At 70.0% G+C, this 54,576-nt stretch carries 27 protein-coding genes and 3 pseudogenes; 21 read left to right on the forward strand and 9 right to left on the reverse strand.

Going from position 1 to position 54,576, the window contains the following annotated elements; genetic code table 11:
- Positions 1–120 precede the first annotated feature (120 nt).
- A pseudogene (locus ABZ656_RS22350) lies at positions 121–324 on the reverse strand (MbtH family protein); the annotation flags it as partial.
- A 387-nt stretch (positions 325–711) separates the two neighbouring features.
- Here ABZ656_RS22350 and ABZ656_RS22355 point away from each other — a divergent pair.
- The 12 genes and pseudogenes from ABZ656_RS22355 to ABZ656_RS22410 form a co-directional block, all read left to right on the forward strand.
- Entirely contained in the window at positions 712–1,662 is a 951-nt protein-coding gene (locus ABZ656_RS22355; RefSeq protein ID WP_101407780.1) for a chlorinating enzyme, read from the forward strand.
- A gap of 14 nt (positions 1,663–1,676) precedes the next feature.
- The gene (locus ABZ656_RS22360; protein WP_218978417.1) at positions 1,677–3,290 is read left to right on the forward strand and encodes an amino acid adenylation domain-containing protein; all 1,614 of its coding nucleotides are present in this window, start codon (positions 1,677–1,679) and stop codon (positions 3,288–3,290) included.
- Entirely contained in the window at positions 3,287–3,559 is a 273-nt protein-coding gene (locus tag ABZ656_RS22365) for a phosphopantetheine-binding protein (protein ID WP_101407778.1), read from the forward strand. Before ABZ656_RS22360 ends, ABZ656_RS22365 begins: the two co-directional genes overlap by 4 nt.
- Position 3,560: 1 nt before the next feature.
- Entirely contained in the window at positions 3,561–4,325 is a 765-nt protein-coding gene (locus ABZ656_RS22370) for an alpha/beta fold hydrolase (protein WP_180362720.1), read from the forward strand.
- Positions 4,326–4,753: 428 nt separating this feature from the next.
- Positions 4,754–5,566: a hypothetical protein gene (locus tag ABZ656_RS22375; protein ID WP_360270020.1), complete on the forward strand. Its 813-nt coding sequence runs from the start codon at positions 4,754–4,756 to the stop codon at positions 5,564–5,566.
- 90 nt (positions 5,567–5,656) lie between these two features.
- The gene (locus ABZ656_RS22380) at positions 5,657–7,474 is read left to right on the forward strand and encodes an FAD-binding protein (protein WP_360270049.1); all 1,818 of its coding nucleotides are present in this window, start codon (positions 5,657–5,659) and stop codon (positions 7,472–7,474) included.
- Entirely contained in the window at positions 7,471–7,746 is a 276-nt protein-coding gene (locus ABZ656_RS22385; RefSeq protein ID WP_360270022.1) for a hypothetical protein, read from the forward strand. Before ABZ656_RS22380 ends, ABZ656_RS22385 begins: the two co-directional genes overlap by 4 nt.
- 36 nt (positions 7,747–7,782) lie before the next feature.
- Positions 7,783–8,292, forward strand: a complete 510-nt coding sequence (locus tag ABZ656_RS22390) for a YbaK/EbsC family protein (protein ID WP_360270024.1) — start codon at positions 7,783–7,785, stop codon at positions 8,290–8,292.
- Between the two features lie 147 nt (positions 8,293–8,439).
- Positions 8,440–27,129, forward strand: coding sequence for an amino acid adenylation domain-containing protein (locus ABZ656_RS22395; protein ID WP_360270026.1), 18,690 nt, complete (start codon positions 8,440–8,442; stop codon positions 27,127–27,129).
- A gap of 3 nt (positions 27,130–27,132) precedes the next feature.
- Entirely contained in the window at positions 27,133–35,256 is an 8,124-nt protein-coding gene (locus tag ABZ656_RS22400) for an amino acid adenylation domain-containing protein (protein WP_360270028.1), read from the forward strand.
- A gap of 53 nt (positions 35,257–35,309) precedes the next feature.
- Positions 35,310–35,534: a ferredoxin gene (locus ABZ656_RS22405; protein WP_101408472.1), complete on the forward strand. Its 225-nt coding sequence runs from the start codon at positions 35,310–35,312 to the stop codon at positions 35,532–35,534.
- Between the two features lie 34 nt (positions 35,535–35,568).
- A pseudogene (locus ABZ656_RS22410) lies at positions 35,569–35,961 on the forward strand (TetR/AcrR family transcriptional regulator); the annotation flags it as partial.
- A 192-nt stretch (positions 35,962–36,153) separates the two neighbouring features.
- On the opposite strand, the gene ABZ656_RS22415 reads toward ABZ656_RS22410, so the two are convergent.
- The 7 genes from ABZ656_RS22415 to ABZ656_RS22445 form a co-directional block, all read right to left on the reverse strand.
- Positions 36,154–37,479: a DoxX family protein gene (locus tag ABZ656_RS22415; RefSeq protein ID WP_360270030.1), complete on the reverse strand. Its 1,326-nt coding sequence runs from the start codon at positions 37,477–37,479 to the stop codon at positions 36,154–36,156.
- Positions 37,480–37,901: 422 nt separating this feature from the next.
- The gene (locus tag ABZ656_RS22420) at positions 37,902–38,750 is read right to left on the reverse strand and encodes a DUF4097 family beta strand repeat-containing protein (RefSeq protein WP_101407769.1); all 849 of its coding nucleotides are present in this window, start codon (positions 38,748–38,750) and stop codon (positions 37,902–37,904) included.
- Between the two features lie 37 nt (positions 38,751–38,787).
- Complete coding sequence (locus ABZ656_RS22425) at positions 38,788–40,044, reverse strand: cytochrome P450 (RefSeq protein WP_218978415.1); 1,257 nt, start codon at positions 40,042–40,044, stop codon at positions 38,788–38,790.
- Positions 40,045–40,082: 38 nt separating this feature from the next.
- On the reverse strand, positions 40,083–40,874 hold the full coding sequence (locus ABZ656_RS22430; RefSeq protein WP_101407768.1) for an ABC transporter permease: 792 nt from the start codon (positions 40,872–40,874) through the stop codon (positions 40,083–40,085).
- Positions 40,871–41,839: an ATP-binding cassette domain-containing protein gene (locus ABZ656_RS22435; RefSeq protein ID WP_218978413.1), complete on the reverse strand. Its 969-nt coding sequence runs from the start codon at positions 41,837–41,839 to the stop codon at positions 40,871–40,873. Before ABZ656_RS22435 ends, ABZ656_RS22430 begins: the two co-directional genes overlap by 4 nt.
- 456 nt (positions 41,840–42,295) lie before the next feature.
- Positions 42,296–43,171 carry a DUF4097 family beta strand repeat-containing protein gene (locus tag ABZ656_RS22440; RefSeq protein ID WP_360270033.1) on the reverse strand — a complete coding sequence of 292 codons (876 nt, stop codon included), beginning with the start codon at positions 43,169–43,171 and terminating at the stop codon, positions 42,296–42,298.
- A 31-nt stretch (positions 43,172–43,202) separates the two neighbouring features.
- Positions 43,203–43,745: a toxin-antitoxin system HicB family antitoxin gene (locus ABZ656_RS22445; protein WP_101407765.1), complete on the reverse strand. Its 543-nt coding sequence runs from the start codon at positions 43,743–43,745 to the stop codon at positions 43,203–43,205.
- A gap of 178 nt (positions 43,746–43,923) precedes the next feature.
- Here ABZ656_RS22445 and ABZ656_RS22450 point away from each other — a divergent pair, with 178 nt between their 5' ends.
- The 9 genes from ABZ656_RS22450 (at position 43,924) to ABZ656_RS22490 (ending at position 54,102) form a co-directional block, all read left to right on the forward strand.
- Positions 43,924–45,306, forward strand: coding sequence for a cytochrome P450 (locus tag ABZ656_RS22450; RefSeq protein ID WP_360270036.1), 1,383 nt, complete (start codon positions 43,924–43,926; stop codon positions 45,304–45,306).
- Positions 45,307–45,330: 24 nt separating this feature from the next.
- Positions 45,331–47,622 (forward strand): DPP IV N-terminal domain-containing protein, encoded by a 2,292-nt coding sequence (locus tag ABZ656_RS22455; RefSeq protein WP_360270038.1) that lies wholly within the window; start codon positions 45,331–45,333, stop codon positions 47,620–47,622.
- A gap of 11 nt (positions 47,623–47,633) precedes the next feature.
- Positions 47,634–48,395: an alpha/beta fold hydrolase gene (locus ABZ656_RS22460; protein WP_360270040.1), complete on the forward strand. Its 762-nt coding sequence runs from the start codon at positions 47,634–47,636 to the stop codon at positions 48,393–48,395.
- A 23-nt stretch (positions 48,396–48,418) separates the two neighbouring features.
- Positions 48,419–49,363 carry a ParB N-terminal domain-containing protein gene (locus tag ABZ656_RS22465; protein WP_360270042.1) on the forward strand — a complete coding sequence of 315 codons (945 nt, stop codon included), beginning with the start codon at positions 48,419–48,421 and terminating at the stop codon, positions 49,361–49,363.
- A gap of 158 nt (positions 49,364–49,521) precedes the next feature.
- Positions 49,522–51,090 carry an amino acid adenylation domain-containing protein gene (locus ABZ656_RS22470; RefSeq protein ID WP_360270044.1) on the forward strand — a complete coding sequence of 523 codons (1,569 nt, stop codon included), beginning with the start codon at positions 49,522–49,524 and terminating at the stop codon, positions 51,088–51,090.
- A 27-nt stretch (positions 51,091–51,117) separates the two neighbouring features.
- Complete coding sequence (locus ABZ656_RS22475; RefSeq protein ID WP_218978411.1) at positions 51,118–51,378, forward strand: phosphopantetheine-binding protein; 261 nt, start codon at positions 51,118–51,120, stop codon at positions 51,376–51,378.
- Positions 51,379–51,395: 17 nt separating this feature from the next.
- Positions 51,396–52,343 (forward strand): chlorinating enzyme, encoded by a 948-nt coding sequence (locus tag ABZ656_RS22480; RefSeq protein ID WP_101407760.1) that lies wholly within the window; start codon positions 51,396–51,398, stop codon positions 52,341–52,343.
- 27 nt (positions 52,344–52,370) lie between these two features.
- The gene (locus ABZ656_RS22485; protein WP_360270047.1) at positions 52,371–53,582 is read left to right on the forward strand and encodes an alpha/beta hydrolase; all 1,212 of its coding nucleotides are present in this window, start codon (positions 52,371–52,373) and stop codon (positions 53,580–53,582) included.
- A gap of 361 nt (positions 53,583–53,943) precedes the next feature.
- Positions 53,944–54,102 carry a hypothetical protein gene (locus ABZ656_RS22490; protein ID WP_180362719.1) on the forward strand — a complete coding sequence of 53 codons (159 nt, stop codon included), beginning with the start codon at positions 53,944–53,946 and terminating at the stop codon, positions 54,100–54,102.
- 85 nt (positions 54,103–54,187) lie between these two features.
- Here ABZ656_RS22490 and merB read toward each other — a convergent pair.
- Positions 54,188–54,576 (reverse strand): annotated as a pseudogene (gene merB, locus ABZ656_RS22495) (organomercurial lyase); the annotation flags it as partial.

Here is a 54,576-nt window from a genome sequence, read left to right on the forward strand (position 1 = left end):
ATGTATCCGCCACCGAGCTGCTCCGCCTTCCACGGGCGCAGTGGCTCCAGGCTGTGGGCGGTGACCACGTGCGGTGTGCCGTGGTAGAGCTTGGCTGCCGGTGGCGACCGGGGCGGCGGCCATGGCCTCTTGAAGGCTCTTCGGCCGCAGGTCGGTCCAGTTCTCCTCGATGTAGTGCAGGCACTCCTGGCGGTCGGCTTCACCGAAGACGATCCGCCAGCCGGAAGGGACTTCGGCGAACGTCGGCCACAGCGAGTGCTGTTCCTCTTCATTCACCAGGACGAAGAAACGTCCGTCGTCATCGTCGAAGGGGTTGCCACTCATGATCAACTCCAATTCTCGCCGGAGAATTCAGGTATCCGCGCGGCGGGGCGGGCCGGAGTGCGGCGAGCGCAGGTCGCAGCTCGTCGTACCAGACGCAATTTTGGCACGGAGTTCGCGACCGCTGTAAAGGATCCCCGGGAAATCCCTGGCCGTGCCGCCCGATGCGGCATCGTCGCATAAGCGGGGATGTCCTGTGGACCGGACAGGTCGTACGCGAGTGTCGTGCCCAACGTTCGGCATTCTCAAGGCTCTTCCCATTGCGGCAGTCCTCTGCTTAAGGTCGGAACTCGCGGCGTGAACTGCGGGAAACCCTGCGCTTTCCGGGGGCCGGTATCCGCCTCGGAAGAAACGCTCGCACTGTGAATGGTCTTGAAAGGGTGATGTGACATGGCGAATGCCGTCGGCGCGGCCGTCAACTATGCACTGAGCACGCAAGAATTAGAGCAATTCCAGCGCGACGGTTTCATCGGTCCATTCGACGTGTACGAACCCGCCGAGATGGAGCAAGCGTTGCAGGCCATGCGGCCCAAGCTCATCGACAGCAGGCAGGGTGTCTACCACCAGGGGGACGCACTGTCCGGGACGACCAACCTGGCCAGCTATGACCGGCACTTGGATGTCGACTTTCTGGCCAGGCACGTCAGCCGGCCGGAGATCGTCGACCGCGTCACGAGTGCCCTCGGCCCGGACGCGCTGTGCTGGCGCACGGAGTTCTTCCCGAAGTACCCCGGCGACGAGGGCACGGACTGGCACCAGGCGGACAACTTCGCCAACGTGGGCAAGCACCCGCAGATCGTCTGGCCCGAGGACGCGGGCTTCGGCGGCGCCCTCACCGTGTGGACAGCCTTCACCGACTCCGTGATCGAGAACGGCTGTCTGCAGTTCATCCCCGGTTCGCACAAGACGATGAACTACGACGAGAACAAGGTCATCGAGTACGACGCTGACAGGATCAACCAGAGCGTCAAGAACGGCGTCCGACGCGGCTTTTACGGCTACGACTACCGGCAGCTGCAGAAGGATCCGAACTGGAGCCCTGACGAGTCCAAGGCCAAGTCGATGGTCATGCGCCAGGGCCAGGCCATCATGTTCTGGTCCACGCTCATGCACGCCTCGCACCCACACAGCGGCGTGACCGACAAGATGCGCCTCGGCTTCACCGCGCGCTACGTGCCCACTGCGGTGCAGGTGTACCCGCATCAGGACACCCTCGCCGAGTACGGAGTGGAGGTCAGCCTGGAGAAGTGGGGCTGCGTGCTCGTCTCCGGCAAGGACGATTACGGCCACAACCGGTTCGTCGATCGTACGATCAACGGCACGCCCTTCGAGCTGCGATGAGGACCGGAAAGTCCGTGGGCGTCACCGCGGAGGCGGTGACCTGCTCGGCCGCGGCTTTGGCCGTGCACCGGGAGATCAACAGGACCGCGACTCCCTATCCGCGGGACAGCAACGTGGTGGAGCGTTTCGAGTTCTGGGCGCAGCGCCGCCCGGACGCCACCGCCGCCGTGCAGGGGGAGCGTGCGCTCAGCTATCGAGAGCTCAACCGGTTCGCCAACGGGCTGGCGCGCGAGCTGCACGATGACGGCGTCGGCGCGGGCACGCCCGTCGCGGTGTGCGTGGCCCGGTCGCCCGAGATGCTCGTCGCCTTGCTGGGCGTCCTCAAATGCGGCGGGACCTACGTACCGGTGGACCCCCAGTGGCCCGACGAGCGCCTGCGGGCCGTCCTCGTGGACTCCGACTGCGCCCGGGTGCTCAGCGACCGGCCGGGCGCGCTGGCGGAGCGGCTCAAGGGGGGCGCGTGCCGCGTGCTGGAGATCACTGAACGGACCCTTGTCCCGGTCAACGCCAACCCCACTTGCCCGGTCGGCCCCGAGAGCATCGCCTGCATCAACTTCACATCGGGGTCGACAGGCCGGGCGAAGGGCGTACCGATCCTGCACCGGGGCATCGTCCGGCTGGTGCACGGCGCCAGTTACGGGCCGCTGGACGAGAACAGCCGTGTCCTGCAGGTGACTCCGGTGACCTTCGACATCGCCACCTGGGAGATTTGGGCCGCGCTCCTCAACGGCGGGACGTCCGTGATGTACCCCGCGGAATTCGTCCAGCTCTCCCACCTTGACCGTGTCATCAAGGCCGGGGGCGTCAACATCCTCCTGCTCACCACGGCCCTGTTCAACTCGGTGGTGGACGAGGCCCCCGAGGCACTGGAGACCGTGGCGACCATCACCAGCGGCGGCGAGGCGCACTCGCACCGGCACATGACCAAGGCCGTGCAGACCTACGGGCCCGGGCGGGTGGTCAACCTGTACGGGCCCACCGAGTGCACCTGCATCGCCACACACTTCCCCGTTGACGAGCCACCACGCCCGGACATGCCATTGCCGATCGGCCGACCGATCCAGAACACCCGGCTCTACGTGCTGGCCGACGACGCCCGCAGGCTTTGCGGGCCGGGAGAGACCGGGGAGATCTGTCTGGCGGGCGACGGCCTCGCGGTCGGATACCTCGGGCGGCCCGATCTTACCGAGGCGGCGTTCGTGCACCGTCGCATCGACGGCGAGCGCGAGCGTCTGTACCGGACGGGCGACCTGGGTCGTCTCCTGCCCGGTGGGGACGTTGTGTTCGAGGGCCGACGGGACGACCAGGTCAAGATCAATAGCTTCCGCATTGAACTCGGTGAGATCACCCACCATTTGAACAGCCACCCGTTGGTGAAGCAGAGTTGCGTGGCCGTGCGGGACAATCAGGGCGACAAGTCCCTGGTGGCTTTCGTGGTGCCGACCGGGCCCGACGCCTCGCCGGCCCGTTTCCGCGAGCATCTGACGACCAAGCTGCCCCGCTACATGGTTCCGGCCCAGATCCACCTCTGCGACCGCTTTCCGCTGACGCCCAACGGAAAGATCGACCACCGCGCCCTGCTCACCGCACACGTATCGCCAGCGACGTCAGGAGAGTGCATCCGATGAGCGAAGCAACGCACCAGACCACCACGGAGGCGATGTCCCCCACCGAGTCGGCGCTCGTGGAGATGTGGCGCGATCTGCTCGCGCGCACGGACATCCACCGTGGGGACAGCTTCTTCGAGTCGGGGGGCACCTCGCTCACCGCGATCAAGCTGCTCCAGCGCGTGGAGAAGAAGTTCGGCCCCGATGTCCTGTCACCGGACACGCTCTACGAGGACGCCAGGCTCGGCAGCCTGGCCAAGGCCATCGACGAGGCCACCAGGCGCGGCTGAGGTGCCGTCGCCCTGGTACTCCGTCTACGTCCCCCGGCCTGCCGCCTCGGTGTGTCTGTACTGCCTGCCGTGTGCCGGCGGGGACGCGACGATGTTCCGGGCGTGGGCGGAGCGCCTGCCGCCCAGCATCGAGCTGCGGGCGATCCGCTTGCCGGGCCGGCACGCGTGGCACCCTGAGCCGGTGTTCACCGACTGCGGTGCGGCGGCGGACAGGTTGGCTTTGGGACTTGGCCCCGAACTGCGGCCGCCGTACGTGCTGTTCGGGCACAGCATGGGCGCGCTGCTCGCGCACCAGCTGGTCCGGGCCGTCGAGCGCCGCGGGCTTGCCCCGCCCGCCCTCTTCGTCTCGGCCGCCTGGCTGGTGGAGGGCATCCCGCTCGAGCGGCTGCCGGACCCGGCCGCGCCCGACGACCGGTTCGTCGACCGGCTCCGGCGGCTCGGCGGGGTGCCGCCCGAGGTTCTCGCGGACCCGGAGGTGCTGGCCTTCACACTGCCGGTGCTGAGGGCCGACTACCGGCTCTGCCGGACGTATGCGTACCGGCCCGGCCAACCGCAGCTGGGAGTGCCGGTGCGAGCCATGGGAGGGGTTGTGGACTCTGTGACACCGGTCGGGGAGATGGAGAGCTGGCGCCACCACACGAGCAGGTTTCTGGGCGTGAGTCGGTTCCAGGGGGACCACTTCTTCATCCGTGAGCATGCGGACGGGGTCGTCGACGCTCTGGCCGAGGACGTCGCCGCGGTGACGGCCGACGGGTGTGTGCCGTAACGACCGCTCCCAGGGATGGGGACGGGCGGCGGCAGTCAGGGCGCTCCCGGGTGCAGAATCGAGAGATCCTGATTGATCGCCAGAAATATGCGCCGGATGCTCAGTTCAGCCAATTGCATTTCCCTGTCCTGTTGACCGGACGGCTGATCCAGGTTTCACATTGCGCTATGGAGGGCTGCCTGGCTGTTTCGCCGGGAGCGTGAGACGGCCCCATCGGCCGGTGGGGAATCGGTCCGCAGCTTGCTGATTGAGTATCGGCCGGAGCCCATGGCGCGGTAAATCCGCTAGGCTCGTCGAGACAACTCATTTCGTGACGGCGAGGACCACTCGCCGATTTCACCGGGCGAGCCGTTTCGTGCCCTTTGTTGATTTCCCGCGCGGCGCCGACCAGGAATCCGATCACCTTTCGCCAAGAGGAGTGCTACGTCATGCCCGTCACGATCGACGACCTCGTTGCCCGCATCTGCGGCCACCGCTGCTACAGCCACCCGATCTTCGAGCACTGGGCCGAGGTCCGGCCGGAGAGCACCGTGGTGGGTGCACTCTTCCACCAGATCCGCAACTTCTGCGATGCCACCCGTCCCGGCGGCAAGTTCCCGGAGGCGCTGGCGGAACACAAGCTCTCCAAGGAGAGCGCCCTGCTTCAGGAGATCATCGAGAGCGAGGAGAACCACGCCCCCGAACTCGCCACGATGGCCGGATACATCGTTAACCGGGCCGCGGGCCACACGGTCTTCAGCGACCTCTACGATCAGGAGCTGGTCGAGCAGGGGCTCAAGGAGTTCTCCGACAAGCTCCTGGAGAACCTGCCCGGATACGACCCGAAGACCGGGCTGCTCGCCCAGACTCGGCGTGCCCGAGCCGTCTTCGACGGCCGTCAGCAGGTCGATCGGGAGTCCACGCTGCGCAACCTCGGCACGGCGCTGGCCCTGGAAATGATCTCCAACCGGCATCTGATTCCCGGCGAGAAGGCCGCGCTTGTGGATGCGGGGCACTACGACGCCGCGCTGGAGGACGCGGAGATGCACTACCTGCTGGAGCACTGGGGCGAGATAGGCGCCGAGCAGCAGCACGAAAAGAACGCGGTGGCCGCAGTCGACTCCGTGCTGACCGCGCAGAACGAGGCCCTGGTACTTGAAGGTGTCGATCTGTTCCTCGACTCGCTGGTGGACCTGTGGGATGTCCTCGACGCCGCGCTGCTGGCTTCCGGTCGGCCGGGAGCCGAACTCATCTCCGCCTGACCGGAACCGGGGTCCGCCGCTCACGAGGCGGCGGACTCCCGGACTTCCCGCAGCTGAGGCGTTCCCGCGGAAGAGGAATGGGGGGTGACGATGGCACGTCCGTTGAAGATCGCGGTTCTCGTCAAGCAGGTGCCGAAGTTCGAGTCCCTGCGGCTGGGCGGTGACCGCAGGCTGCGGCGGGGCGGGCAGCAGTTGGAGATGAACCCCTACTGTCGGCGCGCCGTGGCCCAAGGGGTGGAACTCGCCCGGGAGTCGGGGGGCGAGTGCGTGGTGCTCACCATGGGGCTACCGGCGGCCGAGGACTGCCTGCGCGAGGCCGTCGCCTGCGGCGCCACCCGTGGCGTTCTCGTCAGCGACCGCGTACTGGCCGGCAGCGACACCCTGGCCACCGCCCGCGCACTCGCGGCCGCGCTGAGCCGCCTGGGTCAGTTCGACCTTGTGCTGTGCGGCCGTAACTCGGTCGACGGCGAGACGGGCCAGATACCCGCGCAACTCGCCGAGCTGCTCGACCTGCCCCTGGCGGCCGGGGTCCGCGAGTTGGCCCTCAAGGACACCACGCTCGTGGTGCGGTGCGAACACGACGACGGAGGGCTGCGCGCCGAACTGTCCCTGCCCGCACTGCTCAGCTGCGCGGAACGGCTGATCCATCCGGCCAAGGCCGGCCCCGCCGAGCGCGCCGCGGTGCCCGCGCACCTCCTCAGCCGCCTGGACGCGACGCAGTTAGGTCCGGGCCCCTGGGGCGACGCGGCGAGCATGACGGAGGTGGGCGTCAGCCGACGGCTCGACAGCAACCGGCTGCGCCTTCGCCACGACGGTGACGTCGCCGCTCAGGCGCGGAGTGTGGTGGCCGAGCTGGCCGAACGCGGTGCCTTCGACATCGACCCCGAGCCGCTCCCACCGCCGGTGCCTGGGCCGTGCCCCGGCGCGGGCACCGGTGACGTGGTGGTGCTGGCCGAACCGGGCCGCGACCGGCTCACCCAGGAGTTGCTGGGCCGCGCGGCCGAACTGGCCGTGCCCACCGGCAGGCGCGTCACGCTCCTCGGCCCGGCTCCGCCGAACCTGGCAGTGGCGGGATCGTGGGGCGCCGATGTGGTCGGCACCCTCACGGGCTCGAACGCCGAGCGGGACCTCGCCGACGGTGTCGCCGCCTGGTGCCGCGCCCGTACGCCCTGGGCAGTCCTGGCGCCGTCGACCATGTGGGGGCGCGAGATCGCCGGGCGGGTGGCTGCCCGGCTCGGCGTCGGCCTGGCGGGGGATGCCATTGACGTCGTACTGGACGCGCAGGGTGAACTGGTGTGCTGGAAAGCGGCGTTCAGCGGAGGCCTCGTCGCAGCCGTCACGTGCCGTTCGGCCATCCGGTTCGCGACGGTTCGCGGCGGCTCCCTGGGGCTGCTCGCGCCGCGCGCCGCGGTCGCCGTGCGGGGACCGGACCTGGCCGTGGACCCGCGCCCGGGCGTGCGGGCCGCCGTGCGCGAGTTCGACGGCCGGCTCGAAGCCCTCGCGGTGGCCCGGGCCATCGTCTGCGTGGGTGTGGCCGTACCGCCTGCGGACTACCCCGTCCTGAATCCCCTGCTGCACGCCCTCGGCGCCGAACTCGCCGCCACGCGCAAGGTCGCCGACATGGGGTGGCAGCCCCGCGCTCGCCAGATCGGTGTGACCGGACGCAGCGTGGCGCCGCGGCTCTACGTCGCGATCGGCACCAGCGGCAAGCTCACCAACATGGCCGGCGCGCGCGGAGCCGGTCTGGTCCTCGGAATCAACAGCGATCCCCGGGCTCCGCTGTTCGATGCCGTCGACGTCGGGATGGTCGCGGACTGGCGGGACGCCGTCCCGCAGCTCGTGACCGCACTGAAACAGCGCGGACTCCAGCACGGCACCCCCCTGCTCGCGAGAGGAAGCACCCGATGAAGCACTGCGACACCCGCCCCACGGCGGTCCCCGGCATCGTCGACGGTTCGCTGACGATTTCTCTGGGAACCGACCACGAGGTCTCGTTCCACGTCGCGCTCGGCTCCGATGGAGACCCGACCGGGCAGGGCGCACAGTTCGAATTCATCCTCATGCCGGAGGGCGCGGAAGTCGTCCGCGCCGCGCTGGCGGCCAGCTCCGGCCGGACAGCCCCGTTCGGGACCTGGCCCTCGTCGGTCCCTTGCCAGATCGGGATTCACGTCAGCCGTTGAACCGGGCCACAGGCCCGGGCACCAGGAAGGATCGGAATGAGCGAGGTCTACCACCTGCTGATCGACCACCTCACGAAGCACGGAGTGGGGTTCGAGGAGATCGAGCACCCGCCGGCTGCCTCGGCCGAGGAGTACAGCCGCGTGGTCGGCTCGGCCCTGCACGAACAGGCGAAGGCGCTTCTGCTGCGGCGCCACCGGCGGGGAGGAAAGGACTTCCTCATTCACTCGCTGCCCGGCGATCAGCGGGCGGACCTTCACGCACTGGCCGGGCCCCTGGAGGCCAAGCGGCTGCGGATGGCCGATGCCGACGAGCTCGAGGAGGCCACCGGCTGCGGATTCGGCGAACTGCCGTCCGTCGGGTCCGTCTTCGGCCTCCGGCTGAGCATGGACGCCCGCCTCCTGACGCAGAAGAGGATCTTCTTCAACGCGGGAGTGCTCCATCGCTCCGTGGTCCTGGATCCGAACGCCCTGAAGAACCTTGAGTCGCCGATCGTGGTGGCCGCGCAAAGAACAGTCGATGCGGAAAACACAGCCCTTTCTTCCTGACGGCCGGACACGACCTTTGGGCGGAGCCGCAGTCCGCTGATCCGGTAGGGGCCGCACGAAGGTGTGCGGATGCGCGCGGAAATGCACACGTGCGCGTCGATCCGGGAATGGAACTAAACGAGGGGTGGAGCTTTGCGTTCGTTTGGCGTGTCGTCGGCTCAGCAAGGACTGTGGGTTGCCCAGAAAATGGCGCCCGAGTTTTCCAACAACGCGTCGATGCTTTGGGACATCTCCGGTGACGTGGACCTGGGTTCCCTGGAAGCCGCGATCCGACGGGTCTTCCAAGAAGCCGACGCCACCCTCGTGAACTTCGTGGAGCAGGCGGACGGACTCCGGCAGGTGATCGGCGCGCCCGACCGGCTGAGTCCCTTCACGCTCGACGTCAGCGCCCGACCAGACCCAGAGGCCGCCGCCTACGACCTGCTCACCGAACTCATCGGCCGCCCCTTCGACCTGGCGCGCGACCTCTTGTTCCGGGTTGGCGTCATCCGACTCGCCCCTGCCCGGCACTTCCTGGTCCAGGTGTTCCACCACGCGGTCGCGGACGGCTTCGGCGTGATGTCCCTACTGTCCGGACGGACGGCGGAGATCTACACCGCGCTGGTGAGCGGACACCCCGTGCCCGAGGCACAGTTCGACGGCGCGGAGGCGATCGCCGACGCGGACCTGCGGTACCGGGAGTCGCAGCAGTATGGCGACGACGCGCGCTTTTGGCAGGACTACCTGGCCGAGGGCGCGGAACCGGCCCGGCTGCCGGGACTTGGCACCAGCGCGTCGAAGCCGGTGGGCCCCGACCGCGACGAGCGCGGCGAACCGGCCGACCGCTGGGCCGGTTTGAGCGAAGCAATCGGCGTCGTGAGCCGCGTCGTCGCCATCCCCGGAAGCGAGGCGGCACGCTGGGAGAAGACGGCGGGCGACCTGGGCGTGCGGATGCCGACATTCCTTGCCGCGGCCGCGGCGGCCTACCTCGGGCGGCGCTCCGGGCTGCGGGAACTGCTCTTCTCGCTCAGCACCAAGAACCGGGACGCGGCGGTGCGGCGCGCACCCGGGCTGACGATGAACGTGGTGCCCATCCGGGCGAAGGTCCCCCTCTCCGCGACCTTCGCCGAGATCGCCACCGCCATGGCCGCCGAGCGCCGGACCGTCTTCGCGCACGCCCGGCACCATGTGAGTGACATCCAGCGCGGCACCGGCGCGGTCGGCACCACCCGCAGCCCGTTCGGGGTCCTTGTCAACGTGATCCCGTACGTCACCGCGCTCGACTTCGCCGGCAGCCGGGCGCACCTCTACAGCGGGGCCTGGGGAACCGTCGACGAGCTGACCATCTCGACGTACCACGACGGTCGCGACGGGGGAGACCTGAACATCCGCTTGGACGCCCCGCCCTCCCTCTACGGCGTGGCCGAACTGCGGCTGCTCGCCGAGGACCTGGTGGAGTTCGTTCGCGCTGTGGTGGCCCGGCCCGACCTCCCCGTCGGCCGGGTCGACGTCACGCGGCCAGAGCACCGCGACCTGCTGCTCACCGACGTCAACGACACCGCGAGGCCGACCCCGCGGTGCTCCGTCCCGGACCTGGTGCGGCGCCGATCCCTCGCGACCCCTGAGGCGGTCGCCGTGGTCGACGGGGACCACTCGCTGAGCCACCGGGAACTCCAGGAACAATCGGACCGCCTGGGTGCCGAGTTGAAGCGGCGTGCCGTTACCCCGGACTCGCTGGTGGCCGTGGTGCTGCCCCGGTCGGCGGAGCTAGTGGTGGCGCTACTCGCGGTCCTCAAGGCGGGCGGTGCGTACCTGCCGATCGACCCCGACTACCCCGCCGAGCGGGTGGCGCGCATGGTCCGCGACGCCCGTCCCGTGCTGACGCTCACCACCAGCGCGTTCGCCGAGGTCATGCCCGTCGGCGCCTGCCCGTCGGTCCTCCTGGACCGCCTGGGCGCCCTGCCGGACGCTTCCCTCGGAGAAGTCGGGCACCCTGACCGGCTCGCCTACGTCATGTACACTTCCGGGTCGACCGGCGCGCCCAAGGGCATCGGGATCACCCACCGCAACGTCGTCGACCTCGTCCTCGACGAACGGTGGGAGTCCGGCCAGGAGCGGGTGATGCTGCGGTCGCCGCACGTCTTCGACGCGTCCACCTATGAGATCTGGGTGCCGTTGGCCCACGGCGGACGGATCGTCGTGGCGCCGCCCGGGGACCTCGACAGCGCCGCCCTGGCGGAGCTGGTGGCCCGCGAACGCCTCTCGGCGCTGTTCATGACAACGGCGCTCTTCAACCTCCTGGTTGAGCAGGACCCCCACTGCTTCACCGGGTTGACGCAGGTGTGGACTGGTGGCGAGCGGGTCGACCCGAAGGCCGTCCGCGGCGCGGTCCGCGCCTGCCCCGGGACGGCCTTCGTGCATGTCTACGGCCCGACCGAGACGACCGTCTACGCGACCTGCCACCCGCTGGGAGCCGCGGAGGACGCCGGCGGCGAACTCCCCATCGGCCGCCCGATGAACAACACCCGCGCGTACGTGCTGGACGACGCGTTGCGCCCGGTGCCCCCGGGACGCCCCGGTGAGCTCTATCTTGCCGGGTCCGGTCTGGCCCGCGGATACCTGGACAGAGGCGGGCTCACCGCGGAGCGGTTCGTCGCCTGTCCCTACGGGCGGGCGGGCGAGCGGATGTATCGGACGGGGGACGTGGTCGCCTGGACCCCCGACGGCGAGCTGGTGTTCATCGGACGCGCCGACGACCAGGTCAAGATCCGTGGTTTCCGGATCGAACCGGGTGAGATCGCGGCGACGCTCGAAACACATCCGGCGGTCTCCCGGGCCGTGGTCGTCACCCGCGACGACCCGGGGGCGGGCGGGGGAAAGCGGCTGGTGGGCTATGCGGTGACGGCGGAGCCGACAGCCGTTGACGACGTGCGCCGGTTTTTGGCCGACCGGCTGCCGGAGTTCATGGTGCCCGCGGCCCTCGTCGTGCTCGACCGGCTGCCGGTGAACCGGAACGGGAAACTGGACCGCGCCGCGCTTCCCGACCCGGAGCTCGATCACCAGCTGTACCAGGCGCCGCGCACCTGGCGCGAGGAGACACTGGCGCGACTGTTCTCGGAGCTGACCGGCGTGGCACAGGTCGGCATCGACGACAACTTCTTCCTGCTCGGCGGGCACTCGCTGCTCGTCACCCGGCTCGTCAACCGTATCCGGGCCGAGCTGGGGGCCGAGGTCTCCATCGGCGTGGTTTTCGCCGGGCCCACGGTCGCCGAACTCGCCGGATGGCTGGACGCCGAGGCCCCCACGCGCCCGCCCCTGAGGCCGCTGCCGCGGCCCGACCACGTGCCGCTGTCCTACGCGCAGCAGCGCCTGTGGTTCCTGCACCGTTTCGAGGACCCGTCGGCCGACTACCACATTCCGGCGGTGTTCCGGCTGAGCGGCCCGCTCGACGAGGCCGCCCTCACCGCGGCGCTGACGGACGTCGTCACCCGTCACGAAGCGCTGCGCACCGTGATCGCCGAGGACGAGCAGGGAGTGCCCTACCAGCGTGTGATCCCCGAGTGCGAGACGAAGGTTGCCATCCCCGTCCACCCGGTGCGGCCGGACGACCTCGACACAGCGGTGACCGCCTCGGCAGCCCGGTTGTTCGATCTCACCCGCGACCTCCCGGTCCGGGCCGATCTGCTCCGCCTGGCGGCCGAAGAGCACGTGCTGGTCCTGGTGCTCCACCACATAGCGGGGGACGGCGTCTCCGTTCTGCCTCTCGGGCGGGACCTGTCCACGGCGTACGCTGCCCGGCTCCAAGGCGACGCGCCCGGCTGGCCACAACTGCCGGTGCAGTACGCCGACTACACGCTCTGGCAACGGCAGCTGCTGTCGGACGGGCCTGACGGAGACGGGCTGCTGGCCCGCCAGCTGGATCACTGGCGCGGCGAACTCGCGGGCGTGCCGCAGCCGATGCGGCTGCCGACCGACCGTCCGCGCCCACCGATGGCCAGTCACCGTGGCGGGCTCGTCGACTTCGGTGTCGAACCGGAACTGCTCGCAGACATAGAGCAGTTGGCGCGCGAGCGGGGCGTCACCCCTTCCATCGTGCTCCAGGCGGCGCTCGCCGTACTGCTCCACCAGGTGGGCTGCGGGGACGACCTGGCCATCGGTTCGCCGATCGCGGGCCGCACCGATGAGGCCCTCGCGGATCTGGTCGGCTTCTTCGTCAACACCTGGGTCCTGCGCGTACAGCTCTCCGCGCACCAGTCGTTCGAGCGGGTGCTCGAACAGGTCGGGGTAAAGGCGCTGGCCGCCTACGACCACCAGGACGCCCCGTTCGACCGGCTCGTCGAGATGGTCAACCCCGAGCGTTCGCTCGGCCACCACCCGCTGTTCCAGGTGATGTTCGCCTGGCAGGACGTGCTGCCCGGGTTCGACCTGGCGGGGGTGCACGCGGAGTGGACCTTCGCCTCCACCGGCACCGCCAAGTTCGACCTGCTGTTCAACATGGGGCCGGACGCCCGAGGGCGGGGGCTGCGCGGCGGCATCGAGTACGCCACCGACCTCTTCGACCGGTCGAGCGTCGAGCTGATCGCGGACCGGTACGTCCGGGTGCTGCGGCAGGTCGTTGCCGACCCGGCCCTGCCGGTGGCCGCCGTGGAGGTACGCACACCCGCTGAATGCACCGACGGGCCCCGCGACGTCCCGGCCGTACCCCGGACCACCCTGTCGCGGGAGTTCGTCCGGCGCGCCGCCGAGGCACCGGACATCCCTGCGGTCGTCCAGGGCAAGGACGAGCTGACCTACCGCGAACTGAACGACCGTGCCGACCGCTTGGCCCGCGAGCTCACCCGCCGTGGCGTCGGCCCGGAGACCGTGGTGGCGATCGCCCTGCCGCGCTCGCCGGAGTGGGCCGTGGCCGCGCTGGCGGTCCTCAAGGCCGGCGGGGCCTGCTTGCCGGTCGACCCCGCCCATCCCGCGGACCGTATCGGGCTCCTCCTGTCCGAAGCGGACCCGCGGTTGCTGGTGACCGACGAGGCGCACGCCGGGCTGCTGTCCGACGCCGATATCCCGCGCCTCTGCCTCCCGCGCGACGAGGACGGGGGTGAGGGCGCGCGACAGGAGGCGCCCGGCCAGGATCTGTCCCACCCCGACGGCCTGGCCTTCCTGCTGTTCGTGTCGGGGCGCGATGGGCGCCCGCACGGGGTGGGCCTGACACATCGCAACCTGCTGTCGTCGATCACCGCCACCGGCGCGGACGGCGGTCTCGGCCGGGACGACGTCTGGGCCTGGCACCACTCGCCCGCCTCGGATGTCGCGGTGTGGGAACTGTGCGGTGCCCTGCTGCACGGCGGTGCCGCGAGGGTCGTCCCCGAGGAGGTGCGGCACTCTCCCGAGGCGCTCAAGAGCCTTGTCGGCTCCGACGACACCACCGTGCTCGCCCTCGAACCGGCCGCGTACGGCGAGCCGGACGCCCTGGCGAGGAACGGCACCGAATACCGGCTCGGCGCACGGTCCCGCACCGTGTTCCTGGTCGGTGAGGGGCCCGAGCCCGAACGGCTCGACGCGTGGTCCGCGTGGCTGCCCGGCGCCCCCGCGGTGGTCGCCATGTACGGCTACACCGAGTCGGCCCTGTGCACGGCGGCGGCGCACGAGCCGTCCGGCGCCGATCGCGTGCGCCTCCTCGGCCCCGGGCTGATGCCGCTGCCGCAGGGCGCGGTGGGGGAGGTGTACCTCGCCGGGGCCGGCGTCGCGCGCGGCTACCAGGGCCGTCCCGGCGTCACCGCCGAGCGGTTCGTGCCGGATCCGTTCGGGCCGCCGGGCTCGAGGATGTACCGCACCGGTGACTTGGCGCGGCGTACCGCGGCTGGGGCACTGGAGTTCGTCGACACCATCGGCACGCGGGTGCGGGTGGAGGGCCTCCTGGTCGAACCAGCCGAGGTGGAGGCGGCGTTGGTGTCCTACCCGGGCGTTGCGCGTGCCGCCGTTCTGACCAAGGATGACCACGCCGACGGTCGGCAGCTGGTGGCCTATGTGGCTGCGGCTCGGACGGCCGGGGACGCCGACGTGGACCTGACGGCGGGCATCTCGGTCGCGGACCTCCGGGCCTTCGTGGCGCGCCGCCTGCCGGAGCCCATGGTGCCCGCCACGATCGTTGTCCTCGACCGGCTGCCGGTGACCCCTGCGGGCGAGGTGGACCGCGCCGCGCTGCCCGAGCCGGACGCGGCCCCCGGGTCGTACCGGGGGCCCGAGTCGGCGGTCGAGGAGGTCCTGGCCGCGATCTACGCCGAGGTGCTCGGCCTCGACCGGGTCGGCGTGGACGACGACTTCTTTGCCGCGGGTGGCGAGAGCATCCGGTCCATCCAGGTAGCGGTACGCGCACGCGCGGCCGGAATCGGGATCGACCCCAGGCAGGTGTTCGAGCACCGGACCGTCGCCCGCCTCGCCGTGGCCGCTGACACGGCCACGGGCGACCGGGACACCGCGTTGGCCGAACTCGAGGGCGGTGCCACCGGATGGATGCCGCTGTCGCCGATCGCCCAGTACGTCCTCGGTCTCGGCGGGAGCTGCGCGGCCTTCGCGCAGAGCATGGTTCTCACGCTGCCGCCCGACCTGGGCGAGGCCGGGCTGACCGCGACCGTAACGGCGGTCCTCGACCACCACACCGTCCTGCGTTCCCGCCTGGTGGTGGAACCCGAGCCTGGTCTGGTGGCCGGCGAGCCCTTGTCCACGGCCGGCCTGATCCGGCGCGCCGAGTGGGCCGGAGAGACGACCGGGGAGGGCTGGCAGCGGCGCCTGGATGAGGAAGCCAGGGCCGCCGCGGCGGAACTCGACCCGGCCGCGGGCGTGATGGCACGGATGGTGTGGTTCCCCGGCGTCGGACGCCTGGTGGTGGTGTTGCATCACTTGGTGGTGGATGGGGTGTCGTGGCGGGTGTTGTTGGGGGATTTGGCGGCTGCGTGGCGTGGGGTGCGGGGTGGGGGTGTGCCGGTTTTGCCGGTGGGTTCGACGTCGGTGCGGCGGTGGTCGCATGCGTTGATGGAGGAGGCGTCGAGTCCGGGGCGGGTGGAGGAAGTGGCGTGGTGGAGGGGGGTGTTGGCGGGGTCTGATCCGTTGGTGGGTTCGCGGGTGCTGGATCCGGCGGTGGATGTGATGGCGTCGGTGGACCGTGTGCGGGTGGAGTTGTCGGCTGGGGTGACGGGGGTGTTGTTGAGGGGGCTGCCGGCTGCGTATCGGTGTGGTGCGGTGGATGGTCTGGTGGCTGCGTTGGCGGTGGCGGTGCGGTCCTGGCGTGGTGGTGATGAGGGATCGGTGGTGCTCCGTATGGAGGGGCATGGCCGTCAGGAGGAGGTGATTGCGGGGGCGGATCTGTCGCGGTCGGTGGGTTGGTTCACGAGTATGTTCCCGGTCCGTGTGGATGTGGCCGGGGTGAATCTGGGTGATGTGTTCTCCGGTGGGGGTGCGGTTGGCGGGTTGGTGAAGTCGGTCAAGGAGCAGTTGGCGGCCGTTCCGGACAAGGGGATCGGTTATGGCCTGTTGCGTTTCCTGAATCCGCGGACTCGTGGTGAGCTGGCGGATCTGCCGCACGGGCAGATCACCTTCAACTACCTCGGAGACCTGCTGGCCGACGGCCGTACCGACCCAACGCGTGACGGATGGGTCCCGGCCCCCGAGGGGGGTGGCCTGCAGGCGCCTCCGCCCGCGGACCTGCCCGCGATGGCCGCACTGGACATCTCCGCCGCGGTCACCGGCGAGGAGCCCCGGCTCTCCGCGGTGTTCAGCTTCCCCACCGGCGTGCTGTCCCAGGCCGAGGTGCGGGAGTTGGCCGATCTGTGGACCGCCGCACTCGATGGACTGGCCCGCCATGTCAGCGGCCGGGACGCGGGCGGCCTCACCCCCTCCGACCTCCCACTGGTCAGGGTGAGCCAGCAGGAGATCGACCGCTGGGAGGCCCGCTTCCCCCGGCTCGTCGACGCCTGGTCGCTGACGCCGCTCCAGGCGGGACTGCTGTTCCACGCCACGCTGGCCGACACCTCCTTCGACGCCTACCAGATCCAGCTGGCCTTCCACCTGCGCGGACACGTGGACGCGGACCGCATGCGGGCCGCGGGACAGGCGCTGATCGAGCGGCACACCAGCCTGCGAACCGCGTTCGTGACTGCGGACGACGGGGAGCCGGTGCAACTGGTCGTAGAGGGCGTGAGCCTGCCCTGGCGAGAGATCGATCTGAGGGACCTGCCCGACGACGAAGTCCCCCGTGCTGTCGACCGGTTCCTCGCCGAGGACCTGGACGAGCACTTCGCGCTGGACAGCCCGCCGCTGCTGCGGATGACCCTGGTACGTACCGGCGCCGACCGCGCCGAACTCGTCCTCACCTCGCACCACCTGCTGTTCGACGGCTGGTCCCTGCCGGTCCTGATGACCGAGCTGCTGCGGCTCTACACCACTGCGGGCGCCCCGGCCGGACTGCCCGGGCCGCGCGACTTCCGGCTGTTCCTGGAGTGGCTGGCCACACGGGACCAGGCGGCCTCGGCACGGGTCTGGGCCGACGAACTCGACGGCGTCGAGGAACCCACCCTGCTCGCCCCCGCACTGACCGGGCCCGGGGGCGCCTGCGGCCACGACGCCGCCGGGATCGGGAGGCTCGGAATACCGCTGTCCGCCGCGGACTCGATGCTCTTGACCCGGCGCGCGGCCGAACTCGGCGTCACCGTCAACACCATGCTCCAGAGCGCCTGGGGCCTGCTGATCGCCCAGCTCACCGGGCGGCAGGACGTCGTGTTCGGCGCCACGGTCTCCGGCCGCCCGCCCGCCGTCGCCGGAGTGGACACGATGGTCGGCCTGTTCGTCAACACGGTGCCGACGCGCGTGCGGTTCAGCCCGGCGGACACCGTCGCCGACCTGCTGAGGGGATTGCAGCAGCGGCAGGCCGCGCTGCTCGAACACCACCACCACGGGCTCACGGAGTTGCACGGGCTGACCGGCCTCGACGTGCTGTTCGACACCCTCGTCGCCTACGAGTCCTACCCGGTCGACCGGGCGGGGATCAGCGAGGCCAACACCGCGGCAGGCGTGGAGATCACGGGCATCCGCCCGTTCACGGTCACCCACTACCCGCTCACCGTGCTCGCCTCAGCTGACCCGCACCTGCGCGTCACGCTGCAGTATCAACGACAGTCTCTGAGCCCCGCGTTGGCGGACGAGCTCGCGATGCGGCTCGCGCACGTGCTGCGTCTGCTCGCCGGTGAGCCCGGCACCCGGCTGGCCGAGCTGGACCTGCTGCTGCCCGGCGAGCACGACCGGATGCTGTACACGCACAACGACACCGCCGTGCCGCCGACCGGACTCACCGTGCCCGAGCTGATCGCACGACAGTCAGCCCGCACGCCCGATGCGGTGGCCGTCACCGACGAGCACAGCTCGATGACCTACCACGAACTCGAGGTCAGGGCCAACCAGTTGGCGCACGCGCTCATCGCCCGCGGCGCGGGACCGGAGTCCGTGATCGCCGTGGCGCTGCCGCGGTCCGCCCGGTTGGTGGCGGTGATCCTCGGCGTCCTCAAGTCCGGAGCGGCCTACCTTCCCGTCGATCCGGGTTTCCCCGGAACCAGGCTCGACCACGTGCTGTCTGACGCCCGGCCCCTGCTGATCCTCACCGACGACGCGACCGCGGCGGAACTGCCGTGTCCCGACATCCCCCGGCTCCTCCTCGACGCGATCACCACGCCGACGGACACCGACCCGGGACGACGGGCGCGCCCGGACAACGCCGCCTACCTGATGTACACCTCGGGGTCCAGCGGCACGCCCAAGGGCGTCACGATCCTGCACGGCAACGTGGTCAACGGCGTGGCGGGCCTGGTGGACCGCTTGGACGTGCCGCCGGGGCGGCGGACGCTGGCCAGTACGTCGATCTCCTTCGACGTGTCGGTGTTCGAGATGTTCACCACGCTGAGCACCGGCGGCACCGTGGAAGTCGTCCGCGACGTGTTGGTGCTGGGAGAGCGGGAGGGCTGGGACGGCGGCGTGCTCAGCACGGTGCCCTCCGCGTTCGGTGAGCTCGCCGAACGGCTGGCCGGACGGGTCACTGCGGACGCCGTGGTGTTCGCCGGTGAGGCGCTGTCCGCCGGGCTCGCCGACCGGGTCCGGCAGACGCTGCCTGGCGCCCGCGTCGTCAACGCCTACGGACAGAGCGAGACGTTCTACGCCACCGCGTTCACGCTGCCCGAAGAACGGGACCTGCCGGCCGACGCGGCCGTGCCGATCGGCACCCCGCTGGACAACGTACGGGTGTACGTGCTCGGCCCGGGACTGCGGCCCGTGCCCGCGGGCGTGCCGGGCGAACTGTACGTCGCCGGCGCCTGCGTGGGCCGGGGGTACCTCGGCCGGCCAGGGCTGACCGCCGAGCGGTTCGTGCCCGACCCGTTTGGACCTCCCGGCTCCCGGATGTACCGCACCGGCGATCTCGGGCGGCGCAACGCCGACGGTGACCTGGAGTACACCGGGCGGGCCGACGCACAGGTGAAGATCCGCGGGTACCGGATCGAGCCCGCCGAGGTAGAGGCGGCTCTGGCCGAGCACCCCGCGGTGGGCCAGGTAGTGGTCGTCGTCGGGGACACCGGGACCGAACGACGTCTCGTGGCCTACGTGACGCCCAGCGGCCCGGCAGCGGAGGAGGAGGTGCGCGCCTTTGCCGAGACCCGGCTGCCGTCGTACATGGTGCCCGCGGCCGTCGTGCTGGTCGACCGCTTCCCGCTGACGCCCAGCGGCAAGCTCGACCGACGCGCCCTCCCGGAGCCGGAGTTCACCGGCACCGCCTACCGCGCGCCGCGCACCACGGGCGAGGACGCCCTGGCGCGGTTGTTCGCCGACGTACTCGGGCTCGAGCGTGTCGGCGTAGACGACGACTTCTTCGCGCTGGGCGGGCACTCCCTGTTGGCCACCCGCCTCGTCGGCCGGATCCGCGCCGAACTGGGCGTGGAGATACCGATCCGCGCCGTGCTCGAGACGCCGACGGTCACCCGGCTGGCCGCACGGCTACGGGAACGCACACGGGTCCGGCCCGCGCTGACCCGCGCCCCGCGCCCCGACCGCGTCCCGCTGTCCTACGCCCAGCGCCGCATGTGGTTCATCGACCGCTTCGAGGGGCCGTCCACCACCTACAACCTGCCGCTCGCCGTCCGCCTGCACGGCGTGCTCGACGTGCCCGCGCTCGGCGCGGCGGTCGTGGACGTGCTGGTGCGGCACGAGAGCCTGCGCACGCTGATCGCCGAGGACGGGACCGGAACCGCGTACCAACACGTGCTCCCCGCCGCGCAGGTGATGCCGGACGTCCCGGTCCTGCCGGTGACTGAGGACGAAGTGCCCGGTCTGATCGCCGAGTCCGCAGCGCACGAGTTCGACCTGTACTCCGAACTGCCCCTGCGGACCCGGCTGCTGAGCCTCGCACCGGACGAGCACGTGCTCGTCCTCGTGGTCCACCACATCGCCGCCGACGGAGGGTCCGCCGCACCGCTGACCCGGGATTTGTCCGTCGCCTATGCGGCCCGGTGCGGCGGCACGGCACCGCACTGGCCGGACCTGCCGGTGCAGTACGCCGACTACGCGCTCTGGCACGCCAACCTGCTCGGTGAGGAGAGCGACCCAGGCGGCCTGCTGGCCGAACAGGTCGGCCACTGGCGTGCGGAACTTGGCGGCGTCCCGGCGCCCCTGGCCCTGCCAACCGACCGGCCCAGGCCCCCAGTGGCGAGCCATCGCGGTGACCGCGTCGACTTCGCGATCGACACAGACCTCATGGCGGAGGTCGACGAGCTGGCGCGCTCTTGCAGGGCGACCACCGCGATGGTCCTCGAAGCGGCGCTGGCCGTGCTGCTGCACCAGCTGGGCGCGGGCGACGACATCACCATCGGCTCGCCGATTGCGGGCCGCACGGACGAGGCGCTGACCGACATGGTGGGGTTCTTCGTCAACACCTGGGTGCTGCGCGCCGATCTGTCCGGCAACCCTTCGTTCGCCCGGGTCCTGGAGCAGGTGCGGGGGAAGGCGCTGGCGGCCTACGACAACCAGGACGCGCCCTTCGAGCGGCTGGTGGAGCTGCTCAATCCGGACCGGTCCACCGCGTACCACCCGCTGTTCCAGGTCATGTTCGCCTGGCAGAACACGGACCCGCTGGAACTCGACCTGCCCGGCCTGCGCGTGGCCGTCGAGCAGGTGCCGGCGCTCACCGCCAAGTTCGACCTGCTGGTCAACCTCGCCCCCGACTCCCAAGGAGGCGCGGCCGGAGCCATCGAGTTCGCTGGCGACCTGTTCGACCGGGAGAGTGTCGAGGCGATCGGTGACCGCTTCGTCAGGGCGCTGCGCCGGGTCGTCGCGGAGCCGCAGACGCGCATCGGCTCCGTCGACGTCCTGAACGACGGCGAGCGGGCGCAACTGGTCCGCACGCTCCAGGACACCGAGGCACCACTGCCCGCCCTGACGGTCACCGACCTGTTCGTGCGGCAGGCCGAGCGGACACCGGACGCGACCGCGTTGGTGTGCGGGGACACGGAACTGACCTACCGACAGCTGAGGACCCGGGCGGTCCGGCTCGCCGCGGAACTGGCCGAGCGCGGGGTGGGCCCCGAGGCGCTGGTGGCCGTCGCGCTGCCCAGGACCACGGACCTGGTGGTGGCGGTCCTGGCTGTGCTGATGTCAGGCGGTGTCCATCTGCCCGTCGACCCGGCTCACCCCAGCCGGCGCCTGGGGCACGTACTGGCCGACGCCCGACCGCACCTGGTCCTGACCGACGCCGCCACGGAGGCCGGGCTGCCGCTCGACGGCCTGCCCCGGCTGCTGCTCGACGGGCTGCCGCTCGACCGGCCGCACGACGTGCCGGACCAGGCCCTGCCCGGCGCACGGCCGGACAACCTGGCCTACCTGATGTACACCTCCGGGACCACTGGCACTCCCAAGGGCGTAGGCATCACCCACGAGGCACTCACCAACGGCGTGCTCGCGCTGATCGGCACGGTGGGGGTGACCCGGCGCACACACCTGGTCGCCGGAACCTCGATCAACTTCGATGTGTCGCTGTTCGAGCTGTTCACCACGCTGTGTGCGGGCGGGACCGTGGAGCTGGTGCGGGACGCCCTCGTCCTCGGCGAACGGGACACCTGGACTGCCGGAGTGCTGAGCACCGTGCCGTCGGTGGCCGCCGGGCTGGCGGACGACCTCACCGGCCGCGTCGGCGTCGACGCGGTGGTCCTCGCCGGAGAAGCGCTGACGACCGTGCTGGCACGGCAGGTTCGCGAGGCACTGCCCGGCGCACGGCTGATCAACGCGTACGGGCAGAGCGAGTCCTTCTACGCCAGTGCCTTCGAGGTGACCGGCACCGACGGACTGCCCGACGCGGGCGTGGTGCCGGTCGGCAAGCCCCTGGCCAACATGCGGATGTACGTGCTGGGCCCCGGACTCGCCCCGGCCCCGCCGGGCGTGGGCGGCGAACTCTACGTCGGCGGCCTCATCGGCCGCGGCTACCTTGGCCGCCCCGGTCTCACCGCCGAGCGGTTCGTGCCGGATCCGTTCGGCCCGCCGGGCTCGAGGATGTACCGCACCGGCGACCTGGCGCGGCTCAACCCAGACGGACAGGTCGAGTGCGTCGGACGTGCCGACGCGCAGGTGAAGGTGCGCGGGTTCCGTATCGAACCGGGCGAGATCGAGGCCGCACTCACCGGGCACCCCGGGGTGGCCCAGAGCGCGGTGGTCGCGCGGGACGACGCCAGCGGCGGCAAGCGGTTGGTCGCCTACGTGGTGCCGGTGGACCCGGGCGCCCTGGAGGACGTCGACCTGACGGCGGGGATGTCGGTCACGGAGCTGCGCGGCCACCTCGCGGCCCGGCTGCCCGACTACATGGTGCCGTCCGCGTTCGTCGTCCTCGACCGGCTCCCGTTGAACGCGAACGGCAAGCTGGACCGCGCCGCGCTGCCCGAGCCAGAGGCGACCGGCGGCACCTACCGGGCCCCCGGGGCGGTGGCGGAGCAGGTCCTCGCGGGGGTCTACGCCGAGGTGCTCGGGCTCGACCGCGTCGGTGTGGACGACGACTTCTTCGCCATCGGCGGGGACAGCATCCGTTCCATCCAGGTGGTCGCCCGGGCGAAGGCGCTGGGGCTGTCCGTCGCCCCGCGCCAGATTTTCGAATGCCGGACAGTGGCCGAACTCGCCCGCGTCGCACGGCCGACGGGCGAGGACGGCAACACCCCGGTCCTTGCGGAGCTGCCCGGGGGCGGCGCGGGCTGGATGCCGCTGATGCCCATGGCCCGATACCTGCTCGAACTGGGCGGCGGCCACGACCGGTACGCCATGTCGATGGTCCTCGAACTCCCCGAGGGGATGACCGAGCACGGCCTGGCCGCGACCCTGGCCGCCGTGATCGACCGGCACGATGCGCTGCGCTCCACACTCCTGTCCTCGCCCGAGCCCGGCCTGACCGTCGGCGAACCCGGAACGGTGGACGCCACGGCGTGGATTCGCGTCGTGGACGGGGTCCGGGCGGATGAGTGGGAGCGACGGGTCGAGGACGAACTGGACGCCGCCGCCGCACGGCTCGCCCCGGCCGCAGGCGTGATGGGCCAGTGCGTCTGGCTGCGACCGGAGATCGGCCCCGGCCAACTCCTCCTGGTGTTGCATCACTTGGTGGTGGATGGGGTGTCGTGGCGGGTGTTGTTGGGGGATTTGGCGGCTGCGTGGCGTGGGGTGCGGGGTGGGGGTGTGCCGGTTTTGCCGGTGGGTTCGACGTCGGTGCGGCGGTGGTCGCATGCGTTGATGGAGGAGGCGTCGAGTCCGGGGCGGGTGGAGGAAGTGGCGTGGTGGAGGGGGGTGTTGGCGGGGTCTGATCCGTTGGTGGGTTCGCGGGTGCTGGATCCGGCGGTGGATGTGATGGCGTCGGTGGACCGTGTGCGGGTGGAGTTGTCGGCTGGGGTGACGGGGGTGTTGTTGAGGGGGCTGCCGGCTGCGTATCGGTGTGGTGCGGTGGATGGTCTGGTGGCTGCGTTGGCGGTGGCGGTGCGGTCCTGGCGTGGTGGTGATGAGGGATCGGTGGTGCTCCGTATGGAGGGGCATGGCCGTCAGGAGGAGGTGATTGCGGGGGCGGATCTGTCGCGGTCGGTGGGTTGGTTCACGAGTATGTTCCCGGTCCGTGTGGATGTGGCCGGGGTGAATCTGGGTGATGTGTTCTCCGGTGGGGGTGCGGTTGGCGGGTTGGTGAAGTCGGTCAAGGAGCAGTTGGCGGCCGTTCCGGACAAGGGGATCGGTTATGGCCTGTTGCGTTTCCTGAATCCGCGGACTCGTGGTGAGCTGGCGGATCTGCCGCACGGGCAGATCACCTTCAACTACCTCGGCCAGTTCACCACTGCCGACATGCCCGGACGCGACGAGGGCTGGACCGCGATCACCACGGTCGACGCGCCTGCCCCGGACGACGACCTGCCCGCGATGGCCGCACTGGACATCTCCGCCGCGGTCACCGGCGAGGAGCCCCGGCTCTCCGCGGTGTTCAGCTTCCCCACCGGTGTGCTGTCCCCGTCCGAGGTGCGAGAGTTGGCCGATCTGTGGACCGCCGCACTCGATGGACTGGCCCGCCATGTCAGCGGCCCGGACGCGGGCGGCCTCACCCCCTCCGACCTCCCACTGGTCAGGGTGAGCCAGCAGGACATCGAGCTGTGGGAACGGCGCTACCCGGCGCTCGCGGACGTCTGGCCGGCCACCCCGATGCAGTCCGGCCTTCTGTACCACAGTCTGCTCGCCGGTGCTTCATTCGACGCTTACCACGTCCAATTGGTGCTCCACCTGGACGGAGCTGTGGACCCGGCGCGCATGCGGGCCGCCGGGCAGGCCTTGCTCGACCGGCACGCGAACCTGCGCACCGCGTTCGTTACCGACTCCCGTGGACAACAGGTCCAGCTCGTGCTGGACCGGGTGGAACTGCCCTGGCGCGAGTACGACCTCCGTATACCTGGGACGGTGGGAGAAGCGCTGCAGTCGGCGGGCGAAACGCCGCAGACGGTGGACGAACTCGAGCGGCTGCTGGCCGAGGACCACGCGGCCCACTTCGAGCCCGACGTGCCGCCGCTGCTGCGGATGACCCTGGTACGTACCGGCGCCGACCGCGCCGAACTCGTCCTCACCGCCCACCACGCGCTGTTCGACGGCTGGTCCCTGCCGGTCCTGATGAAGGACCTGCTGCGGCTGTACGGATCCGGCGGCGACGCCGCCAAGCTGCCGAGGGCGCGCGGCTACGCCGACTTCCTGACGTGGCTGTCCGCACGGGACCGGGCACAGTCGCTCCGGGCCTGGGCGCGTGAACTCGAAGGGCTTGAAGAGCCGACGATGCTCGTCCCGGGCGCCGACAGGCAAGCGGCCGAGGGGGCGCTCGCCCAGCTCGAGGTGCCCGTGCCGCCGGGGGTTGCCCGTGAGCTGTCCCGACGGGCGGCCGAACTCGGCGTCACGATGAGCACCCTCGTCCAGGGGGCGTGGGCGGTTCTGCTGGGGATGCTGACCGGCCGCCGGGACGTCGTGTTCGGCGCCACGGTCTCCGGGCGGCCACCCGCGGTCGGCGACGTCGACGAGATGGTCGGGCTGTTCGTCAACACCTTGCCCGTGCGCGTGCGGTACTCGCCCGCGGACACCCTCGCCGACCTGCTCGCCGGTCTGCACGACCGGCAGGGCGTCTTGATGGACCACCACCACTGCGGACTGCCTGAGATCCAGCAACAGACTGGACTGGGAACCCTGTTCGACACCCTCGTGCTGTTCGAGTCCTATCCGATCGACCGGGCGGGCCTCACCGAGGCCAACACGGCCGCGGGCATCGCCATCACCGGCATCCGGTCCTCGACCGGCACGCACTATCCCCTGATCGTCGCCGCCGACGCCTCCCCGCATCTGCGGGTGGGCCTGCAGTACCGGCCCGACCTCGTCGACGGGGACCAGGCGCGCGACATCGCCGCCCGGCTCGCCCGCCTATTGACGCGCTTCGCGGCCGACCCCGACGCACCGATCGGGTCCGTGCAGGCACTGGACCCGGCCGAACGTGACCTGCTCCTGCACGAGTACAACGCCACCGTACGGCCGATGCCGCCCGAGACCGTCCCGGAGCTGTTCGCACGCCGGGCCCGCGCCACCCCGGACGCCATCGCCGTGATGTCCGGCGAGGTCACGCTCACGTACCAGGAGCTGGACAGCCGGGCCAACCGGGTCGCGCACTGGCTCGTGGAGCGGGGCGTCGGCCCCGAGCGGCGGGTGGCGCTGGCGGTGCCACGGTCGGCGGACCTGGTGGTGGCGGTCCTCGCGGTGCTGAAGGCAGGCGGCGCCTACGTCCCCGTCGACCCGGACCATCCCGCGGCCCGCACCGACTTCGTGCTGCGCGACGCGGACCCGGTCCTGGTAGTCGACACCGAGACCCTGGCCCAGGACTTTTCGCGGTACCCGGACGTGGCACCGGACGCCGGGCGCGCCTCGATGGCGGAACTGGCCTACGTCATCTACACATCGGGCTCGACCGGGACACCCAAGGGCGTCGCGGTGTCGCACGCCTCCCTCGTCAACTTCCTGACGGCGATGGGGGAGCAATTCGCGCTGCGGCCGCACGACCGGCTGCTTGCGGTCACGACCCTGGCGTTCGACATCGCGGCACTGGAAGTGTTCCTGCCCTTGCTGTCCGGCAGCGGCGTGGTGATGGCGGCACGGGAGGACCTCGCCCAGCCCGCCGCGCTGGCCGACCTGATTTGGCGCCACCGGGTCACGGTGGTTCAGGGCACGCCGTCGCTGTGGCAGATGCTGATCAGCCACGACCCCGAAATGCTTCACGGAATCCGGGCGTTGGTGGGCGGAGAGGCGTTTCCGGCCGACCTGGCCGAGGCCCTCGGCCGGTCCGCGGACCAGGTCACCAATCTCTACGGGCCCACCGAAACGGCCATCTGGTCCACCACGTCGCCGGTCACCGCATGCGACGCGGCGCCACCGATCGGCCGACCGATCGCCAACACGCGGGTCTACGTGCTGAACGAGGACCTCCGTCCGGTGCCGCCCGGCGTCGTGGGCGAGCTCCACATCGCGGGCGAGGGCCTGGCCCGCGGCTACGTCGGCAGGCCGGGGCTGACCGCGAGCCGGTTCGTGGCCGACCCGTTCACCGCGGGCGCGCGTATGTACCGCACCGGCGACCTCGTGCGCTGGCGCTCGGACGGAGTGCTGGAGTACCTCGGCCGAGCCGACTTCCAGGTGAAGGTCCGTGGCTACCGCATCGAACTCGGCGAGGTCGAAGCGGCGCTGCTGTCGCACCCCGAGGTGGCGCGGGCCGTGGTGACCGCCAGGGAGGAAGGCCCCGGCGACCGCCGTCTCGTGGGCTACGTGGTGCTGCGGGACGGGGACGGCGCCGGAGACGGGCCCGGGGCGCGCGGCAGCGGGACGGCGCTCGCCGCGTTGCGCGGGCACGTCGCGGCGCGGCTGCCGGACTACATGGTGCCGGCGACCGTGGTCGCCCTGTCCGAGATCCCCCTGACCCCCAACGGCAAGGTTGACCGGCGTGCGCTGCCGGCGCCCGACTACGCGCGCGCCGCCACCGGGCGCCCGCCGCGCACACCGCAAGAAGAGGCGCTGTGCCCCCTGTTCGCCGAAGCCCTGGGCCTGGAGCAGGTCGGAGTCGACGACAACTTCTTCGAGGTCGGCGGTCACTCACTGCTTGCCACGCGCCTGATCGGCCGTATCCGTACCGAGCTGGGCGTGGACGTGCCGATCAGGACGCTGTTCGGGCATCCGACGGTCGCCGGGCTCAGCAGCCGGTGGGCCGATCTGGCCGCCTCCGCCCGACCCCGCCTGCGCAAGATGACCGAGGAGTGACACATGGTTCCGCTGTCCTTTGCCCAGCGTCGGCTGTGGTTCCTCTACCAGTTCACCGGCCCGTCGCCGACGTACAACATCCCCGCGGTGCTCAGGCTGGACGGCGAGCTGGACGTCGAGGCGCTCCGCGCGGCCCTCAGGGACGTCGTGCTGCGGCACGACAGTCTCCGGACGCTCATCGTCGACGACGCCGATTCCCCCGTCCAACGGGTGCTGTCGGCGGACGAGACGGTGCTGGACGTGCCGCTGGTGCCCGTGAGCGAGGCAGATGTGGCGGCCACGGTCGCGCAGGCCATCGCATATCCGTTCGACCTCTATGTTGAGATCCCCGTGCGCGCACAGATCCTGCGGTGCTCGGCGGCGGAGCACGTCCTGGTCCTGGTGGTCCACCACATCGCGGCCGACGGCGGTTCGTCAGTGCCGTTCACCCGCGATCTCGCTCTCGCCTACGAAGCCCGGCTGAACGGGCACGCACCGGACTGGTCGCCGCTCCCCGTCCGCTACGTCGACTACACCCTGTGGCAGCAGGAGCTGCTCGGCGACGCGTCTTCGGAGAACAGCCTGCTGGCCCGGCAGGTGGCGTACTGGCGGCGCGAGCTGGCCGACCTGCCGCAACCGCTGCCGCTGCCGCTGGACCGCCCGCGGCCCACGACGGCCAGCTACCGCGGTGACGTGGTGGAGTTCGACCTCGACCCGGTGTTGCTCACCGCGGTGGAGGAACTTGCCCACAGCCGCGGAAGCACCGTGTCCATGGTGCTGCAGACGGCCTTGGCCGTCCTGTTGCACCGTCTGGGCGGCGGTGACGACATCACGGTCGGATCGCCGATCGCGGGCCGCACGGACGAGGCGCTGACCGACCTGGTCGGGTTCTTCGTCAACACCTGGGTGCTGCGCGCCGCACTGTCCGGCGACTCCACGTTCGACGACGTGCTCCAGCAGGTGCGGGACAAGGCACTAGCGGCCTACGACAACCAGGACGCCCCTTTCGAGCGCCTGGTGGAACTCCTCAATCCGGACCGCTCGCTCGCCTACCACCCGTTCTTCCAGGTCATGTTCGCGTGGCAGAACAACGCCCGACTCGACCTGGAGATGCCGGGGCTCACGGTCACCGCCGAGCCGGTCGCGACCCGTTCGGCGAAGTTCGACCTGTTCTTCAACATCGTCCCGGACCCGGCGGGCCGGGGCGCCACAGGCGCGATCGAGTACGCCACCGACCTGTTCGACCGGGGCACCGTCGAACGGCTCGCCGCGCGCCTGCGGACCGTGCTGCGCCAGGTGGTAGCGCATCCCGGCGCCGGGATCGGCTCCGTGGACATCCTGGAGCCCGGGGAACAGGACCTGCTGCTCCGCGGGCGCAACGACACCGGCGCCCCGCTGCCGGACGGGCCGATCCACGCCCTGTTCGCCCAGCAGGCGGCGGCGACTCCGGATGCCGTCGCGGTGGAGGCCGAGGGAACGACCCTCACCTACCGGGAGCTCGACCGGCGCGCCGACACCCTCGCGCGCAACCTCGTACGCAGAGGGGTGGGCCCCGATACCCTGGTGGCGGTCGCGATGCCCCGGTCGACGGACCTGGTGGTCGCGCTCCTCGCGGTACTCAAGGCGGGCGCGGGCTATCTTCCGATCGACGTCGCCTACCCGGCGGAGCGCGTGGCGTTCATGCTGCGCGACGCGGCACCGGCCCTCGTGGTCACCGACGGCGGGTTCACCCCGCCGAACGGCCTGCCCTGTGCGCGGATCGACGAGCTGACCGCTGCCGTGGACGACGTCCCGCCCGCCGTGCGGCACACCGACCGCCTCGCTTACGTCATGTACACCTCGGGGTCGAGCGGAGTGCCCAAGGGCATCGCGGTGACCCACGCCAACGTCGTCGGCCTGGCTCTGGACCGGCGGTGGAGCGACGCCCACGACCGCGTGCTGCTGCACTCGCCCCACACCTTCGACGCCTCGACCTTCGAACTGTGGGTTCCTCTGCTGCGCGGCGGTCGCGTGGTGGTGAGTCCCGCGCAGAACCTGGACGCGGCCGAGCTCGCTGCCGTGGTGACCGACCGCAACCTCACCGCGATGTGGCTGACCGCGGGCCTGTTCTCGGTCGTCGCCGACCAGGACCCCGGCTGCTTCAGCGGGCTGCGCGAGCTGTGGGTCGGGGGTGATGTGGTCTCCCCGGACGCGCTGTCACGTGTACGTACGGCCTGCCCCGGGCTGCGGATGGTCGACGGGTACGGCCCCACCGAGACGACCGTGTTCGCCACGGCCCACGAAGTCGCCCCGGGGCAGCCGGTCACGGACGTGCCGATCGGCCGCCCCATGGACAACATGCGGACGTTCGTCCTCGACGGCGGCCTGCGGCCGGTCCCGCCTGGGGTCGTGGGGGAGCTGTACGTCGCCGGCGCCGGCCTGGCCCGGGGGTATCTGGGCCGGGCGGGGTTGACCGCGGAGCGGTTCGTGGCCTGCCCGTTCGGCGAGCCGGGGGAACGGATGTACCGCACCGGCGATCTGGTCACCTGGAACGCGGAGGGAGAGTTGGCGTTCCGCGGCCGGGCGGACGGCCAGGTGAAGGTACGCGGATTCCGGATCGAGCCGGGTGAGATCGAGGCCGTCCTGACCGGCCACCCGGCCGTGGCGCAGGCGGTCGTGGTGGCCCGCGAGGACCAAAGCGGTGATCAGCGCCTGGTCGCCTATGTGGTGCCCGAGCTCGGTGAGAGCGGCTCGGGCGCCGAGCATGTCGACGAGTGGCAGCAGGTGTACGAGGGGATGTACGCGGCTCCGGAAGCCGGGTTCGGGGAGGACTTCTCCGGCTGGAACTCCAGCTACACCGGGAAGCCCATCGCCCGCACCGAGATGCGGGAGTGGCGGGACGCCGCCGTCGAGCGGGTCCTGTGCTGGACACCGCGGCGCGTCCTCGAACTGGGGGTCGGCTCCGGGCTGTTGCTGGCTCCCGTTGTTCCGCACGTCGAGGAGTACTGGGCCACCGACTTCTCCCACGTCGCCGTTGACCGGCTGCGCGGCCAGGTCGCGGCGGCGGGCTGGCAGGACCGGGTCCACCTGCGCTGCCAGGCCGCGGACGACGTATCGGGCCTTCCCGCGGGGGCGTTCGACACCGTCGTACTCAACTCGCTGGTGCAGTACTTCCCGGACGCCGCCTACCTCGACCGCGTGCTGCGCCAGGCGTTCGACCTCCTCACCTCGGGCGGCCGCGTGATCGTCGGCGACGTGCGGCACGCCGGTTCGCTGCGCCTGCTACACCACGGCGTGCAGCGCGCGCGACGGCCGGGCGCCGCCCCCGGCGTCCTGCGGGCGGCCACGGAGCACGCGGTGTTCCTGGAGAAGGAACTGGTGCTCGACCCCGAGTGGTTCACGCAGTGGGGCGAGCGGGCGGGCGCCGCCGTCGACATCCGGCTGAAGTCCGGTGGCGCCCACAACGAGCTGACCCGGCACCGCTATGAAGTGGTCCTGCACAAGACCCCGGCGGACGTTGTCCCGCTCGCCGACCTGCCGACCCTGCGGTGGGGCTCCGACGTGGAGGACCTCACGGAGGTGGAACGACGGGTCGGCCTCCCCGACGCGACCGCCGTGCGGATCGCGGGAATCCCCAACGCCCGGATGGCGGGCGAGGGCGCGACGAACGCCCCCGCGCCCGGCCCCGCCGTTGTCGACCCGCACGCGCTGCGGGACTGGGCCGCCGACCGCGGGTGGGGCGCGCTGGTGACCTGGTCCCGCACCGCCGATCAGTTCGACGCCATCGTGTTACCTGAGGGGACTGCCCCGGCCACGGTGTTCACCGGCGGTTGCCTCCCCGAGGGCTCACCGGGCCGGACACTCTCCAACAACCCGGCCCAGGTGCGCGAAACCGGCAAGTTGCTCACCGCCCTGCGCGGGTACACGCGCGAACGGCTGCCCGAGTACATGGTGCCGTCGGCGGTGGTGGCCATAGGCGGCATCCCGCTCACGCCGAACGGCAAGCTCGACCGGCGGGCGCTGCCCGCACCGGAGTACACGACGGCCGCCGATGGCCAGACCCCCCGCACACCCTACGAAGAGATCCTGGCCGGGCTGTTCGCCGAGGTGCTCGGCCTCGACCAGGTCGGCGTGGACGACGACTTCTTCCTGCTGGGCGGCCACTCACTCCTGGCGACCCGCCTCGTGGGATGCATCCGGGCCGAACTCGGCGTCGAGGCGCCCGTCCGCAGCGTCTTCGAGGCGAGCACGGTCGCCACCCTGGCCGCGCGCCTGGCGGCGGGGAAGACGGCACGGTCGCCCCTGACCGTCCAGACACGCCCCGAACGGGTGCCGCTGGCGTTCGCCCAGCAGCGCCTGTGGTTCCTGCACCGGTTCGATGGCTCGTCGACCAGCTACAACACGACCACCATGGTGAGGCTGCGCGGCGAACTGGATGTACCGGCGCTGCGGGCGGCCGTGCGGGACGTGGTCCACCGGCACGAGAGCCTGCGCACGCTGATCGTCGAGGACGACGAGGGCATCCCGTACCAGCAGATCGTCCCCACGGACGGCCTCGCGCCGGACGTGCCGGTCGAGACCGTCCCACCGACCGGCCTCGGGGAGGCACTGACCGCCGAAGCCGGGCACCGTTTCGACCTGGCGACCGAGATCCCGCTGCGCGCCAAGGTGTTCCGCCGCGCTCCGGACGACCACGTGCTCGCCCTGGTCATCCACCACATCGCCAGCGACGGCAGCTCGGCGGCTCCGCTCGTCAGGGACCTCACCACGGCCTATACCGCCCGCCGGGACGGCCGCGCACCGGCCTGGAAGCCGCTGGCCGTGCAGTACGCGGACTACGCCCTGTGGCAGCGGGCACTGCTCGGCGATGAGTCAGATCCGGACAGCGTCATGGCCGCCGAAGTCGACTACTGGCAAAAGGAGTTGGCCGAGACCCCCGAGCCGCTTCCGCTTCCGCTCGACCGGCCGAGGTCCGCGGCGGGAGAGCGCCGCGAGGACAGGATCGACTTCCAGCTCGGACCGGATCTGCTGGCCGCCGTCGAGGAACTGGCGCGCCGACGCAGAGTGACCGTCTCGATGGTGCTACAGGCCGCGCTGACAACCCTGCTGCACCGGATGGGCAGTGGCGACGACATCACGATCGGATCGCCGATCGCGGGCCGCACCGACGAGGCCATGACCGACCTGGTCGGGTTCTTCGTCAACACCTGGGTGCTGCGCGTGGGCGTGGGCGGCGACCCCTCGTTCGAGGCCGTGCTCGACCAGGTCCGGGCGAAAGCGCTGGCCGCGTACGACAACCAGGAGGCCCCCTTCGACCGTCTCGTCGAGCTGGTCAACCCCGGCCGCTCGGCGGCTCACCACCCGCTGTTCCAGGTCATCCTCGCCTGGCAGAACAGCCCCAAGGCCGAGCTGTCCCTGCCCGGCCTGGCGATCGAGGTCGAGCCCTTCGCCCGTGTGACCACCGCCAAGTTCGACCTCGCCCTCTCCCTGGGCCCCGACCCCCGCGGCTCGGGTGCGCTCGGCCTTGCCGAGTACGACACCGATCTGTTCGACCGCGCCACCGTACGCAACCTCGTCAACCGCCTCGTGAGCGTCCTCGAACAAGTCGTTCCGGACCCTGCCATGCCGCTCAGCGCGGTCGACGTGTTCGAGCCCGGTGAGTTCGAGCGCTTCGTACACGAGCTGAACGACACGGCGGCGGAGCTGCCGGGGGACACGATCACGGAGCTGTTCGCACGGCAGTCCGAGGCCACACCGGACGCGATCGCGGTCACCGGGGACACCGGTTCCCTGACATACCAAGAACTCGACGCCGCGGTCGACCGGGTCGCGGCGGAGCTGGCGCGGCGCGGCGTCACCACCGAATCCCTGGTGGGGGTGGCCCTGCAGCGTTCCCCGGAGATGGTCGTGACGCTGCTGGCTGTCCTGAGGGCGGGTGGCCTCTATCTGCCCATCGACCCTGAGTACCCGGCCGACCGACTGGCGTTCGTCCTCGATGACGCTCGCCCCCAACTCATCGTGGGCGACGACGAGTTCAGCCGTCGACCAGCCGGCAATGACTGCCCACGGGTTCCGTTCGGGGAACTGGCTGCGGCCACCGACGCGCCCGTTGACCTGACGGACCGGGTCGTCTCCGGCGACCAACTGGCCTACGTGATCTACACCTCGGGCTCGACGGGGCGTCCGAAGGGCGTAGCGATCTCGCACCGGGGCGTCGTGCAGTTCGCCGTCGACGCATGGTGCCGCCGGGAGGGCAACGAACGGGTCCTGCTGCGCACCCGGCACACGTTCGACCCCATGACCTACGAGTTGTGGCCGACGCTGCTGCGCGGTGACTGCGTCGTCCTCGCACCGCCCGATGACCTGGACGCCGAGGTATTCGAGTCGTTCGTCGCCCGGCATGGCGTCACCACGGCCCTCTTGATCACTCCTGTCTTCAATCACCTGGTCGAACAGAATCCGGGCTGCCTCGCTCGCATGCGCGAGGTGTGGATCGGAGGCGAACGGCTCTCGCCCGCCGCTGTCGACCGGGCGGTGACAGCGTGCCCGGACACCACCTTCGTGAACGCCTTCGGCCCGACCGAGGTCACCTGTAACTCGACGGTCCACGAGATCGGCCACGGGCCGGTCCGCGGCGATGTGCCGGTCGGCCTGCCGATGGACAACATGCGCGTCTACGTCCTCGACGACCGGCTGCGTCCCGTTCCGCCGGGCGTGGTGGGCGAGTTGTACATGGCGGGCGACGGACTCGCCCGCGGATACGTGAACCGGTCCGGGCTGACCGCCGGCCGGTTCGTGGCGTGCCCGTTCGCGGAACCGGGCGAGCGGATGTACCGGACCGGCGACCTCGGCCTGTGGAACACCCGGGGGATTCTGGAGTTCCGTGGCCGCGCGGACCACCAGGTGAAGGTCCGCGGATACCGGATCGAGCCGGGCGAGGTGGAAGCCGTGCTCGCGGATCACCCTTCCGTGGGCCAGGCCGTGGTGATCGCCAGGGAGCTCGGCGACCTCGGCACGCACCTGCTGGCGTACGTGGTCGGGGGCGGCGCCAAGTCCGGGGAACTCCGCCAGTACCTGGCGGACCGGCTGCCGCACTACATGGTGCCGTCGGCGATCGTGATACTGGACCGGTTGCCGCTGACCTCGCACCAGAAACTGGATCGCGCCGCCCTGCCCGATCCGGACTTCGCGGGCGACGCCCACCAGGCGCCGCGCGCCGGCGAGGAACAAGTGCTCGTCGACCTGTTCGGCGAGGTGCTCGGGGTCGAACGGGTCGGTGTGGAGGACGATTTCTTCCTGCTGGGCGGCCATTCTTTGCTGGTGGTCCGGCTGGTCAACCGCATGGCCGCCGTGCTGGGAGTGTCGCTGCCGGTGCGGACGGTCTTCCAGTACCCGTCGGTGGCCGGCCTCGCCGCGCAGCTGAGGACCGCCGCCACGGACGCTCCCGAGGATCCGTTCGCCGCGGTGCTCCCGATCCGGACGGAGGGCCGGCAGCCGCCACTCTGGATGATCCACCCGGGCAGCGGGCTGTGCTGGGCGTACATGAGTTTCGCCGAGCACCTGCCGGACCGGCAGATGTACGGGATCCAGGCACGCGAGTACGACCCGGCCCAGCCACACGCGACATCCGTCGACGACATGGTGACCCACTACCTCCAGCACATCACCGCGCTCCAGCCCGAGGGCCCCTATCTGCTGTTCGGCTGGTCCGGGGGCGGCACCCTGGCCCATGCGATCGCCGTCGAGCTGCGGCGGCGCGGCAAGGAAGTGCGCCTGCTGGCCATGCTGGACAGCGCCGCCGCCGGAGGTCTCGGGCTCGAGAACGACTTCCAGGAGGCCGACGTCATCGAGGACGCGAACACCCAGGCATTCGTCCGCGACTACCTCGGCAGGTCGGCCGGGGAGAGCGACTACCAGTCCGTCGTCGAGACCGTGGCGGCCGTCACGGTACGGCACACCAAACTCCTGGACGAGTTCACCACACCGGTCTTCGACGGCGACGTGTTGTACTTCACCGCCACGGTCGACGATCATGGCTTCGCCGCGCAGTGGCCGCCGTACGTGCGTGGTCGGATCGAGGAACACAAGATCCACTGCAAGCACCGTGAGATGTCCCAGGCGGAGTACGCGACCGAGATCTGCGCGGCGATTGCCCGCGCGCTCGCATGATGACCCTCGCGCCGCGCCTCGGGCGACAGCGGGAGAACGGAGAGAACACGATCATGCGGATCCAGATCGACAGCGACCGGTGCGTGGGAGCGGGCTTGTGCGCACTCACCGCTCCGGAAGTCTTCACCCAGGACGACGACGGGTTCAGCGCGGTGCTTTTGGGACGGGAGGATGGAGCCGACGATCCGCATGTGCGGGACGCGGCCCGCAGCTGTCCGGTCCGGGCCATCTCACTTGGGGAGACGCACCGGAACGAGCCTCAGCGCAACGAGTCGTAGCGGAACGATTCGAGAGGCCAGGGGAGAGCGGGCGATGCTGAGGGCAGCCGAGCGGACTCCACGTCCGATGCGGCCCAGCGTGTCGCTGGACGGCAAGGGGCGCGGAGGCGGGCGGGCTTGGCGGCGGCCGTACGCCCGCTCTGGACCGCGACCGGATCACCGAGGTCGCGGTGCGCCTCCTGGATGCCGAGGGTCTGACCGGGATCTCCATGCGCGCGCCGGCCGCGGAGATGAATGTGACGGCGATGCCCGTCTATTGGTACGTCGACACCAAGCACTACCTCCTCGAACTCGCCCTGGACGCTGCCCTTGGCGAGCCGAGCGGCCCGAGCCCGGGTCCGACGAGGAATGGCGCGGGCAACTGCGAGCGCTGGCCGACGAGTTCCGCGCCCTGCTGGAGCGCCACCCCTGGCTCACGGTTGCAGGGATGAACGGTGAGGCGAGGGAGCAGGACTTCGAATACGCGCTGGAGCTGCTGGTCTCCGGCATCGAGGCCATGGCGGCGCGGGACTGACGCATGCGCACGGCGGAGGCGTCACGCAGCCGATGGGGGCGTCACGCCTTCGCCGTGTGAGCTGAACCGGCTCAAGAGTCCGCTGGCCGACGAAGCCGGCGAGAGTCAGCGGGTCTGCAGGCGCGGCTCGTACGGCGCGTCCTGTACCCATTGCACGCCGTCACGTCTGATCGGGAAAGAGTCGAGGTCGACCTTCTCCAACTCGATGTGCACCTTGTCCTTGCCCAGGACGCCGTCCAAGGTGAGCTTGTCCGGGTTGGACTGGGCGAAGGTGAGTCGGCCGGACCACGTTGGATCGTTCGCCCGGGCCAGAACGATCGCGCGCTTGGAGGGGGCGAACGTGGCCGCGTAGTCGACGATGGAGCCGTTCATGCGTTGGCTGGACACGGGGCCCGGTTGATAGGAGTGCGTGGTGTCGACGATGAACCGGTTCCAGCGTTTCTCATCGGTTGCCACAGGAGGGCTGTCCCGCCCGTCCGACGCGAACTTCACGACGTTCCAGATGCCGTACAGCGGTGGCTTCGGACCCGCTGCCCCGATCGTGTCCCACAGCTTCCACTCCTCGTGCACCTGGGAAGTGACCAGCCACACCCCGAACAGGAGCTGCCCCGCCAGGGCCAGCGACAGGGCCCTGCGCGTGCGGAACAGCTGCGGCCGGGCAACCGGGCCGATGTCTTGGTCGGACACGAAGAACTTGGCCAGCCGGACGGCGTGCGGAGCGACCAGGATCAGGCTCAACAGGACCAGGTGGAAGGTGAAGATCTTCAGGGGCACCTGGTAGGTGGCGTTGAGGATGAGCACCTGTGTCATCTCGACCGCGGCCAGGAGGGCGCCTAAGAGGGCGGTCCGGGGAATGACGAGCAGCAGCCCGGCGGTCACCTCGGCGCACCCGAGCAGGATCTCGTAAGGCTGAGAGCTGCCGACCTGCGACCAGAGCACGTTCAACATGCCGAAATCCCCGAAGGGTTCCACCAGCCTGGTCAGCGGCAGCGACATCTGCAGCGGAAAGACCTTGGCGAACCCGAAGGAGAACAACTGCGCTGCCAGACACAACCGGACGACCACGTAGAACCACTTGTACAGCGCCTCGTGGTGCGGCCGGTGCCGGTCGAGCACCGACCACACCACCGTGATCAGCAGGGCGCCGAGGAACCAGCAGAAGGCGAGAACCCAGAAGAACGCCTGGTCACCGCTCTGCACCGGCTCGATGAGCGGTGCCTCGACGTGGAGCAGGTGCTCGGCGACCCAGGTCACGACCGGGCGCACGAGGTGGTACTGCCGGGTCAGTGCATCCGGTGGGAGGTCATTGCCGAAGACCCCCATCAGCGGGTACATGACCCGCATCTCGGTCAGGAAGAACAGTGCGACGTAGGCCAGGAAGAACCGGAACGCTATGCGTATGGGAAGGCTCCACCTGGCCGGTGGCGGCATTTCTCCTTTCTGGTCGGGTGTTTCCGGACTCCTCATTGGCCGGGGGGCTTTGAGTAGTCGTGTCATGCCAACCTCCTGCCTCGGGCTCTGTCACGCGTCGGCGCACTCCTGTTCGCGGCGAACCCGGCCGCATTCCCTTACGCGCGGAGGGAAGTTAGGCGGATTCACCATGCGGCAGAGCAGGGGGGAATGTGGTGCCGCAGTAATCAACAGGAGGCCGGGAGAGTAATCACCGGAAGTGGCGCCCAGTTTGGCCTGTAGGCCGCCCGATGTCTACGCCGGGAATTCCTGTGGGTTCGGATTCCTTCGGCGGGGCCGGTTCCGATGACGCGCCCACTGTCCGGTCGACAGGACGTCCGATACAAGTCGGCAGGGCGTCCGATGCAAGAGGGGGCCGCCAGGTGCTCCGCGTCCCGCCGTCGTCAGCGGTCCGGTCTGGGCCGCGCAGGTGTGATGCTGATGTCGCCGTGGTGCGACCGGGCCTGCACTGTGACGCCCTGCTCGACCCGGCCGTCGGCCGGGCCCTGGTCGAACGCGTTGCGGACTTGTCCATTCACGGACTTGAGGTCCAGGGCCGCGGTGGTGTTTCGGGAAATGCCGATCTCGATGTTCCCGGAGTCGGACATCGTGGTCACTTTTCCGCTGGTGACCTCGATGATACGGATGTCACCGGATTCGCTGAAAATCTCGGCGCCGCCGTGTGTGCGTCCCACGCGGTTGTCGGAATCGCATCCGTACAGTTGGAGCGCTCCGGTGATTTCACCGATCTCCGTCTCGCCGTATTCGTTGGCGACGGTGGCGCTCCCCTCGATCTTCTGGATCTGGATGACGCCGGAATCGCTGGTCACCTGGGCGTGCCCGGTGACGTGTCGTATGGCGATGTCGCCGCTGTCGGTGGTGACGGTCAGCGGACCGGTCTCGTCCAGGACGACCTCGCCGTAGTCGGTCCGAAACGTGCAGGCGCCCAGCCTGCCCGTGCTGCGGAACCCGCCCTCCAGGGCCACGCCTCGTACGGTCGAGCCCTCCGGCAGGTCGATCCGTGCTTTGACCGACTCTCCGAAGCTCAGCCAACTGGCGGAGCCATAGGCCGGCCCGGGGCCGTCGACGATGAGGTTGCCGTCGAGGTAGCTGACCCGGAATCCCGCTGCGTCGCCCTCCCGGGTGTGCGGTAACACGACGGTGTCGGGCCGGTCGCTCGCGACGAGAAGGAGGTCACCGATCGGCAGTTTGACGGTGACCGAGACCCCGCGGGGGGTCGAGAAGGTGGGCATGTAGTCCGTCCTAGAAACGTGATGTGAGAGTGCGGCGTCACCGGGCGGCGGGAGCTAGTTCCACCGGCAGTTCGGCCAGGCGCCGGAGGCCGGGCAGCTTCTGCCAGGGAAGGTCCGCCGCGTCGACCGCCAGGGTCAGCCGCGGGAAGCGGCGGAACAGCGCCGGCAGGGCAATGCCCAGTTGCAGCTTGGCGAGGTAGGCGCCCAGGCAGTAGTGAGGGCCGTGGCCGAAGCCGAGGTGGCCGTGGCCCGGGGCCTTCATCCGGCGCCCGACGTCGAAGCGCTCGGGATCGGTGTAGCGGCGCGGGTCGTAGTTACCCGCGGTCAGCATCGGCTGAACTACGTCGCCGGCCCGTATCCGGACGCCGCCGAGTTCGATGTCGACCGCCGCGTACCGCGGGACCGACACCTGCGTCGGACCGCACCGGCGGACCAGCTCTTCGACCGCCGTCTGCCACAGCGCCGACTCCCCCTTGAGCCTGGCCAGTTGGTCGGGATGGGTGAGCAGCTCAGCGATGCTGTTGCCGAGGGCGTGGGCGGACGGCTCGTGGCCCGCGGTCATCAGAGTGATCACGAAGGTGATCAACTCGTCGACGGACAGCCGGTCGCCGTCCTCGTCATGTGTGGTGATCAGTGTGGTGAGCAGGTCCTCCGCCGGCGAGTTGCGGCGGCGCTCGATGAGCTCGCGAACCCCCACGACCATGTCGTGCAGAGCGTGCGGCATGACACCCGGCTCCAACGACGCAAGGCCGCTGCTCCAGGCGTGCCAGTCGGCATGGTCGGACTCCGGGATCCCCATGAGCTCGCAGATCACCGTGAGCGGCAGCGGGTATGCGAAGTGGGCGATGAGGTCCACCTGGCTGGAGCCGTCGAACGCGTCGATGAGGGATTCGGCGATCTCCTCGAGCCTGGGGCGCAGTTCGGTGATGCGGCGCACGGTGAAGCCGCGCATCACGAGCTTGCGCAGCCGGGAGTGGTCCGGCGCGTCCTGGCCGAGAAGCCCGTTGGCGAGGTACGGATAGTCTTCGGGCGGCACGCCCAGGCGCTCGGCCATCTGCGTCCTCGCGTCCTCGCCCTGGGAGCCGGACACCGAGGCGATGTTGCTGACGAACCTGCGGTCGCCCAGCACAGTCATCACCTCCTCGTACCGGGTCACGTACCAGACGGGGACGGCGCCCATAAGAGTGCCGCGCACCACCGGGGCCTGCTCACGCAGGAGACCAGCTCCGTGATAGGGATCCTTCATGATCGCGTCCGACATGACGTCCGGCAGGTCGAGTGATTCGGTGGCCATGGATGATCTCCTCTGCGAGGGACGCGGTGGTGCGTCGGTCAGGTGTTCCTGGGGTCGCGCCGGTACAACTTCCTCGACCACAGGTAGCCGACCAGCGCGATGCCGAGGCACCAGGCGACGCCGATGATCCAGTCGTTGCCGACCGGCCTGTCGAGGAGCAGATTGCGCAACGTGTCGGTGATGGGCGTGAAGGGCTCGTTCTCGGAGAACCAGCGCAGACCGGAGGCCATCGACTCGGCCGGCACGAACGTGCTGGACAGGAATGGCAGGACCTGCAGGATCATGGGCATGTTGCTCGCCGAGTCGACGGTCTTGGCCAGCAGGCCGAAGCCGACCGCCACCCAGGTGAGTGCGAAGCTGACTAGGGCCATCAGGCCGATGGCCCCGAGCCATCCGAGAATTCCCGCGGTGGGCCGGAAGCCGACCAGCAGCGCGATGGCGATGACTACGACCATGCTGACCATCGACTGGATCACACTGCCCACGACGTGGCCGGTAAGAACCGACGCGCGGGAGATGGCCATGGTGCGGAACCGGTTGATGATCCCCTTGGTCATGTCGACCGCGACCGCGATGGAGGTGCCCATCGCTCCCACGGTCAGGGCCAGCAGGAAGATGCCGGGGGCGAGGTAGTCGACGTAGTCGATCCCCTCCGCGGCGCCGCCCAGTCCGTTGCCCATAGTGCCGCCGAAGGCGAAGACGAACAACAGCAGGAGCACGCACGGCATGACCACCGAGCCGAGCAGCGTCGACGGGTTGCGGGTGGCGTGCCGCAGGTTGCGGCGCAGCATCGTGGAGGAGTCCTGCAGGGCGAGGGAGAGCGAGCTCATCGGACTGCCTCCTGCTTTCCGTTGTCCGTGGCGGGCTGAGAGGTCAGGGTGAGGAATACGTCGTCGAGGTCGGGGCTGTGCACCGACAGGCTGGACGCCGTCACCCGGGCTCCGTCGAGCCGGTCGATGACGCGCCGCATCGAGCCCAGGTCACCCTCGCTCGGCACGCGCAGGCTCAACGCCTCTTCGTCGATGTCCGAGGTCCCCAACGCCTCGGAGGCCAAGGCGAGTTGCTCGGCGGTGTCGAAGGTGAGCCGGATGTCGCCGCCGGGGACGAGGCGCTTGAGTTCGGCCGGTGTGCCTTGGGCGACGAAGTTGCCGTGGTGCAGTACCGCGATCCGGTCGGCCAGTTCGTCCGCTTCTTCCAGGTACTGCGTGGTGAGAAAGATCGTTACGCCGTCGGCGACGAGGTCCCGGATGATGTCCCACATGGTGCGCCGACTGCGCGGGTCGAGACCGGTGGTCGGCTCGTCGAGGAAGATGATCCGGGGGCTGCCGACGAGGGTCATCGCCAGGTCGAGCTTGCGGCGCATGCCGCCGGAGTAGGAGCCGGCGAGCTTCTTCCCGTCCTGGCCCGCCAGCTCGAAGCGCTCCAGCAGTTCGGCGGTGCGCTGTCGGCCCTCCTGCGCGGGCAGCCGGTGCAGTTGACACATCAGCTGCAGGTTCTCCTCGCCGGTGAGCAGCTCGTCGATCGCCGCGAACTGGCCCGTGACCCCGATCGCCCGTCGCACCGCTTCGGGTTCGCGCAGCAGGTCGTGACCGGCGACCTGCACACTGCCTGCGTCCGGTCGGATGAGCGTGGACAGGATCTGCACCAGGGTCGTCTTGCCGGCGCCGTTCGGTCCAAGTAGTGACCAGATGCGCCCCGAGGGAACCTCGAAGTCGATTCCGTCGAGAACCAGTTTGTCGCCGTAGGACTTGCGCAGTCCGGTGACCGTGATTGCGGGTGGACTGGTGGTTGCCATGGATGACTCCATTTCAAGGATGGAAAGCCGCACGCGGCGAGTTCTGCTGGCTGCTTTGGGCGCCGAGAAAGGGGGGCGGGAGGTGCGACCGGGCCTTTGTTTCGACGATTCCGGAGTTCGCGTGGTGCGCGGCGAGGGGATGTCCTGTCGCCGGGACGGCGCGAGCGAGGTCGCTCTTAACGCCATCGTGGCGCAACGATGGCGCCATTGCAATGAAGGCGTGGAGCTCTTGGTGCCATCTTTGCGGGCAGGGTCAGGGGCCCGGAGTAGGGCATGTCGAGCGGGCGGCCGGCCCGAAGAGGGCTTGCCGAGGGGCCTTTTGTGAGGCGGTTCAGCGGGTCCGCCGAGGGGGGATCCTCGACGGCCGCCGCGCGCGTATGGCGCGGCGGCGCGGGGACTGCACGCGGTATCTCGGGAAGCCGCGCGATGTCTCGGGAGCTGCGCGGGGTGTCTCGGCTAGCCGACCTCTGCGGTGCCGGTCCGCTGCGAGCGATGGATCATGATGTCGCCGTGCCGGGTCCTGGCCCTGGCTTTCACCATGTTCGCTTGCGGTGTCGGACCGTCCTGGGCCTGCAGGGAGTTGCGCACGGAGCCGGTCACACTCCGAGCGTCGATCCAGGCTGTCGAGCCCTCGCCGATGCCGATCTCGACTTCTCCGGAGCCGGTGAGCAGGTCGACCTCACCCGCTTTCAGGTGTCCGATCCGGATGCTGCCGCTCGAGGTCTTGGCCGTGACGCCAGGTCCGGCGTTGTCCACGAAGATGTTGCCGCTGACCGCGCTGAGGTGCAGTTCGCTGCCCGCGTCGCCGATCCAGGTGTCGCCGTTGACGCCCTTGACGGTGGCACTGCCCCGGGTCCTGCGCATCCGCACCTTGCCGAACACGCCGTTGACGTCGGCGTACCCGCTCACCTCTTCGACGGTGAGGTGTCCGGAGACGGTATCGGCGTGGAGCGTGCCCACCCGGTCGAGGTGGATGTGGCCCGACACGCTGTCGACGCGGACCTCATCGAGGCGCCCCTCGCTGTGGACCTGCACCTTCGTCAGTTCGGCTTGTAGGCTGGAGCCGGTCGGCACTTCGATAGTCACGTCGATCGAAGGGCTGTTGCCCATGATGCCGCTCAGCCAGGACGGGTCCGGCGCCTTGATCAGCAACTGGCCCGCTGTGTAGTCGACTTCGGTCTGCTCGGCCGCCTTGGCGTCGGGCGCGGACGCCTCGTCGGTGGGCCGGACCCGCACGACGGTCTCGGTGCGGTCCCCGGCGGAGATGGTCACCTTGCCACTGCTCATGGTGAGCGCGACGGTGATGGGTTCGGGCGTGGTGAACTCGGGCATGGTGAGCCGTCCTGTCTCGTGGTGGGGGCACTCAGCCGACCCAGCCGACGTAGCGGCGCGTGGGTCCCGAGCCGTGGCGGCCAGGGCGGGGCGGGGCGGCGTCGGCGTCCAGTGCGGCCGTGGTGATGCGGATCAAGTAGGCGTTCAACGAGAGCCCCTCTTTGGCGGCGGCGGCCTCGATGCGGGCCTTGAGCTGCTCGGGCGGGCGGAAGTTGATGCGGCCCACGGCTCCCTCGGTGCCGCTCGGGGGAGCCTCCTCGGGAGCGGGGGTGACGTGCGGCGCGGGAGCGTCCTGCGGTGGGGAGAGGTCGTCATTGAGCGGTTCGGGCAGAGTGGCGGGCGTGACCACGAAGTAGGGGTTGCGTCCGCGCAGCCGGACTTCCACCGAGCCGGGCACGAGGTCGCGGGTGATCTCGTCCGCCGCGGCCGACAGTACGTCCAGCATGGTGAGCCGGGTCGCGGACGTGACCGACGCGGTCAGTCGCTCGGCCAGCGCCATGGCGTCGCCGTCGTTGGCCCCTGCGGAGGCAAGGAGCTCCCGGTGGAGGCCGTCGACGTAGGGTGTGAGATCCATGGCGCAAGTGTGGCGTCTTGATGGCGCCAACGCAAGGTGCCAGGTCGCGGGCGGGGCGTCTTTTGGACGGGGCCGGGTTGACGGGGTGCCGGGTTCGCGGGGGTACCCGGTGGGTTGCGAGGCTCGGCGCTCGGTCCGGCCCGCCCGGAATGCCGCCCGGAAACCGCCACTCTTTTGTGTGGCGTCCCTCGGCCGCTCGGTGTCCTGGCGACAGGACGCTGCCGATTGCTGCACCGTCGACAGGTGCAACACCCATCTGAAAGACTCGACCTGTATTAATTCCGGTTCGGAAAATTCCAGAAGGAAATCCCCGGAATTTCGATCCCCTGTGTCGTTATCAGTTCGCATCAGTTATTACGGGAGTGTCATGTCTGCGCTGGCCGAAAAGTGGGACCTGGACCGACAGCGATACTTCTGGATGTACGGCGATGACAGGTCGTCCCAGAGAGTCGTCTTCGACGAGGCGAGCGGCATCTGGAACGTCTACGGCCATGTCGAGGCAGTGCAGGTGGCGAACAACCCGCACTTCTTCTCGTCAGACACCGGACGGTTGATCCCGCAGCGGCGCGAGTTCGACGCAGGGTCCATCACACAGCTGGATCCGCCCCGGCACACCGCATTGCGCAAGCTCATCACCCACGCGTTCACCCCTCGCGCTATCGACGAGCTCGAACCCCGGGTCCATGCCATCGTGGAGAACCTGCTGGCCAAGGTGGCTGACCGGAAGAGCTTCGACCTCATTGCCGAGCTGGCCTATCCCCTGCCCATCACCGTGATCGCCGAGCTTCTCGGCATCCCCGCGAGCGACCACGCCCTGCTCAACGGCTGGGTCGACAAGATGATGAGCGGCACCTCGGAGTTCTCGCTCGCCGAGCGCGACGAAACCGTCGAGAACGAGGTGGAGTACGCGATGGAACAGGTGCGCCACATCACCGACTACCTACGGGGGCACGTCAAGGACCGGCGCTCCAATCCGCGGGACGACCTGCTCACCCGGCTTGTCGAGGCGGAGGTCGACGGCGAGCGATTGACCGAGAGCGAGGTGGCCAACTTCGCCAACGTCATGCTCGTCGCGGGCCACGTCACCACGACTCTGTTGATCAGCGGAACCGTTCTCTGCCTCGACGCCCACCCGGAGGCGGACCGAAGGGTCCGTCAGGACCGGTCCTTGGTCCCACCGCTTCTGGAGGAGTCGCTGCGCTACGTGAGCCCCATCGCGTCCATGGTGCGGGTGACCAACACCGAGACCGAAGTGGGCGGCGTGAAGATCGGGCCGGACCAGATGGTCAGCCTGTCGATCGCGACCGCCAATCGCGACGAGCGGGTCTTCACCGATCCGCACACCTTCGACCCCGCCCGTGGGCACAACCCGCACGTGGCCTTCGGCCGGGGCGTGCACTTCTGCATCGGGGCGGCACTCGCGAGGCGGGAGGGCCGCATCGCGATGAACGCCCTGTTTGACCGCTTTCCGGAGCTGCGCTGCGACCCGGACAACCCGCCGACGTTCATGTCCAATCCCAACCTCAACGGCGCGGCCCGGCTTCCCGTCGTCGTCGGCTGACCGGCTGCTCTGGAGGACAACCCGATGAACCCGATCAGGCTCGACGCCTCCGTGTACCGGACCGCGGAGCAACTGCTGCGGCACAACCGGGGCGAGCTCGTGCTCAATGGGAGCGTCCGGCCGAGGTGGGCCGAGGACGGCGCTCGCTTCTGGTACGCGACGGACACCGCGGGCGGCCCCCGCTTCCTCCTCGTCGACCCCGCGAAGGGCAGCCGGCAACCCGCCTTCGACCACGCCCGGCTTGCTACGGCACTCGCGGCCGCCTCGGGCCTCGAAGTCGACGCGGCCGCACTGCCGTTCGCCGCGTTCGACGTGAGTGGTGAGGCGGTCGAGTTCGACGCGTTCGATGCCCGCTGGCGATGCGCGCTGGACGACTACACCTGCGTCGCCGTCGGGGGAGCTCCATCCCGCGAACTCCTCGACGTCGTCGCGCCGGACGGCCGCCACGCGGTGTTCCGGCAGGCGTACAACATCAGGGCCCGATCGCTGGCGGACCGACGGGAGTGGGCGCTGACCGAGGACGGTTCGGCGGACTGTGACTACGGCGCCAACCCGGACTACTTCATGTACTCGACGCTGCTGGGCAAGCTCGGCATCCCGAACCTGCCGCCCGCGGTGCTGTGGTCGCCGGACTCCCGGCGCGTGCTCACCCACCGCACCGACATGCGCGGGGTCCGCGAGACGCACCTCGTCGAGGCCCTGCCGGCTGACGGCGGGCCACCCGTGCTGCGGTCCCAGCGGTTCGCCCACCCCGGCGACGAGCGGATGCCGCTGGCCGAATTCGTCGTGCTGGACATCGAATCCGGCAAGGCGGTGCCTGCGCTGGCCGAACCGGTGGCGATGCCGATGATGTCGCCGATCTCCCGCCGCTGGGCGTGGTGGGCCGAGGACGGCTCGGCGGTGTACTACCTGAGTTCCCCGCGTGACCTGAAGACGCTCAGTCTGCACCGGCTGGACCCGACATCCGGCGAGGTGTGCACCATCCTGACCGAATCGGGGCCGACCCGGGTGGAGCCCGCCCAACTGCTCGGGCAGGCACCGATGGTCAAGGTCCTCTCCGGCGGGGCGGAGGTGCTGTGGTACTCCCAGCGTGACAACTGGGGTCACCTCTACCTCTACGGAACGCGGGACGGAGCACCGCGTGCCCAGGTCACCTCGGGTCAGTGGGCGGTACAGGAGATCCTGCACGTCGACGAGGAGCGGCGGGTGGTCTACTTCCTGGCCTCCGGTCTGGTCGAGGATGACCCCTACCGCCGGACGGTGTGCCGGGCGGGCCTGGACGGCACGGGCTTCGCCAAGGTCACCGATGACGATCTGGACCACGTCGTGACGGTGGCACCAGGCGGCGGTCACTTCATTGACTCGGCCTCGACCAACGCGGCCCCGCCCGTGATCACCGTGCGCGGTTGGGACGGGCGCGTACGCGTCGAGTTGGAGCGCACGGACGCCTCGCGGCTGCGCGCGACGGGGTGGAACCCGCCGGAGCGGTTCCGGGTGACGGCGGCGGATGGAGAGACCGAGATCCACGGGATGCTCTACCGTCCGCACGGCTTCGATCCGGACGGACGGTACCCGGTCGTGGACCACCCGTACGGCTTCCCCAGCGCCACCCGCGTCGTGCCCTGCTTCGACCCCGGCTACTACGGCTACGACGCCGAGTCCCTGGCCGCGCTTGGCTTTGTGGTGGTCGCCATCGACGGGCGCGGTGCGCCGGGGCGGGACAAGGTGTTCCACGACCACTCCTACGGAAGGCTCGGGGACGCGGGCGGCCTCGCCGACCACGTCGCGGCCCTGCGGGAGCTGAGCCGCAGCCGCCCGTGGATGGACCTCGACCGGGTCGGGGCGTTCGGGATGTCCTCCGGCGGCTTCGCCACCGTCCGGGCGATGCTGGACTTCCCTGAGGTGTTCAAGGCGGGCGTCGCCGAGTGCGGGGTGCACGACCTGCGCTACGCCGAGCAGGGCGTCGCGGAGATGTACAACGGCCCGTTCGACGCGGAGAAGTACGCCGCCGCCTCCAACGTCGACATCGCCGACCGGCTCGAGGGCAAACTGCTTCTGGTTCATGGAGGTCTCGACGACAGCTTCTCGCCGCATCTGACGATGCGCCTGGTGGAGCGCCTGATCGCGGCGGACAAGGACTTCGAGCTGCTCGTCGTGCCCAGCTCCGACCACGCCTTCGTCGGCTACGACCACTACCTCAACCGGCGCCGGTGGGACTTCCTGGTCCGCCATGTCAGGGGCGCCGAACCGCCCCCGGGGTACCGGCTCACGCCCGTACCGATGGACGCGGAAGCGATCGCCGGCCTGTTCGGATGAGAGGGAGATTCGTGCACACCAGGAAAGCGACGCAGGCCGAGCTCTGGCTGCGCCCGTGCGGCGAGGTCGTGCCGCGCCCCCGCCGACGGCTCGTGTGCTTGCCCCACGCCGGTGGCACCGCGAACACCTACAACTCATGGCCCGGGCTCCTGCCGCCGGACACCGGTGTGTACGCGGCGCAGTACCCCGGACGGCAGGACCGCTTCGGCGAGCCTCCTGTGGGCGGCATCGAGGACATGGCCGAGGAGATCGCGTCGGCGGTCGAGCCGTTCACCGGCGAGCCGCTGGTGCTCTTCGGGCACAGCATGGGAGCCTACGTCGCCTATGAGGTGGCCGTCGCACTGGAACGCCGGCTCGGCCCGGTCGTGGACCACCTCGTCGTCTCCGGGGTCATCGCGCCGCACCGTAAGCAGCCGGGCGAACTGCACACGCTCCCCGACGCCGAGTTCGCCGCCGAGGTAGCCCGCGACAACGAGTCGTTCGCGGCCCTGCTGGCCAACCCGGACCTGGTCGAGGTGTTGCTGCCGATGATCCGCGACGACTACCGGCTCTTCGAGATCTACCAGCCGGGCGCCCCCACCGCGGTGCGCGCCCCGGTGCTGGCGACGGGCGGCGTCGAGGACCCGGACGTCGACCACGCCGGGCTCACCTCGTGGGGCGACCTGGCCACCGGCGGGTTCGAGGTCCGGAGCTTCCCCGGCGGGCACTTCTATTTGGTCCAGGACGAGGCGGCGCTGGTCGCCGTGGTCACCGAGCGGCTGCCGTCCCCGTGACGGCTGATGCGCGGGACGGGTGCATGCGCGAGGGCCAGGATCCGGGACCGTGCGCGGCTCCCGACGACGAGGTCGTACACCTCCCGGTCGCCGAGCTCGTGATCGAGGGTTCCCCGCGCGCATCGGGCGAAGACCAGGAGCACGTACGGTCGTTGGCCGCCGTTGAGCAGCAGCTGCCACCGATCATCGTGCACCGCGCGACCATGAGAGTGATCGACGGCGCGCACCGCGTGCGTGCCGCGAGGTTGAGCGAGAAAAAGCACATCAGGGCATGCTATTTCGACGGAAGCGCGGAGGACGCCTTCGTGCTGGCCGTTCAGGCGAATGTCCGGCATGGGCTTCCGCTGTCGCTGAAGGACCGGATATCGGCCGCCGAACGCATTCTCGTCACACACCCACAATGGTCGGACCGGATGATTTCCACCGCCGCCGGAATTTCGGCGCGAACCGCAGCCGAAATACGTCGCAGAAGCGCGGAACCCGAACCGTCCGGAGTCCGCATCGGGCAGGACGGCCGGGCTCGGCCGGTCGACGCCGCACGGCGGCGCAGCCTAGCGACAGCGCTGCTGACCGAGAACCCGGACCTGTCCCTGAGACAGGTGGCCCAGGTCGTGGGGGTATCGCCGGAGACAGTGCGCGCGGTCCGTAACCGGCTGCTCTACGGACGCCGCCCGCCGCCCGTGCGCTCCCCGAAACGCCAACGTCAAGAGGTGGGTTGGGCGCCAGAGGAGCAGGATGCCGCCGTGCGGCGGCTGGCGTCGGACCCCGCGGTCCGGCAGACCGACGCCGGCCGGGTGCTGCTGCGCGTCCTACGCACACAGGCGATGACGGCCGAGGAATGGCAGAAGATCGTCGACAACGTGCCCTTGCACTGTGCTCCGTTGGTTGAGCAGGCGGCACGGGAATCCGCACGGATGTGGGCCGAAGTCGCCGCGCGTGTGGCGCGGAATTCCTCCCTGGCCGAGTAATCCTGCCGTCCAAATGCGGAACTGCGGCGGTTGGACACCGTCATCGGCCTTCTGCATCCCGCTTGCCCGTCGCTAACATCTGCTTATTCCGTGATTCCCGCACCCCTCGAAGTTGGTCGTCCATTCGTCACACTCATGCCATACGAACGGACTGCGTGATGCTGGTGGAATGTCTCCACACCCTGTTCTCCGAACGTGCCCAAGAGGCACCCGACCGTACAGCCCTCTCCACCCCGGAAGGGCCGGTGTCCTACGGCGAACTCGCCGCGCGGAGCGACCGGTTGGCGGGGCGGCTCGCCGGGCTCGGCGTGCGGCCGGGCGTCCTCGTCGGGCTGTGCGAGCGCCGGGGCACGGCAGCCATCGTCGCCATGCTGGGCATCCTCAAGGCCGGCGGCGCGTACGTGCCGATCGACCCGGGATACCCGGTGGCCCGGATCGACTACCTGCTCACCGACAGCGGGGTGCCGATCGTGGTGGCTGCGGGGGACACCGCGGAAGTGCTGCGCGGACGCCACCCCGCCATCGTGTGGGTCGACGGGACCGAAGCCTCCACTAACCCAGTGACGCCGGTGTCTGTGCCGGAGGGGGAGCGGCCGCAGCCGTCGGGGAACGACCTGGCGTACGTCATCTACACCTCCGGTTCCACCGGGGCGCCGAAGGGCGTGGCCGTCGAACACCGCAACGTCGTGCGGCTCTTCGAGCAGACCCGCCCCTGGTTCCGCTTCGACCACCGCGATACCTGGTCGCTGTTCCACTCCATCAGCTTCGACTTCTCGGTCTGGGAGATCTGGGGCGCCCTGCTGCACGGTGGGCGGCTGGTACTCCTGCCGGAGACCGTCTCCCGCTCGCCCGAACACCTGGTCTCGCTGCTGCGCGCGGAGCGGGTGACCGTACTGAACCAAACCCCCTCAGCCTTCCACCAGTTGCTCAGCGTGCTCTTCTCCCGCCGAGACGGCGCGCCCGGCACGGAGCGTCTCACCCTCCGGCTGATCATCTTCGGCGGCGAGCGGCTGGACCCGCGGATACTCGGCCTCTGGCTCAGCCGCCACGGCGACCGCACGCCCGAACTGGTGAACATGTACGGCATCACCGAGACCACCGTGCACTGCACGTATCGTCGGATCACCGCAGCGGACGTCACCCATGGCGAGGGGACGAGCCCGATCGGTGTGCCGCTGCCCGACCTGCGCGTGTACGTGCTCGACGAGCACGGCAAACCCCTGCCGGACGGCGAGCCGGGAGAGATGTACGTCGCCGGAGCCGGGCTCGCCCGCGGCTATCTGAACCGGCCCGAACTCACCGCGGAACGGTTCGTGCCCGCGATGGCCGGGGTGGAGGAGGACCGCCTCTATCGCACGGGCGACCGCGCCGTGCGGTTGGTCGGCGACCTGTTCTACCTCGGCCGGATGGACGACCAGTTGAAGATCCGGGGTTACCGGATCGAACCCGGCGAGATCGAGGAATGCCTCGCCCGTCTGTCGGACGTGGCGCGGGCCGTCGCCGCGCCTCGCGACTTCGGGGACGGCGACGTGCGCCTGGTCGCCTATCTGCTGCCCGTGCGCCCGGTCGACCCGGTCGGGCCGGAGGCGTCTCGGCTGGTCGCCGCGGCGGAACAGCACGCAAGGAACGAGCTGCCCCGACATCTGAGGCCGTCCCGCTACGAGGTCGTCCCGGAGTTCCCCATGACCCTGCAAGGAAAGGTGAACCGCAATGCGCTTGGCAAATGAACCCATTGGTGGAAAGGAGCCGACGTCATGACCGTGTCGCCCGATGCGCCCGCGACGGGAATCCGCAGGTCGGTGGAGGACGCCGTCCACGCGGTGCTGGAAAGGGACGCCGTGGATCCCGCCGTCGATCTGTTCGACCAGGGGGTCACCTCGCTGGCGTTCATCCGAATCGTCGCCCAGCTCAACGAGAAGTACGACATCACGCTCGATGTCGCGGAACTAGAGGAAGCCAGCATCGACGCGCTGTCCGCGCTCGTCGACACCCAGACCGCTGCCAAAGACCGCTGACGCAGGAGGACTTCACGATGACGAATGTGGTTCAGCAGACCTTCACGCCGACCCCGGAAGAGGTCGCCCAGTTCCACGAACGCGGCTACCTGGGCCCGTTCAAGGTCTACGAAGAGGACGAGATGCGGAGGCTGTGGCGGCGCGAGCGGTTGCGGCTGATGGACCGCAGCGGCGCCGTCTACGACGAGGGCGACGCACAGGCCGGCAACACCAACATCGCGAACTACGACCGGCACCTCGACTCCGCCTTCCTGGCCGACCACATATGCCGACCGGAGATCGTCGACCGGGTGGCAGGGGTGCTCGGGCCGAATGTGCTGTGCTGGCGTTCGGAGTTCTTCCCAAAGTACCCGGGTGATGAGGGCACCGACTGGCACCAGGCGGACACCTTCGCCTTTGCCTCGGGCAAGCCGCAGATCGTGTGGCCGAAGTCGGAGAAGGACTTCGGCGGCACCATCACCGTGTGGACGGCGTTCACCGAGGCCACCGAGGAGACCGGCTGCCTGCAGTTCATCCCTGGTACCCAGAGCACCATGTACTACGACGAGTCCAAGGAGATGCACTATCAGCCGGGCAAGATCAACCAGCAAGACAAGGAAGGCATAGCCCGGGGCTTCTACGGCTACGACTACCGCCAGTTGCAGAAGGACCCAAACTGGCGCCCCCCGCAGGAGCGGGCGGTCTCCATGGTGATGCGCCCCGGCGAGGCGGTCATGTTCTGGTCCACGATGATGCACGCCTCCAAGCCGCACTCCGCGCCCGACAAGGAGATGCGGCTCGGCTTCGCCGGCCGGTACGTGCCGACGTCGGTGGAGGTGTACCCGGACACCGACGAAGTCGACGAGTACGGCGGTCGGGTGAGCCTGAGCGAGTACGGCACGGTCCTGGTCTCCGGCACCGACACGTACTCCCACAACCGGCGGGTCACCCAGACGACCAAGGGGCATGCGTTCCCCAAGCGGTGACGCCCGTCCGCCTGAGGAGGCGATCGCATGCTGGGAGCGGAAACGAGGACGGCGGTGGCCCGCCTGGCCGCGGCCGTGCTGTCGGTGAAACCGCTCGCCGAGGGGATCGCCGCGCCGGTGCGCGTGGTTCCAGTCGCCCGCAGCGCAGGCGCCTCTTCCGGCGACCTGGCCCCTGGCCAGCGGCGCGCCCTACGGGCGCTGCTGACCAGGGTCGCCCGCCGGGCCGGAGTCCCCGGACTGGTCCTCTCCGGCGAGGATGAGTTCCACGACCTGCAGGTGTTCGAACGGGTGGTGAGCGAACGCCTGGCGCTCGCCGACGTGTTGGACTCCGTGGGAGTGGTGCCGGTGGACCGGCTCGCCGAGGTGGACAAGGTGGTCGCCGACGTCCTGGCGGACACCTTCGAGGCGTACGCCCCCAGACAGACCGTCATCGCGTCGGACGGCACGCCGCTGAATGTGTACGCGGCGGGCGAGGGCGAGGAGACGGTGGTCCTCGTTCCCGCCTGCGGCATGCCGGCCACTCTCGCGGAAAACTGGATACGGTTCTTCGCGAGGGGCCGTCGGGTGCTCACTTGGGAGAGCCGAGGGCTGTTCGGCATCGCTGGGGACGACGATGAGTACCCGACGGACATCCGCGCTCAGGCGGCCGACCTGTTCGCCGTGATGGACCACCATGGCGTGGAGGACGCCCACGTGATCGGGCTGTGCGGGGGCGCGGCGATCGCACTGGTCGCCGCGACCGAGCGGCCATCGAGAATGCGCTCGCTCAGCCTGTGGCACGGCGCCTACGGGTTCGGCGAGGACTACCCGAAGACGCCGCACCAGCAGGGACTGATCGAGCTCATGAGCGCGGCGGCGCGCAGCAGGACCGCCGCGCAGGCCGTGCACGCCGCGTTCTGCCAGGCGATCCTCACCAGTACACCCGCTGACGTGGCGCATCTCGTGCTGTACCCCTACGCCAGTGCCGAACTGCTGTATCGGTACTGCCGGCTCAACCTCGAAATCACCGGCGCCGATGTGGAGCCCTATCTGGCGAAGGTAGAACCACGCACCCTCGTGGTCACGAGCCACGACGACGACATCGCCCACCCCGAGGGGTCGAAGCGAGTGGCCGACGGCTTGCCCCACGGACAGCTCAGAGTGGAGCCGCACGGCGACCACATCTCGCTGTTCACCGCGGACGATTCGCTGCTGCGCGTGGCGGAGGACTTCATGCGCGGCGAGCCTCCGCACGCATGACGGGAGGGCTTACAACTTGGCGGCGTGATGGTGTGCAGCACGTACGGATATGGGCCGCGGGATCCTGGCCGAGCAGTGCCTTCCACTGCGCCGTCGGTCGGCCAGGACCTCCAGGTGCGCGCTGTCCTCAGGGCCCCTCACCGTCGGCTGCCCGCTCTCCGACGGCCACTCCTGATGCCACCGTCGTCCGCGCTGGCGGGCGACGGCCATCGGCCAGCAATCGGGAGCAGTCATGACGTGGAGTATCTCGGGCAACCACCTTGCTGGTCGCTCATGCGCAATGGTCTGCGGGTGCACGGTTGACGCTAAGCTGCAGGACCCTCAAGGACGTGAGGACGGCCGGGCCGCACGGCCGCCGGACATGACCGTCGCCGTCCCCGCGGCCGCCTGGCCCTGCTTCACCATGGAGCCGACGGCATCCCGCGCGGCCGCTCTCGGCTTCGTTCTGACCGGCCCCGCCCGCGCCCGCTTCCTGCGCCTGCTGCGCGCGTTCCCCCGTACGGTCGGGCAGGACACCTGATCCCGGTAAAGGCCCCGGTCCATGAGCCGCTCGGGCAGGGGCGGCAGGCTGCTGTCACCGCCCGCCCTCACCACTCCGGCCGTGTTCAGCAGCAGCTGGTCTCGGCGGTGCCGGAGTGGATCTGCTCGATGAGGGGGCGTTCGACGCCGTAGGCGTCGGCGACGGGCAGGACGCCGGGATGCTGGTCCAGCCAGCCAGCCAGCCAGCCAGCCCTTGGCCGCGTCCGCGTCCGCGCCCGCGCCGACGCCAGCGAAGAAGTGGAATTGGTTGCAGAAGGACGCACGGACCGTGGTCGGCGTGTCGGGGGTGACGATGGAGACCACGGCGGTGGCCGGCTCCACGTTCGTGGGTCCGTCGGGCGTCGCGGTGAGGCGGACCGGGTCCCCGGTGGCCCGGCATGGGGAGGTGACCTGGGCGGTGTGGCCGAGGACGGCGGGGAACCCCGGCCGGGGTCGCCTTGCGCCAGACCAGATG

It is taken from the genome of Streptomyces sp. NPDC007095 (genome assembly GCF_040634475.1).
GTDB lineage: Bacteria > Actinomycetota > Actinomycetes > Streptomycetales > Streptomycetaceae > Streptomyces.

Coding starts and splice junctions, on each gene's coding strand:
- ABZ656_RS22405 (WP_101408472.1), top strand. CDS start 35,310: ATGCGGATCCAGATCGACAGCGACCGGTGCGTGGGAGCGGGCTTGTGC.
- ABZ656_RS22355 (WP_101407780.1), top strand. CDS start 712: ATGGCGAATGCCGTCGGCGCGGCCGTCAACTATGCACTGAGCACGCAA.
- ABZ656_RS22390 (WP_360270024.1), top strand. CDS start 7,783: ATGAGCGAGGTCTACCACCTGCTGATCGACCACCTCACGAAGCACGGA.
- ABZ656_RS22385 (WP_360270022.1), top strand. CDS start 7,471: ATGAAGCACTGCGACACCCGCCCCACGGCGGTCCCCGGCATCGTCGAC.
- ABZ656_RS22485 (WP_360270047.1), top strand. CDS start 52,371: ATGCTGGGAGCGGAAACGAGGACGGCGGTGGCCCGCCTGGCCGCGGCC.
- ABZ656_RS22430 (WP_101407768.1), bottom strand. CDS start 40,874: ATGAGCTCGCTCTCCCTCGCCCTGCAGGACTCCTCCACGATGCTGCGC.
- ABZ656_RS22480 (WP_101407760.1), top strand. CDS start 51,396: ATGACGAATGTGGTTCAGCAGACCTTCACGCCGACCCCGGAAGAGGTC.
- ABZ656_RS22375 (WP_360270020.1), top strand. CDS start 4,754: ATGCCCGTCACGATCGACGACCTCGTTGCCCGCATCTGCGGCCACCGC.
- ABZ656_RS22365 (WP_101407778.1), top strand. CDS start 3,287: ATGAGCGAAGCAACGCACCAGACCACCACGGAGGCGATGTCCCCCACC.
- ABZ656_RS22490 (WP_180362719.1), top strand. CDS start 53,944: ATGACCGTCGCCGTCCCCGCGGCCGCCTGGCCCTGCTTCACCATGGAG.
- ABZ656_RS22455 (WP_360270038.1), top strand. CDS start 45,331: ATGAACCCGATCAGGCTCGACGCCTCCGTGTACCGGACCGCGGAGCAA.
- ABZ656_RS22470 (WP_360270044.1), top strand. CDS start 49,522: ATGCTGGTGGAATGTCTCCACACCCTGTTCTCCGAACGTGCCCAAGAG.
- ABZ656_RS22445 (WP_101407765.1), bottom strand. CDS start 43,745: ATGGATCTCACACCCTACGTCGACGGCCTCCACCGGGAGCTCCTTGCC.
- ABZ656_RS22425 (WP_218978415.1), bottom strand. CDS start 40,044: ATGGCCACCGAATCACTCGACCTGCCGGACGTCATGTCGGACGCGATC.
- ABZ656_RS22435 (WP_218978413.1), bottom strand. CDS start 41,839: ATGGCAACCACCAGTCCACCCGCAATCACGGTCACCGGACTGCGCAAG.
- ABZ656_RS22440 (WP_360270033.1), bottom strand. CDS start 43,171: ATGCCCGAGTTCACCACGCCCGAACCCATCACCGTCGCGCTCACCATG.
- ABZ656_RS22400 (WP_360270028.1), top strand. CDS start 27,133: ATGGTTCCGCTGTCCTTTGCCCAGCGTCGGCTGTGGTTCCTCTACCAG.
- ABZ656_RS22465 (WP_360270042.1), top strand. CDS start 48,419: ATGCGCGAGGGCCAGGATCCGGGACCGTGCGCGGCTCCCGACGACGAG.
- ABZ656_RS22475 (WP_218978411.1), top strand. CDS start 51,118: ATGACCGTGTCGCCCGATGCGCCCGCGACGGGAATCCGCAGGTCGGTG.
- ABZ656_RS22420 (WP_101407769.1), bottom strand. CDS start 38,750: ATGCCCACCTTCTCGACCCCCCGCGGGGTCTCGGTCACCGTCAAACTG.
- ABZ656_RS22380 (WP_360270049.1), top strand. CDS start 5,657: ATGGCACGTCCGTTGAAGATCGCGGTTCTCGTCAAGCAGGTGCCGAAG.
- ABZ656_RS22415 (WP_360270030.1), bottom strand. CDS start 37,479: ATGCCGCCACCGGCCAGGTGGAGCCTTCCCATACGCATAGCGTTCCGG.